Source organism: Sphingomonas sp. GW821-FHT03E12, assembly GCF_059420685.1.
In genome coordinates, this window is the sequence record NZ_JBWKUF010000001.1 from 227,951 (window position 1) to 285,621 (window position 57,671).

At 66.6% G+C, this 57,671-nt stretch carries 41 protein-coding genes (2 of these 41 running past the window's edge); 18 read left to right on the top strand and 23 right to left on the bottom strand.

The genetic code is table 11. The features are described 5' to 3' along the window. Window positions 1-484, bottom strand: partial view of a FadR/GntR family transcriptional regulator gene (locus tag AC07TU_RS01025; RefSeq protein WP_495186055.1) — the 5' portion only. The gene continues 251 nt to the left of window position 1, outside the view; 484 of the gene's 735 nt are visible here — the first part of the coding sequence; the start codon lies at window positions 482-484; its stop codon lies off the left edge, out of view. Window positions 485-688: 204 nt separating this feature from the next. On the opposite strand from AC07TU_RS01025, the gene AC07TU_RS01030 reads away from it, so the two are divergent. From AC07TU_RS01030 to AC07TU_RS01070, 9 genes are all read left to right on the top strand, one after another. Continuing rightward, window positions 689-1,840, top strand: a complete 1,152-nt coding sequence (locus AC07TU_RS01030; RefSeq protein ID WP_495186056.1) for a mandelate racemase/muconate lactonizing enzyme family protein — start codon at window positions 689-691, stop codon at window positions 1,838-1,840. Between the two features lie 33 nt (window positions 1,841-1,873). Continuing rightward, window positions 1,874-3,133 (top strand): MFS transporter, encoded by a 1,260-nt coding sequence (locus tag AC07TU_RS01035; protein ID WP_495186057.1) that lies wholly within the window; start codon window positions 1,874-1,876, stop codon window positions 3,131-3,133. Between the two features lie 91 nt (window positions 3,134-3,224). Continuing rightward, a complete protein-coding gene (locus AC07TU_RS01040) occupies window positions 3,225-5,972 on the top strand; it encodes a TonB-dependent receptor (RefSeq protein WP_495186058.1) in 2,748 nt (915 codons plus the stop codon). A gap of 211 nt (window positions 5,973-6,183) precedes the next feature. Beyond that, window positions 6,184-6,948, top strand: a complete 765-nt coding sequence (locus AC07TU_RS01045; protein ID WP_495186059.1) for a FadR/GntR family transcriptional regulator — start codon at window positions 6,184-6,186, stop codon at window positions 6,946-6,948. A gap of 140 nt (window positions 6,949-7,088) precedes the next feature. Then, a complete protein-coding gene (locus AC07TU_RS01050; protein ID WP_495186060.1) occupies window positions 7,089-8,921 on the top strand; it encodes a beta-L-arabinofuranosidase domain-containing protein in 1,833 nt (610 codons plus the stop codon). After that, the gene (locus AC07TU_RS01055; protein WP_495186061.1) at window positions 8,921-9,700 is read left to right on the top strand and encodes an SDR family NAD(P)-dependent oxidoreductase; all 780 of its coding nucleotides are present in this window, start codon (window positions 8,921-8,923) and stop codon (window positions 9,698-9,700) included. Before AC07TU_RS01050 ends, AC07TU_RS01055 begins: the two co-directional genes overlap by 1 nt. Window positions 9,701-9,709: 9 nt before the next feature. Then, window positions 9,710-10,972, top strand: a complete 1,263-nt coding sequence (locus tag AC07TU_RS01060; protein WP_495186062.1) for a ribulose-bisphosphate carboxylase large subunit family protein — start codon at window positions 9,710-9,712, stop codon at window positions 10,970-10,972. Then, on the top strand, window positions 10,969-12,243 hold the full coding sequence (locus AC07TU_RS01065; RefSeq protein ID WP_495186063.1) for a four-carbon acid sugar kinase family protein: 1,275 nt from the start codon (window positions 10,969-10,971) through the stop codon (window positions 12,241-12,243). The genes AC07TU_RS01060 and AC07TU_RS01065 overlap by 4 nt, the downstream gene beginning before the upstream one ends. A gap of 39 nt (window positions 12,244-12,282) precedes the next feature. After that, the gene (locus AC07TU_RS01070) at window positions 12,283-16,341 is read left to right on the top strand and encodes a glycosyl hydrolase (protein WP_495186064.1); all 4,059 of its coding nucleotides are present in this window, start codon (window positions 12,283-12,285) and stop codon (window positions 16,339-16,341) included. A 79-nt stretch (window positions 16,342-16,420) separates the two neighbouring features. On the opposite strand, the gene AC07TU_RS01075 is transcribed toward AC07TU_RS01070, so the two are convergent. Both AC07TU_RS01075 and AC07TU_RS01080 read right to left on the bottom strand, forming a co-directional pair. Continuing rightward, entirely contained in the window at window positions 16,421-19,042 is a 2,622-nt protein-coding gene (locus AC07TU_RS01075; RefSeq protein WP_495186065.1) for a TonB-dependent receptor, read from the bottom strand. Window positions 19,043-19,182: 140 nt separating this feature from the next. Next, on the bottom strand, window positions 19,183-20,490 hold the full coding sequence (locus tag AC07TU_RS01080; RefSeq protein WP_495186066.1) for a sugar MFS transporter: 1,308 nt from the start codon (window positions 20,488-20,490) through the stop codon (window positions 19,183-19,185). Window positions 20,491-20,556: 66 nt separating this feature from the next. Between AC07TU_RS01080 and AC07TU_RS01085 the strand changes: the two genes are divergently transcribed. The 6 genes from AC07TU_RS01085 to AC07TU_RS01110 all read left to right on the top strand — a co-directional run bounded on the left by AC07TU_RS01085 (window position 20,557) and on the right by AC07TU_RS01110 (window position 29,437). Then, complete coding sequence (locus tag AC07TU_RS01085) at window positions 20,557-21,723, top strand: aldose epimerase family protein (protein WP_495186067.1); 1,167 nt, start codon at window positions 20,557-20,559, stop codon at window positions 21,721-21,723. Window positions 21,724-21,730: 7 nt separating this feature from the next. Then, complete coding sequence (locus AC07TU_RS01090; protein ID WP_495186068.1) at window positions 21,731-23,521, top strand: IlvD/Edd family dehydratase; 1,791 nt, start codon at window positions 21,731-21,733, stop codon at window positions 23,519-23,521. A gap of 114 nt (window positions 23,522-23,635) precedes the next feature. Then, window positions 23,636-24,394, top strand: coding sequence for a FadR/GntR family transcriptional regulator (locus AC07TU_RS01095; RefSeq protein ID WP_495186069.1), 759 nt, complete (start codon window positions 23,636-23,638; stop codon window positions 24,392-24,394). A 197-nt stretch (window positions 24,395-24,591) separates the two neighbouring features. After that, complete coding sequence (locus AC07TU_RS01100; protein ID WP_495186070.1) at window positions 24,592-26,199, top strand: alpha-L-fucosidase; 1,608 nt, start codon at window positions 24,592-24,594, stop codon at window positions 26,197-26,199. Further along, the gene (locus AC07TU_RS01105) at window positions 26,196-28,403 is read left to right on the top strand and encodes a hypothetical protein (RefSeq protein ID WP_495186071.1); all 2,208 of its coding nucleotides are present in this window, start codon (window positions 26,196-26,198) and stop codon (window positions 28,401-28,403) included. The genes AC07TU_RS01100 and AC07TU_RS01105 overlap by 4 nt, the downstream gene beginning before the upstream one ends. After that, on the top strand, window positions 28,400-29,437 hold the full coding sequence (locus tag AC07TU_RS01110) for a glycoside hydrolase family protein (protein WP_495186072.1): 1,038 nt from the start codon (window positions 28,400-28,402) through the stop codon (window positions 29,435-29,437). The genes AC07TU_RS01105 and AC07TU_RS01110 overlap by 4 nt, the downstream gene beginning before the upstream one ends. A 1-nt stretch (window position 29,438) precedes the next feature. Here AC07TU_RS01110 and AC07TU_RS01115 read toward each other — a convergent pair whose 3' ends face one another. The 20 genes from AC07TU_RS01115 to AC07TU_RS01210 all read right to left on the bottom strand — a co-directional run bounded on the left by AC07TU_RS01115 (window position 29,439) and on the right by AC07TU_RS01210 (window position 55,515). Continuing rightward, window positions 29,439-30,641, bottom strand: a complete 1,203-nt coding sequence (locus tag AC07TU_RS01115; RefSeq protein ID WP_495186073.1) for an SGNH/GDSL hydrolase family protein — start codon at window positions 30,639-30,641, stop codon at window positions 29,439-29,441. Continuing rightward, the gene (locus AC07TU_RS01120) at window positions 30,638-32,701 is read right to left on the bottom strand and encodes a beta-galactosidase (RefSeq protein WP_495186074.1); all 2,064 of its coding nucleotides are present in this window, start codon (window positions 32,699-32,701) and stop codon (window positions 30,638-30,640) included. The genes AC07TU_RS01115 and AC07TU_RS01120 overlap by 4 nt, the downstream gene beginning before the upstream one ends. Then, window positions 32,701-34,767: a beta-galactosidase gene (locus tag AC07TU_RS01125; protein WP_495186075.1), complete on the bottom strand. Its 2,067-nt coding sequence runs from the start codon at window positions 34,765-34,767 to the stop codon at window positions 32,701-32,703. The genes AC07TU_RS01120 and AC07TU_RS01125 overlap by 1 nt, the downstream gene beginning before the upstream one ends. Further along, window positions 34,764-36,158, bottom strand: coding sequence for a glycoside hydrolase family 140 protein (locus tag AC07TU_RS01130; RefSeq protein WP_495186076.1), 1,395 nt, complete (start codon window positions 36,156-36,158; stop codon window positions 34,764-34,766). Before AC07TU_RS01130 ends, AC07TU_RS01125 begins: the two co-directional genes overlap by 4 nt. A gap of 47 nt (window positions 36,159-36,205) precedes the next feature. Then, a complete protein-coding gene (locus AC07TU_RS01135) occupies window positions 36,206-37,459 on the bottom strand; it encodes an MFS transporter (protein ID WP_495186077.1) in 1,254 nt (417 codons plus the stop codon). Next, the gene (locus tag AC07TU_RS01140) at window positions 37,456-38,124 is read right to left on the bottom strand and encodes an aspartate/glutamate racemase family protein (protein ID WP_495186078.1); all 669 of its coding nucleotides are present in this window, start codon (window positions 38,122-38,124) and stop codon (window positions 37,456-37,458) included. Before AC07TU_RS01140 ends, AC07TU_RS01135 begins: the two co-directional genes overlap by 4 nt. A 14-nt stretch (window positions 38,125-38,138) precedes the next feature. After that, entirely contained in the window at window positions 38,139-41,204 is a 3,066-nt protein-coding gene (locus tag AC07TU_RS01145; protein ID WP_495186079.1) for an alpha-L-rhamnosidase, read from the bottom strand. Beyond that, window positions 41,204-42,115, bottom strand: a complete 912-nt coding sequence (locus AC07TU_RS01150; protein WP_495186080.1) for an amidohydrolase family protein — start codon at window positions 42,113-42,115, stop codon at window positions 41,204-41,206. The genes AC07TU_RS01145 and AC07TU_RS01150 overlap by 1 nt, the downstream gene beginning before the upstream one ends. 1 nt (window position 42,116) lies before the next feature. After that, window positions 42,117-42,860 (bottom strand): SDR family oxidoreductase, encoded by a 744-nt coding sequence (locus AC07TU_RS01155; RefSeq protein WP_495186081.1) that lies wholly within the window; start codon window positions 42,858-42,860, stop codon window positions 42,117-42,119. Then, window positions 42,845-43,699: a fumarylacetoacetate hydrolase family protein gene (locus AC07TU_RS01160; protein WP_495186082.1), complete on the bottom strand. Its 855-nt coding sequence runs from the start codon at window positions 43,697-43,699 to the stop codon at window positions 42,845-42,847. Before AC07TU_RS01160 ends, AC07TU_RS01155 begins: the two co-directional genes overlap by 16 nt. Before the next feature lie 23 nt (window positions 43,700-43,722). Then, window positions 43,723-44,931: an L-rhamnonate dehydratase gene (rhmD, locus tag AC07TU_RS01165; protein WP_495186083.1), complete on the bottom strand. Its 1,209-nt coding sequence runs from the start codon at window positions 44,929-44,931 to the stop codon at window positions 43,723-43,725. Then, window positions 44,928-46,307, bottom strand: a complete 1,380-nt coding sequence (locus AC07TU_RS01170; protein ID WP_495186084.1) for a glycoside hydrolase family 140 protein — start codon at window positions 46,305-46,307, stop codon at window positions 44,928-44,930. Before AC07TU_RS01170 ends, rhmD begins: the two co-directional genes overlap by 4 nt. Window positions 46,308-46,406: 99 nt before the next feature. Further along, on the bottom strand, window positions 46,407-47,696 hold the full coding sequence (gene glcF / locus AC07TU_RS01175; RefSeq protein ID WP_495186085.1) for a glycolate oxidase subunit GlcF: 1,290 nt from the start codon (window positions 47,694-47,696) through the stop codon (window positions 46,407-46,409). Then, the gene (gene glcE, locus AC07TU_RS01180; RefSeq protein WP_495186086.1) at window positions 47,697-48,803 is read right to left on the bottom strand and encodes a glycolate oxidase subunit GlcE; all 1,107 of its coding nucleotides are present in this window, start codon (window positions 48,801-48,803) and stop codon (window positions 47,697-47,699) included. A gap of 148 nt (window positions 48,804-48,951) precedes the next feature. After that, window positions 48,952-50,445 carry an FAD-linked oxidase C-terminal domain-containing protein gene (locus AC07TU_RS01185; protein WP_495186087.1) on the bottom strand — a complete coding sequence of 498 codons (1,494 nt, stop codon included), beginning with the start codon at window positions 50,443-50,445 and terminating at the stop codon, window positions 48,952-48,954. 12 nt (window positions 50,446-50,457) lie between these two features. Then, window positions 50,458-51,222 (bottom strand): L-rhamnose 1-dehydrogenase Lra1, encoded by a 765-nt coding sequence (lra1, locus tag AC07TU_RS01190; RefSeq protein WP_495186088.1) that lies wholly within the window; start codon window positions 51,220-51,222, stop codon window positions 50,458-50,460. Then, window positions 51,219-52,358, bottom strand: coding sequence for an FMN-dependent L-lactate dehydrogenase LldD (gene lldD / locus AC07TU_RS01195; RefSeq protein ID WP_495186089.1), 1,140 nt, complete (start codon window positions 52,356-52,358; stop codon window positions 51,219-51,221). Before lldD ends, lra1 begins: the two co-directional genes overlap by 4 nt. Beyond that, window positions 52,355-53,701 (bottom strand): pectate lyase family protein, encoded by a 1,347-nt coding sequence (locus tag AC07TU_RS01200; protein ID WP_495186090.1) that lies wholly within the window; start codon window positions 53,699-53,701, stop codon window positions 52,355-52,357. Before AC07TU_RS01200 ends, lldD begins: the two co-directional genes overlap by 4 nt. Next, window positions 53,701-54,681, bottom strand: a complete 981-nt coding sequence (locus AC07TU_RS01205) for a sugar phosphate isomerase/epimerase family protein (RefSeq protein ID WP_495186091.1) — start codon at window positions 54,679-54,681, stop codon at window positions 53,701-53,703. Before AC07TU_RS01205 ends, AC07TU_RS01200 begins: the two co-directional genes overlap by 1 nt. Before the next feature lie 48 nt (window positions 54,682-54,729). After that, on the bottom strand, window positions 54,730-55,515 hold the full coding sequence (locus AC07TU_RS01210; RefSeq protein ID WP_495186092.1) for a DeoR/GlpR family DNA-binding transcription regulator: 786 nt from the start codon (window positions 55,513-55,515) through the stop codon (window positions 54,730-54,732). A 268-nt stretch (window positions 55,516-55,783) separates the two neighbouring features. Between AC07TU_RS01210 and AC07TU_RS01215 the strand changes: the two genes are divergently transcribed. The 3 genes in view from AC07TU_RS01215 to AC07TU_RS01225 are tightly spaced (each overlapping or abutting the next) and all read left to right on the top strand, a layout consistent with a single transcriptional unit that may run on beyond the window. After that, window positions 55,784-56,656 carry a transketolase gene (locus tag AC07TU_RS01215; protein WP_495186093.1) on the top strand — a complete coding sequence of 291 codons (873 nt, stop codon included), beginning with the start codon at window positions 55,784-55,786 and terminating at the stop codon, window positions 56,654-56,656. Continuing rightward, window positions 56,656-57,615: a transketolase family protein gene (locus AC07TU_RS01220; RefSeq protein ID WP_495186094.1), complete on the top strand. Its 960-nt coding sequence runs from the start codon at window positions 56,656-56,658 to the stop codon at window positions 57,613-57,615. The genes AC07TU_RS01215 and AC07TU_RS01220 overlap by 1 nt, the downstream gene beginning before the upstream one ends. Continuing rightward, window positions 57,615-57,671, top strand: the start of a protein-coding gene (locus AC07TU_RS01225) for an FGGY family carbohydrate kinase (protein ID WP_495186095.1). 1,434 nt of this gene lie beyond the right edge of the window; only the first 57 of its 1,491 coding nucleotides appear in the window; it begins with the start codon at window positions 57,615-57,617; its stop codon lies off the right edge, out of view. Before AC07TU_RS01220 ends, AC07TU_RS01225 begins: the two co-directional genes overlap by 1 nt.

Consider the following 57,671-nt stretch of genomic DNA (forward strand, 5'->3'; position numbering starts at 1 on the left):
AACGCAGATCCTCGACCACATAGGCCGAAGGCATCGTCACCAAAGTTTCGAGCTTGTCGATCTGGGCGGCCAGCTCGGCGACCGTTTCGGGCGTGGCATTCGCCGCCGCTTTCGCCGCCATCGCGGATTCGAGCAGGGTGCGGACCTCCGACAGATTGTCGAGATAGCGCAGCCCGTCCTCGCCCTGGAACAGCGCGGAGAGGATCATCGGATCGAGCATGTTCCACGCGCGGCTGCCGCGCACGATCGTCCCGCGGCCCTGCTGCGAGACGACCAGCCCCTTCTCGGTCAGCGCCGTCGTTGCCTCACGCACCACGGTGCGGCTGACATCGTACATCTCGCACAGCATATTCTCGGGCGGCAGCGCGGTGCCGACCGGATAGGTGCCCATGACGATTGCGTTGACTAGGTCCTCGACCACCGCGGTCGACAGACGCGGGCGCCGGCGGACCCGCTGATGCGCGGCCGTTACTTCGCTGTTCATTCGCCTGTCTCGCTCACCCGGTTCACTTCCCAATCGTTCTTGTACGCCCTCGTCCAGAAAGGGTGAAGCCGGAAAGCCCGATCCGTCAAGGGCTTGCAGTTCCGCGGGTTTACGGTTCGCGGGGGCTTGCGGATTTGGAAAGATAATACATACTATGTTTCGACAAACGGGCACGGACAGCCCGGCATAGGGGCGTCACCAAGCATGAAGATCACCGGATATCGCAGCCTGACGACGACCCATGACTGGGGACGTCCGGTGGGCGACGTCAACGGTGTCGTCCAGAGCGGCGTGACCGAGGTGCCGATCCTGCTGCTGGAAACCGATGGCGGCCTCACCGGCATCGGGCTCGGCCAGCATGTCGACATCGCCCGTGTCTTTCCCGCGGTGGAGGGACAGGATCCGCGTGCGGTGACCGCGCTCTACGATTCGATGTTGGCGCATGTGTTCAAGAGCGGCCATGCCGGCGCCACCTATGGCGCGATTGCCGCGGTCGACATGGCACTGTGGGACCTCAAGGCCAAGATGGCGGACGAGCCCCTGTGGCGCACGCTCGGCGCGCTCGACCGGTTCGTACCCGGCTATGCCTCGGGCCTGTGCTACGGCCTGTCCGACGACGCGTTCGCCGCGCACTATCGCGACTGGGCCGCGCGCGGCTTCACCTCCGCCAAGATCAAGGGCGGCCGCGACACCGCGCGCGATATCGACAGGCTGCTGACCGCGCGCGACATGCTGTCGGCCAATACCAGCCGGCCCGCGATGATGCTCGACGTCAACGAGGCGTGGAACGTCAAGCAGGCGGTGCGCCACCTCGCCGAGATCGAAGCCAGGCTCGACCTCACCTGGATCGAGGAACCGGTGCGCCGCTGGGATGCCGAAGGCCATGCCCGCATTTCGCGCGCCTGTCGCGCCGCGGTGGCGACGGGCGAGAATCTGACCGGGCTCGACCAGTTCACGCCGCTGTTCGATGCGCGAGCGGTCGACGTCGTCCAGACCGGCAGCGTCTGGGGCATCACTCATTTCCTGCGTGTCGCGACCGCGGCGCATGCCCGCAACCTTCCCGTCTCTCCGGTCGGCTATAATGCCAACCCGGTGGCGCATGCCGCGGCGGCAATGCCCAACATGATCGGGATCGAAGTGCAGGACTGGAATGCGCCCAAGGGGTTGAAGGTGGACCAGGTCATAACCGATGGCGGCATCCGCCTGGGCGATGCGCCGGGGCTGGGGATCGAGGTCGACGAGGCAGCGCTTGCCAATGGCGCCGCGCCCGGCTGGAACGGCAGCGGCGGACCGCATCGCCGCCCGCGCCATGCGGGGCTGCGGCTTGTGCCCGATGGGCCACAGGCCGCCGAATAACGACGATACAGAGAAAAGATCACCGGAGAGACCATGGCCAGCGCCGCCGACACCCACCCCGCCTACGTGCTCGGGCCGCAGCGGACCAAGCTTCAGCTGTCGCTGATGGTCAATTTCTTCCTGCTGATGGCGCTCTACAGCGGCGTGCTCGGCGTGCTGCTGCCCAACCAGATCGCCGAACTGGACGAAGGGTCGAAGGCGAACAACCTCGCGCTGATCTTCTTCATCACGTCGATCTTCTCCACCCTCACCACCCCGATCGCCGGCGCGTTGTCGGACCGCACGCGCAGCCGCTGGGGACGCCGATCGCCCTGGATCGCGATCGGCTCGCTGATCGGATCGCTCGCGCTGTTCGGTGTCTCATGGATGACCAGCTTCTGGTCGCTGATGGTGCTGTGGGTAATGGCCGCGGTCGCCTACAACTCGATGCAGCCGGCAATGACGACCCTGATCGCCGACCGCTTCGCGCCCGAGACGCGCGGGGCGGTCAGCGGTATCGTCGGCGCCGGGATGACCGCGGGGCTGACCGCGGGTACCGTCGTCGCGGGCTATCTCGCGGGCGAGCGTGCACTCGCCTATGGCCTGTTCGCAGGCGCCATCGCCGCCTCGTGCCTCGCCTTCGTCGCGATCAACCGCGAGCCACCGAGCGACCATCTGCCCCGCCGCGCGATGCGCTGGGGCGAGTTCCTCAAGGGCTTCTGGATCTCGCCGCGCGAGCATCCCGACTTCGCCTGGGCGTTCGCCAGCCGCTTCTTCATCTATATGGGGTATCAGGCGGTCGCGGCGTATCTGCTCTATATCCTTCGCGACTATATCGGCCTCGGCAACGACGCGTCGAACATAGCCATCGCCAATATGGCGATCGTCACGCTGATCTGCCTCGTCGCCTCCTCGCTCATCTCGGGCTGGCTCTCGGACAGATACCAGGCGCGCAAGCCGTTCGTGATCCTCGGCAGCCTGATCATGGGCTGCGCGATGGTCGCCCCGCTCGCAGTGCCGAGCATGCAGGGCATGTGGGCCTATGCCGCGATCATCGGGGTCGGATACGGCATGTTCATGTCGATCGACATGGCGCTGATGACCCAGGTGCTGCCCAAGAGCGCGCTCGGCGACGAGGGCAAGGATCTTGGCATCCTGACCACCGCCGTGAACATCCCCCAGATCATCAGCCCGGTGATGGCCGCGGGGCTGCTGCACCTCTTCGCCAATGATTACAGCGCAATCTTCTGGGCTGCGATCGTGTTCGTGTTCGGCTCGGCGCTCTGCGTGCTGCCGATCCGCGGCGTGCGCTGAGCGCCAACTTATAATACATATTATGATAATTTGACATACGGATTGGCTTGCGCCATTCTGACGTCAAATAAGGATCTCCAAGGAGGGGAAGATGAAGTTTCGCCGTGCCCTGTTGCTGTGTGCTGTTGCCGGAGGCGCATTGGCGCTGGCCCAGCCCGCCCTCGCGCAGGACGCGCCCGCGGCCGAGGAAGCCGCGCCCGCGGAAGAGGAAATCCTGGTCACCGGCATCCGCGCTTCGGAGCGCGCCGCGATCGACATCAAGCGCAACGCGGTCGCGGTGGTCGATTCGATCGTCGCCGAGGATCTGGGCAAGCTCCCCGACCAGAATGTCGCCGAGTCGCTGCAGCGCGTCGCCGGCGTCACGATCGAGCGTAACCGTGGCGAAGGCCGCTACGTCACCGTCCGCGGCTTCGGCCCCAAGTTCAACGCGGTCACCGTCAACGGTCGCACGCTCGCGACCGACAATAACGGCCGCGAATTCTCGTTCGACGTGATCCCCTCGGAAATCATCTCCGGCGCCGATGTGTTCAAGTCGCCCCAGGCGAACTTCAACGGATCGTCGATCGGCGCGACGGTGGATGTGAAGACGCTCCGCCCGCTCGACCAGAAGCAGGGCTTCAAGTTCGCCGCCGCCGGGACCGCGATGTGGTCCGAGATCGCGGACAGCTGGAACCCCGAATTCTCGGGCGTCGCGAGCTGGAAGAACGAATCCGGCACCTTCGGCATCGCGCTGGCCGGCGTCTATTCCGAGCAGGACAACCGGATCGACGAATTCACCATCGGCGCGGGCCATGTGAAGCGTTCGGCCGGCGACTCTTACTACAACCTCGCCGGCGTCTCGCGCGGACGCATCGGCGCGGGCGTGCAGAATTTCAGCGGCGTTTCGATGCCGTCGAACCTTTCGCCCTTCTTCTTCGAGCGCAACCTCAAGCGCTGGGCGGTCAACGGCTCGGTCCAGATGCGCCCGAGCGACACGCTCACCGTGACGGTCGATACGCTCTACTCGAGCGCGCGCTTCCGCGAGCAGCAGACCGGCCTCGCCTATGACTTTGCCGGCGGCATCCTCGCCGAGCAGGTCGTGCAGGGCGGCAGCGTCGTCAACGGCGTCCAGACCGGCGGCGAGGCGGTGTACCAGCGCTACACCGGCGGCTTCGTCGACCAGATCATCCAGTATGACGACCGCAACGTGACCACCGACCAGTTCGGCATCAATGTCGACTGGCGCCCGACCGACACGCTGCGCGTCCGCCTCGACGGCTCGCTCTCCGACGCGCGCCGCCGCGGCAAGGAGAACAACCTCTTCACGACGATCCGCCGCAAGAATGTCGACATGTGGTTCGACCGGCGCAGCGGTAACCCGATCTACGATTACGGCTTCACCAGCCCCAATTACGCCAATGCCGCGACCAACCCGCAGGGCATCACCGCGCATTACTATATCTGGGGCGGCGGATCGAACATCGATGACGAGATCGAGGAGTACAAAGCCGACATCGAGTGGAAGCCGGGCAACGGCAATCTGACGCTCTATGCCGGCGCGCTCGCGCAGAGCCGCATCAAGACGATCACCGCCGACGAGACGCCGTTCGGCGAACAGTGCACCTATTGCGACTCCAACCGCGCGCTCCCGCAGTCGCTGTTCTCGCCTACCAACCGCTATTTCTTCTCGGGCGGCGGCGGCAACATCATCCGCGACTGGCTGATCTACAGCCCGCAGGAAATGATCCGCACGATCGACCAGTTCGCGGCGCAGGACGGCAAGACGTTCAACCCCGGTGTCTTCTCGCCCTCCGCCTCGTCGGTGGTCGATGAGAAGGTCAAGGCCGCCTATGCGATGGCAGCGTGGCAGGGTCAGCTCGGCGGCATGGACCTCGCCGTCAATGTCGGCCTGCGTTACGAGGATACCGACTATACCTCGTCGGGCGCATCGCGGCAGGTGCTGAGCGCGCGGCCGACCGGCGGCGGGCAGAACACCATCGTCGTCTCGCCGGTCCAGCCGATCAGCTTCCGCGGCAAATATCACGACTGGCTGCCGTCGCTCAACGCACGCCTGAGTGTCACCGACGACTTCATCCTGCGCTTCGCCGCGTCGAAAGTGCTGACCCGCCCGACGCTGTCGGACCTGTCGCCGCGCCAGACGATCCAGACCAACCCGGGCAACGAGACGATCCGCCGCGGCAATCCCGATCTGCAGCCGTTCCGCGCCAAGCAGGTCGAGGTCGGCGCCGAATGGTATTTCGCACCCAGCTCGCTGCTCTCGGCCGCGGCGTTCTACAAGGACATCCAGTCCTTCGTGACGCTGGTCACCACGCCCCAGCTGGTCGATCAGGTGACCTTCCAGGTCACCGTGCCCGACAATGGCAAGGGCGCGACGGTCAAGGGCTTCGAGCTCGGCTACCGCCAGTCGTTCGACAATTGGCTGCCGGCGCCGTTCGACGGCTTCGGCGTCCAGGCAAGCTTCAACTATACCGACTCGAACGCGCAGTATCGCAACGCGGTGGCGAACGTGTCCTTCGGCCTCGAGGGGCTGTCCAAATATTCGTACAGCCTGGTCGGCTTCTACGAGAAATACGGGCTCCAGGCCCGCGTCGCCTACACCTATCGCGACAACTTCCTGCAGGTCGCATCGGGCCGCAATGGCGAGCCGGAATATTTCGACGCCTACGGCCAGCTCGACGTGAGCCTGTCCTACGACATCGGCAAGCACTTCACCGTGTTCGCCGACGCGATCAACCTCAACAACGCCCGCGAGTTCATCTACTCGGTGAGCGAGGATCGCACCAAGGAGTATCGCAAGACCGGCCGCCGCGTTTCGGCGGGTGTCCGCGTCCGCTTCTGATAGCCGCCTGCCACCCCTCCCCGGCACGGCTTAGGGGCGCTTCGCCAAGGTCTCGGACCAAGGCGGGGCGCCCCGTTTCATTTACTGGGACGCGTTGCCATAAAATGGTGGATGGCAATACGCCGCGCTTCGCCGCATACAGGGGAATTGACTGCGGCGCCTGAACCGGAGCGGCCGCGGCTGAAGCGGGGGCAGGAATCGGGTGCAGCGAATGAACCAGCAGGAAGCGATCGACAGGCAGGAACCCCGTTTCGGCCGGTTCGCGCGCAACATCCGCTCAAGCCACGATCAGGTGGCGCAGGTGCTGGGCAACGAGATCCTTTCCGGCGTCATCGCGCCCGGCGCGAAGCTGCCGCAGGAGGCGGAAATTCTCGCGCGCTTCGGCATCTCGCGCACGGTGCTGCGTGAGGTGTTCAAGACGCTGACCGCCAAGGGGCTGATCGTATCCAAGACGCGTGTCGGCACCACGGTGCTCGACAGTTCGCACTGGAACTATTTCGATGCCGACATCCTTGCGTGGAAGGTCAGCCAGGGCTTCGACATGGCGTTCCTGCGCGATCTGGCGGAGATCCGCGTCGCGATCGAATCCGCCGCTGCCCGCGCCGCCGCCGAACGCCGCACCGACGAAGATCTGGCCGAGATGCGCCGCCACCTCGCGGGCATGCGCGACGCGACCGACAGCGCGCGCGATTTCGCCGAGGCCGATCTGCAGTTCCATAAGTCGATTGGCCGCGCATCGGACAATGCCCTGATGCGATCGCTCTCCGCGGTGATCGAGACCGCGCTGATGGCCTCGTTCCGGATGAGCTCGCCCGTCAACGAGGCCGAAGAGCACCAGACCAGCGTCCATGGCCATGCCCAGATCGTCGATGCGATCGAGGCCGGGGACGGCGAACGCGCCGCGCGCGCCATGCGCGACATCATCGGCCATGGCGTCTCGCGGATCGAGAAAAGCACGGGCAAGCGCCGGAAATAACGTCCGCATCATTGGTTTCGCCGCGCAACCGCTGCGCCGTTGAATGATTGCGCCCAGCCCATATTAGTATTATTATATTTTCAATTCCCCGCGAATCCGAAGGAATTCGAAAGGGGGGCGAACGCCTATGGAGGGATTGGATGACCGAAGGCCAAGTGACCGGCAGCCTGTCGCGGCGACACTTCATGCATTGCGCCGCCTGCGCGACCACCGCAGCCGGGATGGGGGCACTGCCCGCGAGCGCACTCGCGGCGACCCAGGCCTCAGGCGCGCTGAAGGGCAAGGAGGCGATGCGCGAGTTCGCCTATGGCAAGGTCAAGCTCACCGGCGGCCGTATCAAGCGCCAGTTCGACCATATCCACGCGCATTTCCTGGCGCTCGACAATGACCGCATCCTCAAGGTGTTCCGCCAGAATGCGGGCCTTCCCGCCCCCGGGCCCGACATGGGCGGCTGGTACGACAAGGACGGTTTCGTCGCGGGGCTCACCATGGGCCAGTACATCTCCGGGCTCGCCCGCTATGGCGCGGCGACCGGCGATCAGGCGGCGCACGACAAGGTCAAGCTGCTGGTCAGCGAGTGGGGCAAGGCGATGGTCACCGCGACCAACCCCTATGCCGGTCCCAAGGCGCAGGCGCAGTGGGCCGCCTATGTCATGGACAAGTACGTCGTCGGCCTCGTCGACGCCTATCGCCTGAGCGGGGTCGAACAGGCCAAGACGCTGCTGCCGATCATCATCGAGAAGTGCCGCCCGTATATCTCGCCGGTCTCGCGCGACCGCATCGGCAAGACCGAGCCGCCCTATGACGAGACCTATGTCATCTCCGAAAACCTCTTCCACGTCGCCGAGATCACCGGCGACCGGAAATATCACGACATGGCCGTCCACTACCTGCTCAACAAGGAGTGGTTCGACCCGCTCGCGGCGGGCGAGGACGTGCTGCCGACCAAACATGCCTATAGCCACACGATCGGCAACGCGTCGGGCGCGCAGGCCTATCTGCATCTGGGCGACGACAAGTACCGCAAGGCGCTGATCAACGCCTGGAAGTTCATGGAGCCGCAGCGTTTCGCCTCGGGCGGCTGGGGTCCGGAGGAACAGTTCGTCGTGCTCGGCCAGGGCAACCTTGCCAAGAGCCTCAAGACCTCCAAGGCGCATTACGAAACGCCGTGCGGCGCCTTCGCGGACCTCAAGCTCGCGCGCTATCTGATCCGCTTCACCGGCGAGGCGCAATATGGCGACGGGCTCGAGCGCTCGCTCTACAACACGATGCTCGCGACCCGCCTGCCCGACAGCGACGGCGGCTATCCCTATTATTCGGATTACGGCGCGCAGGGGCAGAAGCGCTATTACCACCAGAAATGGCCGTGCTGCTCGGGCACTTTGGTTCAGGGCGTCGCCGACTATGTGCTCAACGCCTATTTCCACGACGACGACAGCCTGCTGGTCAACCTCTACACCCCGTCCGAAGTGACCTGGGACCGTCCCGGCGGCGCGGTCGAGCTGGTGCAGGAGACCGACTATCCGGTCGCGGACACGGTCAAGCTCAAGGTGCGCAAGGCCGGCAATGGCCGCTTCGCCCTCAAGCTGCGCATCCCGCACTGGACCAAGGGCGCGACGCTGCTGGTCAACGGCAAGGCGCAGGCGGTGACGCCGGGCCAGCTCGCGACGGTCAGCCGTATGTGGAAAGCGGGCGACATCGTCGAGCTCACCATCCCGCAGCCGCTGCGTACGCTGGCGATCGATCCTGAGAACCCGAACCTGCAGGCGGTGATGCGCGGTGCGGTGATGTATGTCGGCCTCAACCCGTGGGAAGGCATCGATCAGGAGACGATCGCGCTTCCGGGCGCACTCACGCCGATGCCGGGCCACGCCGAATCCTACCGGGCTAAGGTCGGCCAGCGGAACCTGGTGTTCGTGCCCTATTATGCGGTCGATACCGAGCGCACGACGACCTACTTCAAGACGGCGTAATGCGCCGCTTCGAGGGCAAGTGCGCCGTCATCTCGGGCGGCAACAAGGGGATCGGCCTCGCCATCGCCGAACGCTTCGCGTCGGAAGGCGCGAACATCGTCATCGGCGCGATCGAGGCCGACCTCTCGTCGGCGGAACAGGTGCTTGCGGGCTATGGCGTTGGCGTGGTCACGCAGCGCTGCGACGTGACCAGCGCGGCTGACGTCCGCGCGCTGTTCGAGGCCGCCGAGCAATATGGCGGCGTCGACATCGCGGTGCAGAATGCCGGGGTCATCACCATCGCGAAGGTCGAAGATCTGACCGAGCGCGAATGGGACCTCAACCTCTCGGTCAACACCAAGGGCGCGTTCCTCTGCTGTCAGGAGGCGATCCGGCGGCTGCGTGCGCGCGGCAAGCCCGGGCGGCTGATCAACACCGCATCGGGTCAGGCGCGCGACGGCTTCATCTATACGCCGCATTACGCCGCATCGAAGTTCGGCGTGATCGGCATGACCCAGAGCCTCGCCAAGGAAGTCGCCACCGAAAACATCAACGTCAACGCGATCTGCCCCGGCATCATCCACACCGACATGTGGGACTATAATGACCGCGAATGGGGCAGGCTGATGGGCGACTATGCCCCCGGCGCGCTGATGGACGAATGGGTGCAGGGCATCCCGATGAAGCGCGCCGGCACCGGCGCCGACGTCGCCGCGCTCGTCGCCTTCCTCGCCAGCGACGACGCCAGCTACATCACCGGCCAGACCATCAATGTCGATGGCGGCCTCATCATGTCCTAGGGATTTTGAATGGACCGGGTCACCGCCACCTATGAGATCGAAACCGCGTTCCCGCTGCAGCAGGCGGCGGAGACGATGGCGGGCGAGCAATCGACCGGCACCTTCGTCCGTGTGCCCGGCGAGACCGACGAACTGCGCGAAGCGCATGCCGCGCGGGTCGAGGCGCTGGTCGAGCTGGGCGAGGTCACCGAGCCTTCGTTGCCCGGATCCGGCACGCCAAAGAACTGGGACGGCAAGCGGCGACGCGCCCGCGTGCGCCTGTCCTGGCCAACCTCGAACATGGGCCTGTCGCTTCCCAATCTGCTGGCGACGATCAACGGCAACCTCTCCGAGCTCAAGGCCTTTTCCGGGCTCCGGCTGATCGACGTCAGCCTGCCACCGGAATTCCTCACCCGCTATCAAGGGCCGCAATTCGGCGTAGCGGGCACGCGCGAGCTTGCGGGGGTCCATGGCCGCCCGATCATCGGCACGATCATCAAGCCGAGCGTCGGCATGTCGCCAGAGGCCACCGCGGCGCAGGTCAAGATGCTGGTCGAAGCGGGCATCGACTTCATCAAGGACGACGAGCTTCAGGCCGACGGCCCGCACTGCCCGTTCGATGAGCGGATCAGCGCAGTGATGCGCGTGATCAACGAGCATGCCGACAAGACCGGCAAGAAGGTGATGTTCGCCGCCAACCTGACCGGCGAGATCGACGAGATGCTCGCCCGCCACGACCATGTCGTTGCGGAAGGCGGCACCTGCATCATGGCGAGCATGAACTCGATCGGCCTGCCCGCGATGAAGGTATTGCGCGCGCATGCGCAGCTGCCGATCCACGGCCACCGCAACGGCTGGGGGATGCTCGGCCGCTCGCCCGCGATCGGCATGAGTTACATCGCCTTCCAGAAGCTGTGGCGCCTCGCCGGGATCGACCACACGCATGTCAACGGCATCGACAACAAGTTCTGCGAGAGCAACGAGAGCGTGATCGCCTCGGCGCGCGAATGCCTGACGCCGATGTTCCCGGCCCCGCACAAGGGGTGCGAGATCATGCCGGTCTTCTCCTCGGGCCAGTCGGCGAAACAGGCCGCGCCGACCTATGCGGCACTTGGCAGCATCGACTGCATGTTCGCGGCGGGCGGCGGGATCATGGCGCATCCGGGCGGCCCTGCGGCGGGCGTCCGCGCGCTGCAACAGGCCTGGGAAGCTGCGGTGGCAGGGGTTCCGGTCGACCAAGCCGCGAACGGCGCACCGGAACTGAAGGCGGCGCTCGGCGCATTCGGCGGGTGAACCCGCTCTACGCCTTTGTCGGGGACGACTTCACCGGATCGACCGACGTGCTCGAGCAGCTGGCCGAGGGCGGCGTGCCGGCAGTATTGTTCCTGCGGACGCCGGACGCGGCGCTGCGCGCGCGCTTTCCGGAGGCGCGCGCGATCGGCATCGCCAGCGACGCGCGCAGCCGCCCGCCCGAGTGGATGGACGCGGAATTGCCCGCGATGTTCGCAGCGCTCGATGATGCGGGACTGATCCACTACAAGACCTGCTCGACCTTCGACAGCGCGCCCCATGTCGGTTCGATCGGACGGGCGCTCGACATCGGCGTGGCCGCGTTCGGCGGACCGGGAGCGATCGTCGTCGCCGCGCCCCATCTCGGCCGCTACGTCGTCTTCGCCAACCTCTTCGCGGCGGCGGGCGATCAGGTTCATCGCATCGATCGCCACCCGACCATGTCGCGCCATCCGGTCACGCCGATGCACGAGGCCGACTTGATCCGGCACCTCGCCGCGCAGACCAGCGCCCGGATCGGCCATGTCCCGCTCGACCGCATTCAGGCAGGCGAGACCGAGGCGGCATTCGATGCGGTACGCGGGCATGACGCTGTGCTGTTCGACGGCACCAGCTTTGCCGATCTCGCCGCGACCGGTGCAATCCTGCGCGCGCGCGGCATCCGCTTCGCCGCGGGCAGCTCGGGCGTCACGCGGGCGCTGGTGCTGGCATGGCAGGCGGAGGGCATCATCGATGGCAAGCCCGCCGTGACTCGCGCCGCCGAGACCGATCGTCTGCTGGTCGTGAGCGGAAGCTGCTCGCCCGTCACCGCACGTCAGATCGCCCGCAGCGCCGCAGACGGCTTCCTCCCCGCGCGCGCCGACGTGTCAGCGCTGCTTGAAGGATCGTCCGCCGAGGAGGCCCGCCTTGCCGATGCGGCGCTCGCCGCGCTGGCGCAAGGTAACCGCGCGCTGATCGCGTCGGCCGAAGGACCGCTCGACAGCGATGCGCCAGCCGCCGGCGAAAAGCTCGGCCAGGCGCTGGGCCGCATCACGCGCGATGTGGTGCGCCGCGCGAGCCTCAGGCGCGTGCTGTTCGCGGGCGGCGACACGTCGAGCCATGGCGTCGTGCAGCTCGGCATCGATGCCCTCAGCTGGGCCGCGCCGGTCGAACGCGGTGCGCCGCTCGTCCGCGCCCATTCGGCCGATCCCGCGATCGACGGGCTCGAGCTGGTGCTCAAGGGCGGTCAGATGGGCGGCGAGGATTTCTTCGAAACCGTTCGCAAGGGCGGCTAAGGGCAGGACGGCCGCAAAGGTCGCGTTAGGGAGATCGGAATGACACGGATCGCGCGTTGGGCGATGGGAACGGCATGGGTTGCGCTGGCAGCCACGAGCATGAACCCGAGCCTGGCACAGGACCGCGGTTCGCAATCCCCGCCCGATCCCGAAGCCTTCCGCAACCCGCCGCCCGAGGTCCGCCCGCACACCCTCTATTTCTGGATGAACGGCAACGTCACCAAGGAGGGGATCGACGCCGATCTTCAGGCGATGCGCGACATCGGCATCGGCGGCGTGCTGATGTTCGACGGCAGCAACGACGTGCCCAAGGGCCCGGTCGACTATCTGAGCCCGCAATGGCTCGACTTGATGACGCACATGATGGGCAAGGCCGACCAGCTCGGCCTCAAGGTCGGGCTGCATAATGCGCCGGGCTGGTCGTCGTCGGGCGGTCCCTGGATCAAGCCCGAACAGGCGATGCAGCAGATCGTGTGGACCGAAGCCCGTGTGACCGGCGACGGCATCGAGCCGGTCAGCATGCAGCTGCCGCAGCCTTATACCAAACATGGCTATTATCGCGACGCCGCGGTGATAGCCTTCCCCGCTTCGCCCGGAGACGAGACCGCCTATCGCGACGCGGTCGAGGCGATGGAGGCGGGCGTATCGGTCGTGCCTGCAACGCTCACCGACCGCGACCTGCACAGCGCGGTCGAGGTGTCGCCAACCGCGCCTTTGGTCGTGACGATGAAGGCGCCCTTCGCCGCGCAGGCGATCACGCTCTACGCGGTCAAGGAAGCGCCGAACTTCTCCGCGACGGTCGAAGCATCGGCGGACGGCGTCACCTGGTCGCGGATCGGCCGGGTCAATGTCGGCGCCGAGCGCGGGATCGAATCCCCCGGCACGCTCAACTTCGCGAGCGTCGAGGCGTCGATGTTCCGCATCACGCCATCGACGAAGGTACAGCTCGCCGAAGCCCTGCTCTACGCGACGCCGCGGATCGACAATTGGGACACCAAGGCCGAGCACGACTTCGTGATGGCGGCAGCGGTCGAGAAGCCGCCGCTGGATCTCAAAGCACGCTTTGCGATCGATCCGGCGCAGGTGATCGATATCAGTGCGAACGTCGATGCCGCGGGGACGCTCAACTGGACCCCGCCCGCGGGCGAGTGGACCGTGCTGCGCTTCGGCCACACACCAACGGGCAAGCTCAATGTCGCGGCGTCGGATTCGGGGCGCGGGCTCGAGGTGGACAAGCTCAGCACCGCTGCGGTCGATCATCAGTTCGACAGCACGCTGGGCAGAGTGGTGAAGGCAGCCGGTCCGCTCGCGGGCAAGGCGTTCGACATGGTCGAGATCGACAGTTTCGAAGCCGGGATGCAGAACTGGACACCCGCCCTCCCCGCCGATTTCGCCAAGCGCAACGGCTATGCGATCACGCACTATCTGCCCGCGCTGACGGGCCGGATCGTCGGTGACCTCGACGTCTCCAACCGCTTCCTGTTCGATTTCCGTCGCACGCTCGCCGATCTGATGGCCGACAATTATTATGGCCGGATGCAGCATCGCGTGAACGATGCGGGGCTGAAGTTTCATGTCGAGGGCTATGGCCCCGGCGCGTTCGACGCGCTTCAGGTATCGGGCCGCGCGCAGGTGCCGATGACCGAATTCTGGTCGCGCACGCCCTGGACCGATAACCGCACGGTCAAGATGGTCGCCTCTGCGGGCCATGTGTACGGCAAGAATGTGATCGCCGCCGAGGCCTTCACCGGCGAGGCGGAGACCAGCCGCTGGCAGGACTATCCCTATGCGATGAAGGCGCTGGGCGACCAGATGTTCGCGCAGGGGTTCAACCAGATCTTCTTCCATCGCTGGGCGCACCAGCCCAACCCCAAGGCATTGCCCGGCATGGCGATGGGGCCGTGGGGCATCAACCTCGAGGCATCGAATACCTGGGTGCCGCAGGCGAAGCCGTGGATGGAGTATCTCTCGCGCAGCCAGTACATGCTGCGTCAGGGCATCTATGTCGCCGATGTGCTCTACTTCGTCGGCGAGGACAGCCCTAACCAGGCCGAATATGTCCGCCCGCAGGTCTCGCCCGACACCCATCCGAAGATCGGCGTGCATTTCGATCCGCAGGTGCCCGGCGGCTACCAATATGATCTGGTCAATGCCGAGGTGCTGCTGACCCGCGCCAGGGTCAAGGACGGGCGGATCGTGCTGGCCAACGGCGCGACCTACCGCCTGCTCGTCATCCCGCAGGATATCGCCAGCATGACGCCGCAGCTCGCCGCCAAGGTGCGCGAGCTGGTCGAGGCGGGGATGGCGGTGCTGGGGCGCAAGCCCACGCATCCGATGACGCTGACGGGCAAGGCGGACAATGACGCCGCCTTCCGCGCTGCGGTCGATACCGTGTGGGGCGACGGCAAGGCGGCGCGCAAGGTGGGTGCAGGCCGCGTCTTCCCCGGCGGGTCGGTGGGCGACGCGCTGACCGCGCTCAAGGTCGCGCCCGATGCCGAGTGTCGCACCGCCACGCCCGACGGACAGGTCGCATGGCTGCACCGCAAGGCGGGGCCGACACACATCTATTTCGTCGCCAACCGCCAGCGCCGCGCCGAGCGCGTCACCTGCACCTTCCGCGTCGGCAGTGCCGCGCCCTCGCTATGGGATGCGGAGACCGGCAATGTCACCCGCGCGACCCTGTTCAAGACCGAGCGCGACAAGACCGAGGTCACCTTCGACCTGTCGCCGGCCGGGTCCACCTTCGTGACGCTCGACTTCGCGGCAGGCGCGCGGCGGATCGACTGGGTCGCGAAGGACGGAGTGCGCTTCGTCGATACTGCCGCAACGCCTGCCGCAACGGCTCCGGCGCCATCGAACAGCTTCACCATCTCGCTCTGGGCCAAGCCCGATATCGACCTTCGGCTGATGCCCGATGAAAGCGTCGAGGGGCGTATCAACGAAACCGGGAAGCAGTATCTGATCTCGGCCCGGTCCGGCAGCGATGTCCATGGCCCCAAGACGGCAATCGCCGGCCTCGCACTCGGCCGCAACGGCGCCTTCGTGCTCGAGCGGGCGGCGCCCGACAGCGTGCCTGCGGTGCTGGTCAGCCACACGCCCGTGGCGGGGTGGACCCATATCGCTTTGGTCTATGACAAGGGCACGCCCAGGCTCTACCTCAACGGCAAGCCCGTCCGCACGGGCAAGAAGAGCGGCCGCACCGTCTTTGCCGGCGGCGGCGATGCACCCGCGCCGGTCGGCGTCACCTATTTCTTCGAGGGTAATTTCACCCCGTCACGCACCGAAGCACGCGTGCTCACCCCGCAGGAGATCGCGGCCGAGGCTGCCGCAGGTCCGCCCGCGCCGCTGCTCGCCACCGCGCCGGCCGAGGTGTCGCGCGACCGCTATGGCGATCTGCAGGCGCTGGTGTGGGAGAGCGGCGTCTACACCACCAGCGACGGCGGCAAGTTCAAGGCCGAGCTTCCCGCGCCGCTCGCAGTCACCGAACCCTGGAACATCGCCTTCCAGCCCGGCCGCGGCGCACCCGCGCAGATCACCCTGCCCGGCCTCTATTCCTTGAGCCGCCATGCCGATGCCGGCGTGCGCCACTTCTCGGGCACCGCAACCTACACGAACAGCATCGACATCCCCGAGGATACGATCCGCAAGGGCCGCCGCATCTTCCTCGACCTTGGCCGGGTCGAGGTGCTGGCGGGGGTCAAGGTCAACGGCAAGGATCTGGGGGTGACCTGGAAGGAACCCTATCATGTCGAGATCACCGATGCCGTGAAGCCGGGGAGCAATGCGATCGAGCTTGCGGTCACCAACCTCTGGGCCAACCGGATGATCGCCGACGCCGCGCTTCCCGAGGAAGGTGATTTCGTCGAGGGCGACTGGCCGATCGGCCAGCGCATCGCCACCGACGGCAAGAAGACCGACGTGATGGCGCGCAAGATCACCGCGCTGCCCGACTGGTACAAGACGGGCAAGGCCAAGCCCGCCGGTGGCCGCGTCACCTTCACCCCCTGGGCCTTCTACCAGCCGCACGAGGCACTGCTCGACTCCGGGCTGCTCGGCCCGGTGCGCGTGGTGTTCGCGGACACGGTGAAGGTCGAGTAACGCACCACCGTCATCCCGCACAAAAAAGCCCCCGCAGCGCGGCTGCGGGGACGAGAGGGGGAACTTGCTTCGGGCCGGGTCAGAGGGTGAAGCGGACACCGGCCATCACGGTGCGTGAGTCCTGCTCATAGTTGCCGGGACGGGTCGGCACGCCGAAATAGGTGCGGGTCTTGGACCGCAGCAAATTGCCGCCTTCCACCGTCACGGTGATCTTGTCGGTGATGTCATAGCCGATCGACGCATCGAGCCAGTCGCGCGCGCGGGTGTAGACGGGCACGTTGGTGACGATGTCGTTGCTCAGCAGGCTCGAATAGAATTTGTCGCGCCAGTTGTACGCGAGCCGCGCCGAGAGGCCGCCCTTCTCGTAGATCAGGCTGGTGTTGAAGCTGTGCTTCGACAGGTTCGCGATCGGGGTCTGCAGCCCCGCGACCGAGGTATCGGTCTTGCTGTCGACGAAGGTGTAGTTCGCCTGCACGCCAAAGCCGCTGAGCACACCCGGCAGGAAATCGAAGAAGGTCTGGCCGCCGACTTCGAACCCCTTGATCTTGCCGCCCAGCTCGTTGGTCGGGCGGCTGATGCTGTAGTCGATGCCGTCGATCGACTGCGGGCTGGTGCGCGTGACCAGGAAGTCCTCGATCTCGCGATAGAAGCCCGCAATGTAGAGCGATGTGCTGCTCGACGGATAATATTCGAGGCTCGCGTCGAGCTGGTTGGCGCGCAGCGGCCGCAGATCGGGATTGCCCGCCGAGCCGGTGCGCTGTCCCGGCACCAGCGACAACGTCGGCGACAGGCTGCTGAAGCCCGGCCGCGTCAGCGTCTTCGCCGCGGCAAGCCGCAGCTGCAGATTGTCGGTGAAGCGGACGCGGACGTTCGCGCTCGGCAGCACGCTGATATATTGCGAGTCGATCTCCACCGGCGCGTAGCCGGTCTGGTCGAACACCGCGGGATTGCCTGGCCCGGTGCCGGTGCCCGGCCGCTGGGTGAACAGCGCACGTGTCCCCGTGACGTTGAGGTTGGTGCGGATGATGCGGGTGCCGACATTGCCGTCGATGCGCACCGGTCCGTCCACCTCGAACTTGCCCATCACATAGCCGGCCAGCGTGCTCTCGCCGATCTTGTACCCGAACAGCGGGTTGAACGACGCGGTTGCGGTGATGCCGAGCCGCTGGCGCACCGCGTCGAACCCGTCGCCATCGAGCAGATTGTGGTTCGCGGCGTAGAAATTCTGCTCGATCAGATTGGTGCCGCCGAACATCTGGTTGAGCGGATTGAGCACGAACAGGTCGCTATAGGCCGATGCCTGAAGCGGCACGCCGCCCGCGCTCGGCGTCTGCGAGAAGCGCAGCTGGTCCTGCGTCACATCGGCATCGGTCCAGCGGACGCCGAAGTGCATCGACTTGAGAAAATTGCTGTTGATCTCGAACCAGGCGTCGGTGCGCAGCTGCTTCGATTCGGTCTCCGACAGGTTGATGTTGCGGGCGAGCCCCGCGATCACGAAGCTGTTGAGGCTGGCGAGGTTGACCCCGCTCACCCGTGCCGTGCCGGGGAGCGTCGTCACGTCGAAATCGACGCGCGGCGCGGTCGTGTCGAGGTTGAGCTCGGTATAATAGAGCTGGCCGTTGCCGCGCGTGTACGCCGCGTCGATCGACAGATGCGCAGGGCCGGCATCGTACTTGATCCCGCCTGCGATCTGCCAGCTCTCCTCATAGGCATCGCGATCCGCGCCAAAGGTACGGACGGGGACGTTGGTGAAGGCGATCTTGCTGACGTCCTGCGTGCCGCTGAAATACTCGACCGATCCGGGCACGAAGCTGCGATTGCGCAGCGAGCGGATGTACGCGCCATATTGCTGCTGCAGCTGGTTGGCGTCCTGATAGGTGCCCTGCAGGTAGAATTCGAGTTCCGGATTGGGCTTGTACTGGATCACCGCGTCGATGCCGATACGGCGGCGGTCGGCATTGATCACCGGCTGGTACTGCTCGGAGAGCGAGGCGACGCCAGCGCCGATGCCCGGCTGCCCGACCGGCGCGCCGACATTGACGACATGGCTTTCGAACGCGCGCTGCTGAAACGATCCGGCGACGAGGATGCCGAACTCGCCATCGCCGACATCCCAGCTGTTGCTGACCAGTGCCGAGGCCATCGGATCGACCTTGTCAGGCAGGTCCGAATAGCGGCCGCGCAGCGAACCGCTGAGCGTGAAGCCCTTCTTGTCGAGCGGCTTGCGGGTGACGACGTTGATCAGGCCGCCGATGCCGCCCTCGACCAGATCGGCAGACGGCGTCTTGTAGACATCGACGCGCGCGATCAGCTCGGCCGGAATATTCTCGAGATCGACACCACGGCCATTGCCGCCCGAACGGCCGTTGAAGGTCGAGGCAACCTGCGACAGGCCGCGGATCGTGATGCCCGATCCCTCGCCGCGGTCGCGGCCGACCTGAATGCCCGACACGCGCTGAAGCGCCTCGGTCACATTCACGTCGGGCAGCTTGCCGATATCTTCGGCAACGATCGAATCGACCACCTGATCGGCATTGCGCTTCAACCCCTGCGCCGACTGGAGCGAGCCGCGGATACCGGTGACGATGACGTCGGATTCGGCAGGGTCCGCCGGTGCCGCGCCGTCCTGGGCCGCCGCCGGCATCGCCGCGATGATCGCGCAGAAGGCGCCACCGGCGAGAAGATGGGTGTGAAGACGCATGCGGTGTTTCCCTCTCCCTGACGCGCCTTTGCGACGCGATTCATATAATATGATAATTCACATATAGCCCGGGAGGGTCAAGTATTTTGTCAGACTATTAAGATGTAACGGAAGAGCGCGGCACCCGCGTCTCGGGTGGACTAGCTATCGGGCTGCACGCCCGGTTGCGTTCCGGCCGGGCGCGAACCCCAGAGCGCGTAGAACAGCACGTAAAGCTCGCACGCCGCAGTGAGCAGGAACGAGAGTTGAAGCCCCCATTGGTCCGCCAGCCAGCCCTGGACGATCACCAGCGCGCCGCCGGCGATCGCCATGATCAGCAGGCCCGACCCTTCCTCGGTGAGCGGCCCCAGCCCCCTGATCCCCAATGTGAAGATCGTCGGGAACATGATCGAGTGGAAGAAGCCGACCAGGATCAGCGCCCACATCGCCGCAGGGCCGGTCGCGAAGGTCGCGACCAGCATCACAGCAAATGCGCCGACCGAGAAAGCGGCCAGGACATGACCGGCGTCGAACCGCTGCATCAGCGCGCTCCCGGCAAAGCGCCCGGCCATCATCCCGCCCCACAGGAACGTCAGATATCTGCCCGCCTGCTCGTGCGTCAGGCCGGCGATGTCGGGTTGGCTGACAAAGTTCACGAACAGGTTCGCGACGCCGATCTCGGCGATCAAATAGATGAAGATCGCCGGCACGCCGAAGACCAGATTGCGATGCTTCCAAAGCGAGTGGTTGCGGCGTTCCTCCTTCGCGACACGGCGGGTTGCCATCCCCATCGCAGGGAGCGGGAAGCGCGCGATCACCAGCGCCAGCACGACCAGCGCGACAGCGACGAGGCCATAGGGCAGGATCACCGATTGCGCATCGGCAAGGCGCTCCGCCTGGGTCAGGACGGTGCCGGCCTCGGACGTGCCGCCTTTCGACCGCCCGAGGATCAGCCAGGCGCCGAAGGCAGGCGCGAGCATGGTCCCGGCCGAGTTCATCGCCTGCACCAGATTGAGGCGCGACGAGGCGGTCTCAGGCTTGCCGACGACCGCGACATAGGGGTTGGCCGCGACCTGAAGCAGCGTGATCCCGCTGGCGATGACGAACAGCATCACCAGCGTCACGCCATAGGAAGGGATGCTGGCGGCGAGCATCATCCCCGCCGCCCCCGCCGCCATCACCAGCAGGCCGGCGACGAGCGACCGTTGATAGCCGATCCGCTCGATCAGCCTGGCCGAGGGGATCGACGCGACGAAATAGGCGATGAACCAGACGCTCTCGATCAGCGTGGTCCGGGTATAGTCAAGGTCGAACACGCTGCGCAGGTGCGGCAGCAGCGTATTGTTGATGACGGTGATGAAGCCCCACATGAAGAACAGGCTGGCGAGCAGCGCGAGCGCAGGCCGGTAATCGAAGCCGGCCGCGCCGGCTTCTGTCGAGACTGTCGCGGCCGACGGTGAAAGCGCCATCCTGTCCTCCCTTGCGGCCGCACCGCTTCCGATCATGGATGCTTGCCCGTTTATTTCTCTGACTATATGCGTGACGACAAGACCGTCAACGGGGAGCCGGGCGTGAAGACAAGTCTATGCGTTGCGCTGCTCGCCGGCGCAGTTTGCGCCCCCGCGCTGGCCGCAGACGCGGTGCGCGAGCCGGCGGGACGCCTCGCAGACGGCAGCCCGATCGAAGCGGTGACCTTGCGCAACGGCAAGGGCGTCGCCGCGCGGATCATAACCTATGGCGCGGCGCTCCAGTCGCTTTCCGCGCCGGACCGCACCGGCAGGACCGCGGAGATCATCCTGGGTCACGACACTGCTGCGGACTATGAGGCCCGCCCGAACTATTTCGGGGTCACCGCCGGCCGCTATGCGAACCGGATCGCGGGCGGCCGTTTCACGCTCGACGGACGCACCTACCAGCTGTCGCAGAATGACGGCGCGAATTCGCTCCACGGCGGCGTCCGCGGCTTCGACAAGCGCAACTGGCGGATCGTCAGCGTTTCGAACGGCCCCGTCGCGCGGGCCGTCCTGCACCTCACCAGCCCGGACGGCGATCAGGGCTATCCGGGCAAGCTCGACGTGACCGTCACCTATGCGCTGGACGAACGAGGCGATCTCGAGATCGCATTCGATGCGCGAACCGACAGGCCCACGGTCGTCAACATGACCAACCACGCCCTCTTCAACCTGGCGGGCGACGGCGCGCCCGAGGGTACCGCGCGGCAGCGTCTGACGATCCCCGCCCGATCCTATACCCCGGTCGATGCCGGGCTGATCCCGACGGGAGAATTGAGGCCGGTCGAGGGCAGCGTCTTCGACTTCCGCGCGCCGCGCCTGATCGCCGCCGGCCTTCGCGACGGCCGCGATCCGCAGATCGTGATCGGGCGCGGCTACGACCATAATTTCGCGCTCGACAAGGGGCAGACGGCAGCGCCGGAACTGGCCGCGCGGCTGGAAGATCCGGTCTCGGGCCGCGTGCTCGAAGTGCTCTCGACGGAGCCCGGCCTGCAATTCTACAGCGGCAATTTTCTCGACGGCACGCTGACCGGCCGTTCGGGCCGCGTCTATCGCATGGGCGACGGCATCGCGCTGGAGCCACAGAAGTTTCCCGACGCGCCGAATCAGTCCAGATTCGCCTCAGCCCGTATCGACCCCGGCACGCCCTACCGGCATGTCATGATCTACCGCCTTTCGACCCTTCCCTGAGTATCCAATGACAGAAGATCGCAAACTCCGTTCCGCCGCCTGGTTCGACAATCCGGACAATATCGACATGACCGCGCTCTATCTGGAGCGCTATCTGAACTTCGGGCTCAGCCTCAAGGAGCTGCGCAGCGGCCGCCCGATCATCGGCATCGCCCAGACCGGCAGCGACCTTTCCCCGTGTAACCGCCACCATCTCGTCCTTGCCGAGCGGGTGCGCGAAGGGATTCGCGACGCGGGCGGAATCGCGATCGAGTTCCCCGTCCATCCGATCCAGGAGACCGGCAAGCGCCCGACCGCGGGGCTCGACCGCAACCTCGCCTATCTCGGGCTGGTCGAGGCCCTCTACGGCTATCCCCTCGACGGGGTGGTGCTGACGATCGGCTGCGACAAGACGACGCCCGCCTGCCTGATGGCGGCGGCGACGGTGAACATCCCCGCCATCGCACTCTCGGTCGGGCCGATGCTCAACGGCTGGCATAAGGGCGAGCGCACCGGCTCGGGCACGATCGTCTGGAAGGCGCGCCAGATGCTCGCCGCGGGCGAGATCGACGACAGCGAGTTCATCCGCCTCGTCGCGTCGTCGGCCCCCTCGACCGGCTATTGCAATACGATGGGCACCGCGACGACGATGAACTCGCTGACCGAGGCGCTGGGCATGTCGCTGCCCGGATCGGCGGCGATCCCCGCGCCGCATCGCGACCGGCAGGAAATCGCCTATGCTACAGGCCTGCGCGCGGTCGAGCTGGTGCGCGCGGACGTGAAGCCGTCCGACATCCTGACCCGCGACGCGTTCGAGAATGCGATCGTCGTCAATTCGGCGATCGGCGGATCGACCAACGCGCCGATCCACCTCGCCGCGATCGCCCGCCATATCGGCGTCGATCTGCCCATCAACGCCTGGCAGGAGAAGGGTCACGCGGTACCGCTGCTGGTCAATCTCCAGCCTGCCGGCGAGTATCTGGGCGAGGATTATTACCGCGCCGGCGGCGTGCCCGCGGTGGTCAGCCAGCTTATCGATGCCGGCCTGATCCACGAGGACGCCGCCACCGTGAACGGCCAGTCGATCGGCGCCAACTGCCGCGGCGTCGAGATCGAGGACGAGAAGGTGATCCGCCCCTTCTCCCGGCCGCTCAAGGAAGCCGCGGGCTTTATCGTGCTGCGCGGCAATCTGTTCGACAGCGCGATCATGAAGACCAGCGTGATCTCCGACGAGTTTCGCGACCGCTATTTGTCCAACCCCGACGATCCCGACGCATTCGAGGGACCGGCGGTCGTGTTCGACGGGCCGGAGGACTATCATGCGCGGATCGACGACCCGGCGCTCGGCATCACGCCCGAAACCCTGTTGTTCATGCGCGGCGCGGGACCGGTGGGCTATCCCGGCGCGGCGGAGGTCGTGAACATGCGCCCGCCCGCCTATCTCATCCGCGAGGGCGTGCACGCACTGCCGTGCATCGGCGACGGGCGGCAGTCGGGCACCAGCGGATCCCCTTCGATCCTCAATGCCAGTCCCGAAGCCGCGGCGATGGGCGGACTCGCGCTGATCCGCACCGGTGACCGGGTCCGCATCGATCTGGGCAAGGGCACCGCGGACGTGTTGATCCCCGACGCCGAGCTGGCCGGGCGCCGCCGCGCGCTGACGGAGGCAGGCGGCTATCGCTACCCCGCCTCACAGACCCCCTGGCAGGAGATCCAGCGCAAGCTGGTCGGCCAGATGGAAAGCGGCGCGATCCTCGAAGGTGCCGAGCGCTTCCAGCGCATCGCCCAGACCCAAGGCCTGCCGCGCGACAACCACTGACGGAGGCTCCGGGCCCGGCAAGGGTCGCCTGATTTAGTCAGACATTTATTCCGGACAATGCCGGCCTGATGCTTTGCGCAGGGAATATGCTATGCCCATGACGAACAAGGGCGAATGTCGCGGGAAACGGGTTCGTTGGACATCGAGGATCAGGACGGCGGCGCGCCGCAGGCAGGCCGGGGGACCGGCCGTCGGCTGCGCGGGGCGGTCGCGCATTATCTGGGCACCGCGATCGTCAGCGGGGCGATCCAGCCGGGCGAGCGGCTGACCGGCGAAGTCGACAATTCGGCCGCGCTCAACGTGTCGCGCAGCGCCTATCGCGAGGCGGTTCAGGTGCTGACCGCGAAGGGGCTGGTCGAAAGCCGGACCAAGGCGGGCACGCGCGTACTGCCGCGCAGCCGGTGGAACCTGCTCGACCCCGATGTGCTCGCCTGGGCGTTCTCGGGCGAGCCCGATATCGGCTATGTCCGCGACCTGTTCGAGCTGCGCGCAATCGTGGAACCCGCTGCGGCGCGGCTCGCGGCCGAGCGGCGCGACAAGGAGGATATCCGCGCGATGCGCGATTCGCTCAGCCGGATGCGCCGCCACACGCTCGCGACCGAACCGGGGCGCACCGCGGACCGCGATTTCCACGATGCGGTCCTGCGCGCCTCGCGCAACGCCGTGCTGATCACACTCAGCGCCAGTATCGGCGCCGCGGTCAACTGGACCACCCAGTTCAAGCAGCGCGGGCGCGCTCTGCCGCGCGACCCCGTGCCCGACCATGTGCGGGTAGGCGATGCGATCATTGCCGGCGATGCCGATGCCGCCGAAACGGCGATGCGCGCGCTGGTCGAGCTTGCCTTGCAGGACACGCGCTCCGCCATGGCCTGAACCGCGTCTGCGGCGCCAATTTTAATTCTCAGACAAAATTTGCGCGCGCCCGTTGCCCGGCACGCGTGCATCTGATAGCCAAATAATCCTATTATATGTAAAAACTGAGGGCGGACGCCGCCCCGGCAAGGGAGAGTGAAGCCGCGACGGCAGCGCCTGTCCGCGTCCCTCCCGGCATGACAAAGGGAGGGCTGTCGGTGATCTGGCGCAATCTGAAATGGCTCGGTTCGGCGACGATCGCGCTCACCGCAGCGGCTCCTGGCCTGGCCCAGCCAGCCGAGCAATGGCCGATGGAAACGCCGCGCAAGGCCGTCGCGGCGCAACTCGCCAAGGTGAAGAAGGGCACCGCCACCGGGCCGTTCAAGCCCGACTGGGATTCGCTGCGCGCCTATCGCACGCCCGAATGGTTCCGCGACGCCAAGTTCGGCATCTTCATCCATTGGGGGGTCTATTCGGTCCCGGGCTTCGCCAACGAATGGTATTCGCGGAACATGTATGTGCCGGGCAACAAGGCCTATGAGCACCACCGCAAGACCTGGGGACCGCAGGACAGGTTCGGCTACAAGGACTTCATCCCGCTGTTCAGGGCGGAGAAGTTCGATCCCACCGCATGGGTGAAGCTCTTCGCCGACGCCGGCGCGCGCTACGTCGTCCCGGTCGCCGAGCATTGCGACGGCTTTGCGATGTACGCCTCGGACTTCACCCGCTGGGATTCGTCCGAGATGGGGCCGAAGCGCGACGTCACCGGCGAGATCGCGCAGGCAGCGCGCGCGCAGGGCATGCATTTCGGCCTGTCCTCGCACCGCGCCGAACATTGGTGGTGGTATCACAAGGGGCGCAGCTTCCCCTCGGACGTCGCCGACCCGAAGAATCGCGGCCTCTACGGGCCCGCGGCGCCGACCGGGCTGCCCGCCGATAACCCCGATGCCTGGCCCGACAGCGGCCAGCTCCAGAACTGGATGCCACCCAGCCGCGAGTTCCTCGACGACTGGATGGCGCGCACGTCGGAGCTGATCGACAAATACCAGCCCGAGCTCATCTATTTCGACTGGTGGACCTCGGCCCCACTCTACGAGCCGCTGATGCGCGACACCGCGGCCTATTACTACAACCGTTCGGCCGCGTGGCGGCAGCCTGGCATCATCGCCTACAAGGGCTCGCAGTTCGCCGAAGGCTCGGCGATGTTCGACATGGAACGCGGCAAGAGCGATGCGCTCAAGCTCACCCCCTGGCAGTCGGACACGTCGATCAGCGTCCATAGCTGGGGCTATGCGCAGAACGACAGCTACCGCACGCCCAAGTCGCTGGTCGCCGACCTGATCGATATCGTCAGCAAGAACGGCAATCTGCTGCTCAATGTCGGTCCCAAAGCGGACGGAACGATCCCCGACGAGATCGCGAGCGTGCTTCAGGGCATGGGCGCATGGCTCAAGGTCAATGGCGAGGCGATCTACGGCACGCGACCCTTCCATTATTTCGGCGAGGGGCCGACCGGTTCGGGACAGGTCCGCGTCGGCGGGCAGGTCGAGGAATCGGCGAAGAAGGGGTTCACCGCCGCCGACATCCGCTTCACCACCAAGGGCGCCGCGCTTTACGTCATGGGCCTGGAACGGCCTGCCGACGGCGCCGTGCTGGTCAAGACGCTCTATGCCGGCACGCCCTATCTGAAAGCCCCGATCAAGCGCATCGAACTGCTCGACGGCGGCAGACTGGAGTGGAAGCAGACTCCCCGCGGGCTGGAGGTCAAACTGCCCGCCGACGCGAGCGGCGGCATGCCCTATGCGCTCAGGGTCCGCGTCAAGTGAAGCGCGCGCTATTGCTGGCCGCGGCGCTTGTCGCGCCGCCCGTAGCCGCCGAAGAGATCGCGCTGGCCCCCTATCCGGTGGATCACGAAGCGCGCGCCGATTCCCCCGCCGATGCCCGCTTCCTGCTCGACGGCCCCGCGGGCAAACACGGCTTCGTCACCGCGCGCGACGGCAAATTATGGCGCGGCGACGGCAAGCGCTTCCGCTGCTGGGGCATCAACATGACCGGCTGGGCCGTCGGGTCGGACGAGATCCCGGCGCATGGCGCGGCGACCGCCTACGCCAGGGCGCTGGCCCGGCTCGGCGTCAATTGCGTGCGGCTCCACTTTCTCGACATGCCCGACAGCATCGCGCCGATCCGCAACGAGGGCGCCGAGCGCGGCCCGGCGGCGGGGCCGTTCACGCACCGGCCGCGCGGGCTGATCCGCGACGATCTTCCCGACAGCCGGAGCTTCAACGCCGAGCGGCTCGACCGGCTCGATTTCTGGATTGCCGAACTCAAGAAGAACGGCATCTACGTCAACTTCAACCTCAATGTCGGCCGCCGCTTCAAGAAGGGCGACGGGGTGCCCGACGCCGATCTGATCGCTCCGTTCAAGGCCTTCACCTATTTCGGTCCCGAGCTGATCGCGCTGCAAAAGGACTATGCGCGCAAGCTGCTCGGCCACCGCAACCCCTATACGGGCCTGCGCTATGCCGATGACCCGGCGGTGATGACGGTCGAGGTGGTCAACGAGAATTCGCTGCTCGAATTCTGGATGCGCAACTGGCTGCGCGGGGAACGCGTGCCGGGCGGCGGGAACGCCCAGCTCGACATGACGCCGCATTACCAGACGCTGCTGACCGGCATGTACAATGACTGGCTGCGCAAGCACCGCACGCCAAAGGAGGTGGCCAGCCTGCGCGGCATGGCAGGCGTCGCCGAGGGGCAGCCGGTGCCGCTGATGCGCCGCGGCGATCATCCATCAGCGCCGCGCCTGCGCTTCGATGCGGAGCTCGAATTCATCACCCAGGTCGAGCTCGATTTCCACGCCGACATGCGAAACTTCCTGCGCGGCGAGCTGGGCGTGAAGGTGCCGATCGTACCGACCGCCGATCACACCTATTTCATGGCCAACCAGCCGCTGATGCGCACCGCACTCGCCGCCGACCTGCTCGACGCGCATGTCTATTGGCAGCACCCCGCGATCTATGGCCGCCGCAACGAGCCGATGGTCAATGCACCTGAGCTCTCGATCATCCAGAAGCTCGCGCGCAGCGCCGCGGCCGGCAAGCCGTTCACGGTGAGCGAGGTCAACCACCCCTTCCCGAGCGACTATGGCGCGGAGATGATCCCGGTCCTTGCTTCCTATGCGGCGCTGCAGGACTGGGACGGCATCTTCTTCTACACCTTCGAGACCAAGATCGCCGGGCAGTGGAAGCCGATGATCGGCGACCATTTCGATATCACACTCGATCCGGTGAAGATGGCGCAGATGCCCGCCGGGGCGATGATCTTCCTGCGCGGCGACGTATCGGCGGCGAAGCAGCTGCTGACCCGGTCCTATTCGGCCGGGCAGATCAGCGACGCGGCGCGGATGCCGCGCGCGGCGATGCCCTATTATTCGCCGGGGTTCGACATGACGATCCCGCTGCGCCACGGCTCCCGGATCGGCTGTATCGACTGCACGCCGTCGCTGCCCGCGCCTTTGCCCGCCGCCAACCCGATCGTCTCCGACACGGGCGAGCTGATGTGGCAAACCAACAGCGGCAAGGACGGGCTGGTACGGATCGACGCTCCGCTGAGCCAGGGGTTGGTCGGCTTCATCGCCGCCAACCGCGATGCCCAGACCCGGCATCTCGGCGCCGAGATCAGGAACAGCTTCGCCGCGATCACCCTTTCCTCGCTCGACGGCAAGCCGGTCAACGTCTCGAACCGGATGCTGCTCACCACCACCGGACGGGTCGAGAATAGCGGCGCGAAATGGGACGGGCGCCGCGCGATGCTCATCGACTGGGGAACCGCGCCGACCTTGATCGAGCCGATCACGGGCTGGATCCAGCTCAAGGATCTGGAAGGCGCGGTCGGCGTGTTCGCGCAGCCGCTCGACGGGTCGGCGCGGCCGATCGGGCCCGAGATCAAGGGCAGGATGATCGAGCCGGGCTGGGAGATCGAGGTCGGCACGCCCGCCGCCACCTCCTATTTGATCCGGGTGATCCGGTGATCGGCCGGCGCACCCTGATCGGCGGCGGGCTTGCGGGCCTTGCCGCACTCCCTGCCCGCGCCGCGCGCGATCCGCTTTCGCCCTATCGCACACCGTACAAGCACCCGAAGCGGATCCTGGGCGGATCGGGAGTGAAGGGCAGCTTCGACGAGAAGGCGGTGGACTGTCCCTTCGTCTTCTCCGCGAACGGGAAATTCTATCTCACCTATGTCGGGTTCGACGGCACCGGCTATCAGACCGGCGTCTGTGAATCGCACGATCTGCTCAACTGGACGCGGCTCGGTGTGATCATGGCTCGCGACCCCAATGATCCGGTGACGCGCCACAACATCGCCTGCGCCTCGATCCTGCGCGAGAACGCGCTGCGCTCGCCCGCACGGCTGGTGAAGGTCGACGGCCATTACGTCGCCGCCTGGCACGCCTATCCCAGCCCCGGCTACGAGGAAGGCCCCGCGGTGATCGGCCTCGCCTTCAGCAGGGATTTCATGAATTGGGAGCGCGGCCCCGTGATCCTGCGCGCCGAAGATGGCGCCGAATGGGAACGCGGCGGGCTCTACAAGCCGTACCTCGTCAAGATCGGCGACACCTTCCACCTCTACTACAACGCCAAGACCGCCGGCACGCCGTGGAAGGAACAGACCGGCCTCGCCATCTCCAAGGACCTCAGGAACTGGACGCGCCACCCGGCAAGCCCGCTGCTGGCCAACGGCCCCAAGGGCTCGCCCGACGACCGGTTCGCCAGCGATCCGGTCGTCGTTGCGCACGAGGGGAAATGGGCGATGTTCTATTTTGGCCTTTCAACCGACGGCTTCGCGCGCGAGCTGATCGCGGTGGGTGATAGTCCGGCCAGCTTCGCCAAGGCGCGCGAGGTGCTGATCGACATCGGCCCGCCCGGATCGATCGACGAGAAATACGCGCACAAGCCCGCCGTCATCTGGCACGACGGCGCGCTCTATCATTTCTACTGCGCGGTCAGCGGCAAATGGCCCAACGACGTGCGCGGGCTTGCCGTGGCACGCTCGAAGCCCTGGTGAGCTAGCGCCCACACCCCTGCCGTAGCACCACCGGCAGCGCGGCGTTCGCCATCGCCGAATAGCCCGCGTCATTGGGGTGCAGATGATCGCCGACCTGCCAGGCAAGCCGCATCACACCCGGCTTCCCGGGCTCCCGCATCGCCGTGTCAAAGTCGATCACCGCATCGTACAGCCGCGCATTGTCGCGGATCCAGCGATTGACGGTCTGCCGCTGCTGCTCGCCCGCCGCATTGGCATAGGCGGCGCCTTCATAGGGAAGCAGCGTCCCCACGATCACCTTGAGCCCCGCAGCCCTGGCCCGCGCCAGCAGCTGGCGATGCGCGCCGATGATCTGCGCGGCGGTCACCTTCTCATGCGCGAGTTCCGGATCGGAAGGCGCGCCGATATCGTTGATCCCCTCCAGGAACACGACATGCGTCGCCCCCGGCACGCTCAGCACGTCGCGCTCGAACCGCGCCAGCGCGTTGGGGCCGCGCCGCATGGAGAGCAGCCGGTTGCCGCTGATCCCGGCATTGGCAACCGCCCAGCAACGCCCCTTCGGGGATGCCGCAAGCAGCCGCTGGAGCTGGTCGGGCCAGCTCATCGCCTTGTCCGCCGTGGCGCCCGCGCCTTCGGTGATCGAGTCGCCGAACGCGACGAGCACGCGATTCTCGCGGCTGCCGCTCACCTCGACCCCCGTGACGATGCCCGATGCCCGCGCGCGCTTCGCGTCCGCCAGCGCGGCCGATCCGGTCTGGTTGCCGGGCGCGACGTCGACCATCTGCGCATGCGCTGCAGCCTCGGTCTCGCCGGCATAATGAACGGAGACGGCGAACCGCTCGCCCGCCGTCACCGGGAAATCGACCGGATCGCTGAGATAAGGCGAGCGCGCCGGAATGGTCACGTCCGCAGCGCCCGCGAAGCCGAGCGTGCGCAGGCTCCCCGGCACCGGCGCTCCGGCGGCATCGAGCCGCACGATCGACGCGCCCCCCAGCCTGAGCGGCGCATCCCCCAGTTCGTTCGACAGGCGGATACGCAGCATGCGTCCGGCGATCCCGGCGCGCACCACCTGCCGCACCGTCTCGTCACGATAGGGACGGTCCAGCCCGTCGCGGATCTTAGGCTCATAGCCGATCGGCGGTGCGGTCCATGCCGCGATCCAGCGTTCGGGCGCAGCCGCACCGGTCAGCAGCAATGCGGCGGCGGAGGCGAGCAGGACCCTCATGGGAGACGGAACAGCGCCACGCCGTGCGCCTCCATCTGGCCGTTCGTCCAATCGCCGCTGACGAAGCTGGCGCCCCTGGGCGGCGCCAGCGGTCGCGTACCGGCGCCATGGTTGATCACGATCATCACCCGTTTCCCTCCTCCTGCTCGTTCGCTGATTTCCAGATCCGGATGCGCGCCGGAGGCGATCGGCGCGATCTTCGCCTCGCCCAGCAGCCGCGCCGCCAGCGCCTTCATCGTCGCGGGATCGAGCCACGCGCCGAAATAGGTGATGCGCCCGCGCCCGACCTTGCGCGTCATCACCGCCGGCTTGCCGTCGAGCCAGCCACCCGGATCGGTGTACGTCGCAAGCACACGGACATCCGCCGCGTCAGGCCGGATCTCCTCGGCCCAGACCGCGACCTTGCCTTCGCCCAGATCGCCCTTGATCCCCACGGGTTCGTCGAGCGCATAATATTGCTCGACCGTAGCCCCAAGCAGGCCTGCGAGCGGCCCGGGCTGACGCTGCGGCCACAGCGCGTTGGCGTCGTCCTTCATCCCCGAACGCGGACCCAGCACCAGATGCCCGCCGCCGCGAACATAGACCGCGAGCCGGTCGGCCTGCGCCTGCGTCACCACGTTGAGATTGGATGCGACCACCAGCGGATAGGCCGCCAGCTCGGCATCGGGCGACACGACATGCACGCCCTGACTCGCTATCCGCAGCGGCCGGTAGGTGTCGGTGAACGCCTTGACCGGATCGAAGTCGCGATGGTGGCGCTGGAGATCGATCGCCCAGCGGCTGTCGTACGACCAGAGCATCGCGACCTTCGCCGCAGGCCCGGTGTCGGCGAGCAACGGCGCGGCGGCGGTCAGCTCCTTGGCGATCCGCACGATCTCGGCATGGATCGGGTTGGGCGTGCCGTCCTGCCCCAGCACCGCGCCGTGATAGGTCTCTTGCCCGTTCCGCGCCGGGCGCCATTGCCAGTAGAGCACGCCGTCCGCTCCGTGGCTCACCGACTGCCAGGCCAGCTCGCGCACCTGGCCGGGATCGAGCGCGCGGTTGACCGGCACCCAGTCGACCCGGCCGGGCTGAGTCTCCATCAGCCAGAAATTGCGCTGCTTGTAGCCGCGGACCAGCGCGTGGTTCGCGCCGTTCGCCACCCAGTCGGGCCGCCCGTCGGCGATGTAATTGTCCCAGCTCGCCAGATCGAGATCGCGGTGCATGACGAAATGGTCGAAGCCCGCATTCCAGAACATCGTGTTGGTCGTGATCCACGCGCGCCGGTCGATCAGCGGCCGGATCGCGCGCGCCTGATTCTGCACATAGTCGGTCCACACCGCGGTGGTGAAATGGCGGAAGTCGAGCAAGAGCCCGGGATTCTGCTGTCCGGTCTGGCGCAGCGGGACCTGATCCCAGTCATTGTAGAGTTGCGACCAATATTGCGTCGTCCAGCGCCGGTTGAGTTCGTCGATCGAGCCGTAGCGCTGCTTGAGGAACGCGTGCCATGCGGCCACGGACTCGGCGTCCCAGGACGGCGGCCCGACCTCATTGTCGATCTGCCAGCCGACTACCGACGGGTGCTTGCCGTAACGCGTCGCCATCTCGACCGCGATGCGGCGCGAAAGGTCGCGATAACGCCGGCTGGCAAAGGAGAAGTGCCGCCGCCCGCCATGGCTGGCGCGCTGACCATTCTCGTCCACCCGCAGCGTATCGGGATATTTCTGCGTCAGCCAGGCGGGCGGCGCGGCGCTGGGCGTGCCGATCACGACCATGAAGCCGCGCTTCACCGCCGCCGCGATCGCGCGATCCATCCACGCAAAGTCGAACTTCCCTTCCTCCGGCTCCATCCGCGCCCAGGCGAACTCACCGATCCGGACGGTGTTGAAGCCCGACGCCTTCATCATGTCGAGATCGACGTCCCAGCGCTCCTCGGGCCATTGCTCGGGATACCAGGCGACGCCCACGGCGATGGCGGGCTTGTCGGCAAAGGCAGTCGCGCGGTTCGGAAATGCCGTCTGTGCCGAAGCGGCAGGAACCAGCGCCAGCGCGGCAGCTGCGGCGAGCAGAAGCTTCCGCATCACTTGCCTCCCCGCCGAAGCACGGCGACGCCTTCGGCGGACAGCGTCACATTCGATGTGCTGCCGCCCTCGAGAATGTCGATCATCGGCTCGGGCAAGGTCACGGTCTGCACGGTGCGGCCATGGTTGATCAGGATGACGATGCGCCGCCCCTGCCCCTCGCGGGTCATCAGCTCGACATCCGCCGGCACCGCGAAATCGCGCGCGACCCTCGCTTCCGAAAGCGCCTCGTCGATCAGCGTCTTCATCACCGCATCATCGACCAGCGCGCCGACATAGGTGATGCGGCCCTTGCCGACCGGGCGGCTGATCGCCGCCGGCTTGCCGTCGAGCCAGCCATTGGCCTTGCCGTAGCGCATCAGCACCTGCGTATCGGGCGCGACGGTCGAGAGCTGCTCGGCCCAGATCTTGGCCTTACCGCCCCCAACTTCGATCGCTTCATCGAGCGCATAATATTGCTCGACCCGCCCACCCAGCAGTTCGGCAAGCGGCCCCGGCTGGCGCTGCGTCTCGAGCGCGTTGTACGAATCCTTCATCCCCGAGCGGGGCCCAAGGATCAGATGCCCGCCGCCACGGACATAGTCGGTCAACCGCTTCGCCGTCACCGCGCTGATGACATTCAGGCTCGGCGCAACGACGAGCTTATAGCCCGACAGCGGCGCAACCTCCGCCTCGACGATATCGACCGCACCGCGCGCATCCTTGAGCGGCTGATAATAGTCGAGCAGCACCTCGATCTGGTCATAGTCGCGATGGTGGAGCTGGAAGTCGATCGCCCAGCGGCTGGCATAATCCTGCAGGATCGCGACGTCCGACACCGGATGCGTCCCCGCGATCAGCGGCGTCGCCTTGGCCATCTCGCGCCCGATCTGCTGGACCTCGGCATAGACGGGCAGCGGCGTGCCGTCGGGGCCGATGATCGATCCGTGCATCGTCTCCTGGCCGTTGAGCGCGTTGCGCCACTGCCAGTAGAGGATGCCGTCCGATCCGTGGCCGATCGCCTGCCACGCCATGCGCCGGGTCTCGCCGGGGTAGAGCATGTTGCTCACGCCGGCCCAGTTCACGAAGCCCGGCTGGATCTCCATCACCCAGAAATTCTTGCGCTTCCACCCGCGCACGAGGTCATGGGTCGCGCCGTTGCGATAGGGTTTGAGGTGCCCCGATCCGACGTAATTGTCCCATGAGGTGAAATCGAGATCGCGATTGGCGGCATAGCGATCGAACCGGTTGGCCCAGCCAAGACCACCGAAATTGACCGTGATGAACTGTTTAGAATCGGCGTGCGCGCGGATCGCGTCGCGCTGGTTGCGGTGGAACGCCACCCATTGCGACGTGATGAAGCGCTTCACCTCCAGCATCCAGCCGGGATTGGCCTTGTCGTTGCTGAAGGGAATTTGCTCCCAGGCGGTATAGCTTTGCGACCAATATTGCGTGGTCCAGGCCGCGTTCAATTTGTCGAGCGTGCCGTAGCGCTGCTTGAGCCACGCCACCCATGCCGCCCGCGCCTCGGGGTCGTAGCTTTCGTCGGTCGGTTCGTTGCCGATCTGCCAGCCGATGACATTGGGTTCCTTGCCCAGCGCCTGCGCCATCCGCGTCACGATCTCGCGGCAGAAATCGCGATAGCGCCTCGACGAGATCGAGAATTGGCGGCGTCCGCCATGACCGACCTTCTGGCCGCTGCTCTGGATCTGCGAGACGTCCGGGTAGTTCTGCGTCATCCAGGCAGGCGGCGTGTCGCTCGGCGTGCCGATCACCACCTTGATGTCGTACTTGGCCGCCAGCCGCACCGCGCGGACCAGCCAGTCCATGTCATACTTGCCTTCCTCCGGCTCCATCCGGCTCCAGGCATATTCGCCGATCCGCACGACGTTGGCGCCATGCGTCTTCATCAGCCGCAGATCCTCGGCCCAGCGTTCCTCGGGCCATTGCTCGGGGTACCAGGCCGAACCGAGCCAGAGCTTGTCGAACTGCTGCTGGCCCGCGGGCGCATCGGTTTGCGCCAGCGCGGGCGAAGCGGCAGTTCCGGCGAGCAGGGCAGCGGCAAGGGTGGTCAGGATACGCTTCAATTCGGCCTCCCGGCGGTTTCGTCGTCGAGCACCAGGGCCCAGTCATTGCCGGGTGCAGGCTCACCAGGCGGGGTGAAGAGGCGCGTGCCGCGGTTGGCGAAGACGCCAATCGCTTGCGATTTTCCGGTGCGCGGATCGAACCAGGCTGCGCGCACGCGGCTGCCGCTGATCTTGCCCATCTGAACGGTGAAGGGCTTGCCGGTGTAGCTATAGGCGATCGCGTAGCTTCCGCCCCGCGTCGCCGCGACCCGCTCGTACCGCGCGCCGTTGCCGGCGATCAGCGACTGGTCCGGCACGCGCTCGAGGAAGGGGCGCGAAAGGATCAGGTCCTTCAGGTGGTGCATCTGCTGCCCGCCCGGCGCGTCCAGCGCTTCGTCCCATGACAGCTTGGGCCAATAGGCGTTGGCCTTCCCGCCGCGGACGAAGAATTGCATCACGCTGTTCTCGCCATAGGTGTGGCCGAACGCGCCCGCGAGCACCGACCACCAGGCATAGCGGCGTACGTCCGCCGGTCCCCAGCGTGGCTCGGGTTCACGGTCGAGGCCGTGGGGGATGTTCTCGTAGCTCGGCTCGCCGTCGATCGTCGGCTTTTGCGGCGAGCGCGACAGATCGTCGGCCGTATAGACCCAGTTATCCTCACCCCGCGCGTTGAGCTGCTGGTCCTGCGCGTAGCTCTGATGGCCCGACTGATACATGTTGAAGTCGAGCCATTCGGCCTTGTGGAACATCCATGACGAACTCGCGCGCCCGGCGGGGTGGTAGGTCATCAGATGGTTCGGATCGATCGTGCGGATCGTCTTGCCGAGCATGTCCCACGCCGCGGGCGACAGTTCGGGATAGCGGTCGCCGCCATTCATCCAGATGAGGTTGGGCTTGCGCTTGTACCGCTCGGCGACGAAGCGGCCGATCACCTGCGCGCTGTCGACATTGAGCAGGCGGAAATCGGCGAAGTCGCCCCACACCGGCACCAGCGCGATATACAGGCCATGCGCCGCGGCGCGATCGAACACCCAGTCGAGATGGTCCCAATAGTCATACTCGCCGGGCTTGGAGAGGTCGCTGCCCGGCGTGACGCGCGGCCGCTTGAGGTCGCCATCGACCAGCGCCGCGCCGCCAACCGGATTCGCCATATCCGGCCGGTGCAGCATCATCACCTGGATGACATTGTAGCCCTGCGCCGCGCGCTTCGCGAAATAGCGTTCGGTCTCCTCGCGGTTGAGCTTGCCGAGCATCAGCCAGCCGGTGTCACCCAGCCAGAAAAAGGGCTTGCCCCCCGCTTCGAGGTAACGGCCATTGGCCGAGACCTTGAGCGGCGGCGTCCAGTCCTGCGCGCCCGCGGGCGCTGCAGCAGCCAGTGCGAGCGCGGCGATGGCCGCACTTGTCCAACGCATCCTTCTCTCCCCTGTTCGACGCGGCCCGCTTTTGGCGCGGGCTCGCGTCAGGCGGCGGCGGGCGCAGCCTTCTGGTCGAATCCCTTGGAGCTATCGATGAAGGCGAACAGCAGGGCTGCGATCAGCACCATGATCGCCACCCCCTGCACCGGCACGTCGTAGCTGCCGGTCCCGGCGATGATGTAGCCGATGACGACGGTGCACACGAAGCCGCCAAGATTGCCCGCGGTGTTCATGAAGCCGGTGGCGACGCCGCCGTGACGGCCCCCGATCGACATGCACATCGCCCAGGCCGCGGGCAGCATCAGATCCATGATCGCGAACGCCGCGCCCGCGAGCACCACCACCGCAAGCTTGCTCTCCGCCATGCTCATCGCGAAGATCAGCGCCGCGGTGACCGTCAGGCAGATGCTGGTGATCAGGCGATAGGCGGTCTTGAACCCGATCCGCGCGCCCAGCCAGTCGCACAGCACCCCGCCGATCAGATTGCTGACGATGCCGAGCAGGAACGGGATCGAGCCATAAAGCCCCATCTCCGCAACGGTGAACCCGGCGCCCTTGACCATCCAGGTCGGGAACCAGCCGAAGAAGAACCAGCTGCCGAATGCGTAGAAACAATAGGCGACGCCGATCAGCCAGAGCTGCGGCAGGCTGAGCAGCTTCTTCCACGGCGTGCCCGAATGGCCGCCATGCTCGTCGCTGCCGATCTCGGCCACTTCCTCGGCCGTGATGCCCGGCTGGTCGGCGGGGCGGTCATGATACCAGCGCCACCAGGCAAAGCCCCACAGGAAGCCGATCACGCCGAGGATCACGAACACCGCCTGCCAGCCGAGATGCGCGTTCATCGGCACCAGCAGCAGCGGCGCGAGCGCACCGCCAAACCGGCTCGCCGCCCAGATCACGCCCTGCCCGCGCGCCCGCTCCCGCCTGGGCAACCAGCGATAGAGCACGCCCGACATGTTGGGGTATGCGCCCGCTGCGCCCAGGCCGAACAGGAAGCGCGCGGTGGCGAGCTGCCAGAAGTTGCGGCACAGCGCCGTGACCGCGGTGAAGAACGACCACCAGATCGTGATCCGCGTCAGTTCCTTGCGATAACCGTGCCTGTCGCCCATCGCGCCCGACGGAATCTCGAACACCGCATAGGCGATGACATAGGCGCTCAGCACCCAGCCCCATTGCTCCGGGGTGATCGCCAGATCCTTTTGGATCGTCGGCCCGGTGACCGCAATCGCCATCCGGTCGATGAAGGTGATGACCGAGAGCGTAGCGAGAAAGCCGAGAACGGCATGCCGCTTCTTCACTTCGACAGGCCCCTGAGGACTTCGGCAGCGCGCAGCATGCCGAGCTCGGGGCTCGACAGCACCGGCGCCTTGACCGCGCCCTCCGGCAGGCTCGCGACGACGCGCGCCATCGACGCCTGCGCCAGCACGATCGCATCGACATCGGCGAGGGCGGTGGTCAGCGCGTCGCCGACAATCCGGTCATGGGTCGCGCCGTCGCCCGCCATCACCGCGTCGAACGCGCCTTCGCAGAGATGCGCGACCAGCTCGATGTCCTTGCCCTGCTCGGCGGCGACGCGGCGGACGAGATCGGCGGTGGGATCGAGCGTGGTCGAAAGCGTCGCAACGACACCGATCCGCTTGGCGCTCGCCACCGCCTGCTCGGCCATCGCGCGATCGACGCGCAGCACGGGCTGGTCATAGAGTTCCGCCGCCATCTCGACCGCGCGCCCGATCGACGAGCAGGTGACCATCGCCACATCGCAGCCCGCGTCGAAGGTCGATCCGACCAGCCGGATCACCTGCCGTATCGTCGCCTTCTGGAGATGTCCCGCCGCAATCGTGTTCTTGATCGTGCTTTCATCGACGAAGTGCAGGATACGCACATCGGGCATCACCCGCGCCGCGATCTCGTTGAACACCCCCGCCAGCATCGGCGAATTATGGACGAGCCCCAGCGTCGGCATCGGCAACCCTCTCTCTATCTCGTGAATTCGTGCGTGCCCGCGCCGATCTCGAACCGGGTCAGGCCATCGTCCTCGCGTGCGTTCGGCACATTGCGCCAGCCGGTGCCGGGCAGCTCGACCTCGGCGACGGTGTTTGCGGGCACAGTGAGCATGAAGCGGTTGAGCCGATCGGCATCGCCGCCGGTCTCGGTTGCGATCAGCCCCACCGGGGAGTCGAACCGCGCAGCGACACGCCCGACCTGCGGCAGCCATACCGGCCGCACCGCGATCCGGCGGAAGCCCGGCATAGCGGGCGCGATCCCCGCCAGCCGCCGGTAGAAGAAGCCAACCACCGCGCCGAAGGCATAATGGTTGTAGCTGTTCATGCTGAGGTCGCCGGTGTCGCCGTTCCAGCGTTCCCACACCGTCGTCCCGCCCTGCTCGGGCATATAGCCCCAGCTCGGATAGCCGGTCTGGAGCAGCAGGCCCGACACCTCGTCCCACAGCCCCGCGTCTGCAAGCACGTCGAGCAGATAGGGCGTACCGAGGAAGCCGGTCGACAGCTTCATGCCGCGGCCGCGAATCTCCACCGCCAGCACCCGCGCTGCCGCCGCGCGACGATCCGGCGGCACCAGCCCGAAGGCAAGCGACAGCACCTGGCTGGTCTGGCTGCCATTGCCGCACACGCCATCCTCGGCCACGAACTCGGCAGCATAGGCATCGACGATCGCTTCGTGGAGCGCGCGGTAGCGGACCTCATCGGCGTCACGCCCGGTCGCCGCCGCCATCTCCGCCATCAGCTCGGCGCTCCACGCCCAGTAAGCGGTAGCGCACAGGATACGCGGGGTGGTCTCGTCATCCGGCTTGATCGCGTCGACCGACAGCCAGTCGCCCAGATCGAGCCCGCGATCGTTGCGCCAGACATGGTCGGGGTTGGTGCGCGCGACATAGGCCATCCAGCCCTGCATCGCGTCCCAATTCTCGTCGATCACCGCGGTGTCGCCGTAACGCTGCCACAGCTGCCAGGGCAGGATGATCCCCGCCTCGCTCCACCCGGCGGTCACCACATCGGGGAAGGACAGAGGCTGCGGCACCACGATCGGGTACGCCCCGTCGGGCCGCTGCGCCGCGCGCGCTTCGAGCAGGAAGCGGCGGATGAAGGGATCGACCTCCATATTGAACGCGGCAGCGTCGAGAAAGACCTGGATGTCCCCCATCCAGCCGAGCCGCTCGTCGCGCTGCGGACAGTCGGTCGGCACCGCGAAGAAGTTCGACCGCTGGCTCCACAGCGCGTTGTTCCAGATCTGCTGGAGCAAAGGCGCGTCGCGGAAGGTCATGTGACCCACTTCGCGGCAGGCGCTGTGGACGATCACACCCTCGATATCGTCCGCTATCGGCGTGCCCGGATAGCCCTCGACCTCGACATAGCGGAAGCCGTGATAAGTGAAGTGCGGCTCGAAGCTTTCGTGCGCGCCGGTCCCCGCGAGCACGAACGTGTCGGTCGCCTTGGCGAGGCGCAGGTTGGAGAGGTCCGCGGTGCCGTCCGGGTTGAGCAGTTCGGCGAACTTGGCGGTGATCGTGGTCCCCGCAGGACCGGTGGCGCGGATGCGCACCCAGCCCGGGAAATTCTGGCCAAAGTCGAACACGAAGCGGCCCGGCACCGGCTCGCTGACCGACACCGCACGGCACACGCCATTGCGCTCGAGCAGCGGCGAGGTCTGCGCGATCAGCTTCGTGTCGGGCGCAGCACCAATTTTCACACCCGCCCAGCCCGATGCGTCGAACCCCGGCAATGCCCAGCCCGGCACGATGCGGCGGGCATCGAAACGCTCGCCATCATAGATTTCGGACTTCAGGATCGGCGAGGTCGCGATCTTCCAGTCCGGGCCGGTCGTCACCCAATCGTGCGTGCCGTCTTCATAGTCGATCCGCAGCATCGCGCGGAACCGCCGCGGCGCGGGGCCGAAGCCGTAGCGCTCGATCCGCCAGCCGAAGGGCGAGGCGTAGAAGCCGTCACCCACGATCGCGCCCAGCGCATTCTCGCCCTGCGCGATCAGCGCGGTGACGTCGTAGCTCTGGTAAAGGATGTGGCTCTTCGCCACGGTGATCTCGGGCGCGAGGATCGCCTCGCTCGCCTTCTGCCCGTTGATCCGCGCATCATAGGCGCCTAGCGCGGTGGCGTAGAGCCGCGCGGCAACCACCGGCTTCGATATTTCGAACCCCGTGCGCAGCAGCATTGCCGGCTCGCTCGGCCGCGGATCGCCCTGCGCCCAGCTGGTGCTCGGCACCACCGGCGCCCAGTCGCGCGCGTCGTAACCGGTGTCAGTCCAGCCCTGGGGGGCGTCCGGCATCACGCGGAACGCGCTGCCGGTGATCCGCTCGACGCTGCCGTCGGCGCGATGCAGGCGGATCAGCGCCGCAAAGGCGCCGCCATCGACCGGGAAGAAGCCGACCGTGTCCGCATCGACCAGCGCGCAGACGCTGTTGCGGCCGGGCTTCACCTCGCCGTCATAGGGCGCGAGCGTGCCCCAGAAGGGCAGATAGGTGTCCCAGTCGAAATGCCAGTCGAGCGGCGACTTGGCGCCATTGACCCATACGCCGCGCAGATGATCCTTGCCCGCGATGAACACTTCTGCGCGGACCAGATCGGCGGGCGCGTCGAAGTCGATGCGGAAGGCGTGCGGGCGCGCGTCGAGCGCGGTTTCGCCCCACACCCAGCTGACCCCGGCGGCGCGATCGGCGGCGGCATTCTCGTCCTCCGCCTCGATCCAGTCACCGCGCCAGTCGCCGGGCGAGAGCAGCCCGGCTTCGAACCAGGCGGGATCGGAGGTGACGCCGTCGGCCTCGACACTCCACCACACCCGCTGCATCGCCGTCAGCGCCGGACCGCCATAGACGATGTCGAACGTCGCATCGCTTTCGACCGGGCCGCTATCCCAGAGCAGATCGCCTGCCGCGAGCGCTACCACGCTCGCCGCGGCGCGGATGCGGTAGCTGCTCTGCTTCTCGGCATCCTCGATCCGCCACGACAGGCGCGGATGCGCGACCTGCGTCCCCAGCAGATCGACGGTATATTCAGCGCGCAGATCGGTGACGCGCATCAGAGCTCCAGCCCGAGGCGATAGATGCGGTTGGCGTTGCCGCCAAACAGGGCCGCGCGCTCGTCCGCGGAAAAGTCCGCGGTGATCGCGTCATAGGCGTCGAAATGCTGGTCGAAGCTGCCGAAGAGCTTGTCGGTCGGGAAATTGCTCGCGAACATCGCGCGCGCCGTTCCGAACAGCGCGATCGTCTCGAGGACATAGGCACGCGCCTGATCGACATCCCAGGGCCGCCAGGTGAAGCCCATGCCGGAAATCTTGACCGCGACATTGGGCAGGGCCGCAAACGCCACCATGCCGCGCCGCCACGTCTCCCAGCCGTCCTCGTCCCCCGGAATGGCCATCCCCGTATGGTTCAGGATCACCTGCGTATCGGGGTGCTTGGCGATCAGTTCGGCGAGGTGCGCGAACTGGCCCGGATAGGCCTGGAGGTCGAAGCTGAGATCGAACTTCCGGAGCAGCCCGAAGCCGCGCATCCACGCGCTCGTGGTGGTGACGTCGGCAGGCGAATAGCTGCGCGCCGGATCGGGGTGCCAGTTGATGATGTGGCGGATGCCGCGAACATTGGCATGTTCGACATGCGCGGCGAGCAGCGTCTCGACCTCCGGATTGTCGAGCGCGGCGAAGGCGACGATCCCGCTCGGCATCCCCCGCGTATCCGCCATGGCCTGAAGCCATTGCGTTTCCTTGAGCGCGTCCGCCGGGTCCGCCCCCGCGTCGATATGCACGATCCCGCGCACGTCCCATTTGCCGGCATCGGCAAGATAGGCGTCGAGCGGGTAATCCACCGCGATCGGCTCGACGCTCCCATTGGGATTGTCGGTGTCGAACGGCCCTGTCAGCCAGGGATAGCGGATGTGGCCGAGATCCCAGAGATGGACGTGCGGATCGACGAGGGGTGGACGGCTGCTCATGTCAGTAGGTCGCGCGCCCGCCCGAGGTGTCGAACACCGCGCCGGTCGAGAAGCTCGCCTCTTCGCTCGCCAGGAAGCAGATCATCGCCGCATTCTCGTCGACCGTGCCGAAGCGTCCCATCGGGATCTTCGAGAGCATGAAGTCGATATGCGCCTGCGTCATCTGGTCGAAGATCGCTGTCTTGACCGCCGCCGGGGTCACCGCGTTGACGGTGATATTGTCCTTGGCCAGTTCCTTGCCGAGGCTTTTGGTCAGGCCGATCACCCCCGCCTTCGACGTCGAATAGGCGCTGGCGTTCGGATTGCCTTCCTTGCCGGCGACCGATGCGATGTTGACGATGCGGCCATAGCCGTTCGCCTTCATGTGCGGGATCACCGCCTTGTCGCAGAAGAAGGTGCCGTTGAGGTTGATCGCGATCACCTGTTGCCAGGCATCGGACGGATAGGTTTCCAGCGTGGTGTTCGGCCCGGTGATCCCCGCCGAGACGACGAGGATGTCGAGCCGGCCGAGCTTGGCGGCGACGTCCGCCGCCGCCGCGATCACCTGCGCCTCGTCCGACTGGTCGACCTTCGCGGTGTGCGCTGCGAAGTCGCAGCCCGCCAGCGCGTCGTCGGAAATGTCCCACACGCTGACCTGCGCACCCTCGGCCGCCATCCGCTCGGCGGCGGCGCGGCCGATGCCCGCGGCGCCGCCGGTGACGACCGCGACACGGCCTTCGAAGCGCCCGCTCACTTGGCTTGCCATGCGACGAAGTCCTGGCGCTGTTCGCCAAGCTTCTCGATGCCGAGTTCGACGACGTCACCGGCCTTGAGATACCAGGGCTCAGGCTTCTGGCCGAGGCCCACGCCCGGCGGGGTGCCGGTGGTGATGACGTCGCCGGGAAGCAGCGTCATGATCTGCGAGAGGTAGGAGACGATCTGGGCGACGGTGAAGATCATCGTCTTCGTGTTGCCGTCCTGCATCTTCTTGCCATTGACCGACAGCCACATCGACAGGTTCTGCGGATCGCCCACCTCGTCGGACGTCACCATCCACGGACCGATCGGGCCGAAGGTCGGGAAGCCCTTGCCCTTGTCCCAGGTCATGCCGCGCTCGGTCTGCCAGTGGCGCTCCGACACGTCGTTGACCACGCAATAGCCCGCGACATGGCTCAGCGCGTCGGCTTCGGACACGTTATGCGCGGCGGTGCCGATGACGATGCCGAGCTCGACCTCCCAGTCGGTCTTCTTGCTGTCCTTGGGGATCGTCACCGGGTCGTTCGGACCCTGGATGCAGCTCACCCATTTGTTGAACACCACCGGCTCCTCGGGGATCGGCAGGTTCGATTCGGCGGCGTGGTCGGCATAGTTGAGGCCGATCGCGACGAACTGGCGCGTGCCGGTGACGCACGGGCCATAGCGCACCTCGCCCTCGACCAGCTTGAGCGTGGCCGGATCGACCGCGGCGAGCTTCGCCAGCGTTTCCTTCGACAGCGTCTGCGCGTCGATATCGGCGACATAGTTGGACAGGTCGCGGATGCGGCCATCGGCGTCGATCAGGCCGGGCTTCTCGGCGCCGGGAGCGCCATAACGGCAGAGCTTCATGGGTCTTCCTTCAGTCTTGAATGTCAGTCGTTGGGATAGGGGCGATGCAGCGCGATGTCGCGGTTGAGCTCGACGCCGAAGCCCGGCTTGTCGAGCTCGCTGGCGCGGATCTTGCCGTTGACCGGTACCGGTTCGCCCAGCAGCTGCGGCGCGAACATCGGCACCACCTCGGTCGGCCCCGGATGCATCATCAGGAACTCGGCGAACGGCGAATTGTGGCGCGTCACCACGAAGTGATAGCTGTAGACCGACGATCCGTGCGGGACCATCAGCACGCCTTTCTTGTCGGCATCGTCGGCGATCTTGATCAGCTCGGTCACGCCGCCGCACCAGCCGACATCGGGCTGGATGATGTCGCAGCAGTCCATCTCGAGCAGCATCTTGAAGCCCCAGCGGGTCGATTCATGCTCGCCGGTGGTGACCAGAAGGCCGTCGGGTGCGTTCTTCTTGAGCTGCGCATAGCCCCAATAATCGTCGGGCGAGAGCGCTTCCTCGATCCACTTCAGCCCGCACTCGTCCCACGCCCGCTTCGCCAGCCGCGTCGCATAGTCGATGTCGAGCGCCATCCAGCAATCGTACATCAGCCAGAAGTCGTCACCGCATTTGGCGCGCATGTCAGCGAGCAGCGCGAGGTTCTTCTCCATTCCTTCCTCGCCCTCGGCCGGGCCGTGATGGAGCGGGAGCTTGCCGCCGATAAAGCCCATTTCCTTGGCGAGGTCGGGCCGCGCGCCGGTGGCGTAGAACTGCATCTCGTCGCGCACCGCACCGCCAAGCAGGTGATAGACCGGCTCCTGCCGCAGCTTCCCGATCAGATCCCAGATGGCGAGGTCGACGCCCGAGATCGCGTTCACGACCAGTCCCTTGCGCCCATAATATTGGGTCGAGAAGTACATCTGGTCCCAGATCGTCTCATAGTCCGACGGGTCGCGCCCGATCAGGAAGCGCGACAGATGCCGCTCGACGATGAAGCAGGCGGGCTCGCCGCCGGTCGTCACCGCGAAGCCGATCGTGCCGTCCTCGGCCTCCAGCTCGACCACCAAAGTGCCGAGCACGTTGATGCCGAAGCTCTGACGGCTCTGGCGGTACTCGGGATATTTCGCCATCGGCGTCGCGATATGATCGTCGATCCAGTGGCCCGCGCCCTGATCGTGATAGTCGGCGCCGCCGCCGCGCACCGTATAGGCGCGGACATGTTTGATCTTCGGAAGACCCACGAATTTCCCTTCGCTCATCGTGCGGCACCATCGAGCACCAGCACCCAGTCATTGCCCGCCGCGGTCTCGCCCGGCGGATCGAAACGCTGCACGCCGCGATTGGCGAACTCGCCTGCAGGCGTGAACTTGCCGTCGCGCGGCGAATACCATTGCGCCTTGACCCGGCTCCCCGCGATCGCGCCCAGCTTCAGCGTGAAGGGGCGGCCGGTATAGGTGTAGGCGAAGGCATAGGCCTTGCCCCGGCTCGCCAGCACGCGATCGTAGCGCACGCCATTGTCGGCGATCATCGCCTGATCAGGCACGCGCTCGAGCATCGGACGCGCTTCGATCAGCGCGCGCAGGTGGCGCATCTGGTCGGCGCCCGGCGCGCCCGGCGCCGCCAGCGACGTGTCCCAGCGCTGGTTGGGTTCGAAATTGGCGTCCTTCGAGCCGGCCACGAACATCTGCATGACGTGGTTCTCGCCATAGGTGTGGCCGAACGCGCCCGCCATCACGCCCCACCAGGCATAGCGGCGCACGTCCGCCGCCTGCCAGCGCGGCTGGCTCTGCTCGTGCAGGCCGTGCGGAATATTCTCGTAGCTCGGCTCGCCGTCGATCGTCGGCTTGGACGGCGTGCGCGCCAGGTCCTGTTCGACATAGCGCCAGCTATCCTCGCCGATCGCATTCGGCCCTTCCTGCGCGTAGCTGCGATGGCCCGACTGGAACATGTTGAAGTCCAGCCAGGGCGCCTGATGCCATTGCCACGACGAGGTCGTCCGCCCGATCGGGTGGAAGGTCATCAGCTGCTTCGGCGCGATCTTCTTGATCGTGGTGCCGAGCGCATCCCACACCGCGCTGCGCATCTCCGAGCGCGTATCGCCGCCATTGAGCCAGATCACGTTGGGCGCCTTGCCATAGCGCTCGGCCATGAAGCGGCCGTAGCTTTCGACATTCTTCTCGTTGAGCTGCCGCTCCATCGCGAGGTCGCCCCAGGCCGGCACCATCGCGACATAGATGCCGTGCGCCCCCGCACGCTCGACCACCCAGTCGAGGTGATCCCAGTAATCATATTCGCCGGCCCTGGCCGGATCCTTGCCCGGCGTGGTGCGCGGCTGCCCCGGATCGCCATCGATCAGCGCCGGTGCGTCGTAGCGGTTGGTCATCTTGTTGGTGTGGAGGACCATCACCTGGACGACGTTGAAGCCCTGACGCTGGCGGGTGGCGAGATAGTGTTCGGTCTCTTCGCGGTTCAGGCGGCTGAGCAGCAGCCAGGCGGTGTCGCCCAGCCAGAAGAAAGGCTTGCCGCCCGCCTCGAGATAGCGGTGATTGGCCGAGACGCTGAGCGGGGGCGTCTGCGCGGCAGCGGGTGCCGCCATCAGCGCCGCAATACCGGCCAGCCAAAGTCTCGAAACCATCCCCACGCTCTCCCAGGGCCCGCCGCTAAAGTGGCGAACATCGTCCACACGGGACTCACCGCCCGATCTGCACATTTTAAATATAATAGTATTATTTGGTCAAGCGTCTCGATGCGCTAAAACCGCCGGCGCAGGGCCGCCCGTCGCCCAGTCGAGCAGCTCGATCGTGTGGACGATCGGCGTACCGCCATGGCGCGCGATCTGCATCGCGCAACCGACATTGCCGGTGGCGATCACATCGGCCTGAAGCCGCGCCAGATTGGCTGCCTTTCGCGCACCAAGCTGGCCCGCAATGTCCGGCTGGAGGATGTTGTACGTCCCCGCCGATCCGCAGCAGAGATGCGCTTCGGCCGGGCTTCGCACCGTATAGCCCGCAGCCGCGAGCAGCCGCTTGGGCGCGTCGGTAACCTTCTGTCCGTGCTGGAGCGAACAGGCGGCATGATAAGCGACGGTAAGCCCGCGTCCGTCGCCCGGCGGCAGCTCCATTTCGGCGAGCAGTTCCGAGATATCCTTGGCCAGCGCCGAGACCCGCGCCGCCTTGCCGGCATACACGGGCTCATTGCGCAGCATGAAGCCATAGTCCTTGATCGTCGTGCCACATCCCGATGCAGTCACGACGATCGCGGCGAGCCCGCCGCCGTCGATCTCGCGCATCCACGCATCGACATTGCGCCGCGCGGCATCGAGTCCATCGGCCTCGCGCCCCATATGATGCACCAGCGCGCCGCAGCAGCCTTCGCCCGCCGCGAACACCACGTCATAGCCCGCGCGACCCAGCAGCCGGATCGCCGCCGCGCGATATTCGGGCTTGAGCACCGGTTCGGCGCAGCCCTGCAGCAGCGCGACGCGGCCCTTCGCGCCAGGCACGGTCGCGTTCTCGGCCGGGACCGGCGCCGGTATCCGCTTGGGCGCCATCGCCAGCATCGCCGCGAGCGGCTTCACCCCGGCGATCAGCGGCGCAAACGGTCGCCCGAACTTCGCCAGCGTCAGCGCCGCGCGGAACCGCCCCGGATAGGGCAGCACCGCCGCCAGCAGCCACCGCACCGCACGCTCGTGCCACGGGCGCTTATAGTTCTCGTGGATATAGGCCCGCGCATGATCGACCAGGTGCATATAGTTCACGCCCGAGGGACAGGTCGTCATGCACGACAGACAGGACAGGCACCGATCGATATGCTTGACCGTCTCCGGCCCCGGCTTGCGCTGGTTCTCCAGCATGTCCTTGATCAGATAGATGCGCCCGCGCGGGCTATCGAGCTCGTCGCCGAGCAGCGCATAGGTCGGGCAGGTCGCGGTGCAGAAGCCGCAATGCACGCATTTGCGGATCACGCCTTCGGACGATGCCATCGCCGGATCGGCGAGCTGATCGGGGGTGAAGCGGGTCTGCATCTAGAAGCGCCCAATCTCGAACACGCCATCGGGATCGAAGGCGCGGCGCACCCGCTCCTCGATCGCGGCTAGCGCGGCGGGCTGCGGGTGCAGTGCGGGAACCACGCGGGGCATCGTCTCGGTCGCGCGCACCAGCGTGGCATGCCCGCCCGCCGCCTCGGCGGCGGTACGGATCGCGACGGGATCGGCATCGCTCGCCAGCCAGACCAGCCCGCCCGCCCAGTCGAACACCCATTCGGCATCGGGCAACGCAGCGACCACAACGGGCGCCTTGCCCGGCGCGACGATCAGCCGCCACAATGGTAACGCGCCCGGCAAAGGTGATGCATCGCGCACCGCGAGCCACAGCGCGTCACCATCCTCGATCACTTCGAATTCGGGCAGCATCGCCGCGCGTGCCGCGACCGATTCCGCAAATCCGTCGAAGCGTAGCGCGGTCACCGCTTCGCCACGCCAGTCAGGCAAATGCGCCGCCGCCGTCACCTCCGCCGCCGATCCCAGCGCGCGCGCCATCGCGGCGACCGAGCCCGCCGCATCCAGCCCGCGCATGACCAGCGTCAGCCGGGTGCGCGGCGCAGGCAGCACCTTCAAGGTCACCTCCGTCAGTGCCGCAAGCCGCCCCCAGCTTCCGGCCATCAGCTTGGGCAGATCATAGCCGGTGACGTTCTTCACCACCTTGGCCCCCCCGACGAATTTCTCGCCGCGCCCCGACACCGCCGTGAACCCCAGCAGATGATCACGCGCGCCGCCGCGCGACAGCCGCGCGGGACCGGCCACGCCCGCCGCGATCACCCCGCCGATCGTCGCGCCGCCGTCATTGCCAAGCATCACGCCGTGATCGAACGGATCGAAGGCGAGCATCTGGCTCTCGCTCGCGACCAGCGTCTCGATCTCGGCCAGCGGTGTACCGGCGCCGACGGTCAGCACCAGCTCGGGCGGGTCATAGTCGACCACGCCCGCAAAGCTGCGCATATCGACGACCTGCGCGTCGCACGGCGCCCCGATCGCATCCTTGGTGCCAGCGCCGCGAAGGCGGAGTTTGGTGCCGGTGGCCTGGGCATCGGCGATGAGTGCGCAGAGGTCGTCGGTGGTGGCGGGGCGAGTCATCGCCCCACACCTTCGTCACCCCGGCCTTGTGCCGGGGTCCACCGCGAGGCGATGATTGGGGTTCGAAACGACGCGCAATGCGTGCGGTGAAGTGGACCCCGGCACAAGGCCGGGGTGACGGTTGGGGTTGGGTTAAGGGCGCCGGCCATCAAAACCGCGGCAGATCGGGGAACGGCACTTGGCCGCGATGGACGTGCATGCGGCCAAGCTCGGCGCAGCGGTGCAGTTCGGGGAACATCTTGCCGGGGTTGAGCAGCAACTCGGGGTCGAAGGCGCATTTGACGCGCTGTTGCTGGGCGAGATCGGCCTTGCTGAACATCGCCGGCATCAGGTCGCGCTTCTCGACCCCGACGCCATGCTCGCCGGTCAGCACGCCGCCGACCTCGACGCAGAGCCTCAGGATATCCGCCCCGAACGCCTCGGCGCGTTCGAGCTGGCCGGGCTGGTTGGCGTCATACATGATGAGGGGATGGAGATTGCCGTCACCGGCGTGAAAGACGTTGATGACGCCAAGGCCATATTGCTCGGACAACGCCTTCATCCGCGTCAGCACCTCGGGAAGCCGCCGCCGCGGGATCGTCCCGTCCATGCAATAATAATCGGGCGAGAGCCGCCCCGCCGCTGGGAACGCCGCCTTGCGCCCGGCCCAGAAGGCGATGCGCTCGGCTTCGTCGGCCGAGGCGCGGACCGACACCGCGCCATTGGCACGGGCGATGCGCTCGACCTCGCCGGTCAGATGGCCGCATTCCGCCGAAGGGCCGTCCAGCTCGACGATCAGCAGCGCCTCGACGTCGAGCGGATAGCCGACCTGGACAAAGGCTTCGGCCGCATGGACGGCGGCACGGTCCATCATCTCCATGCCCGCCGGGATGATCCCGGCCGCGATCACCTCCGCGACACACTGGCCCGCGCTTTCGACGCTGGGAAACCCGATCAGCAACGCCTTCGCCGTCTGTGGCCGCGGCAGGATGCGCACGGTGACTTCGGTGACCACGCCCAGCAGCCCTTCCGAGCCGACGATCACCCCGAGCAAGTCGAGCCCGGCCGGCTCCAGCCCGCGCCCGCCGAGGCGGACTACGTCACCCTCGATCGTCACCAGCTCGACGCCGAGGACATTGTTGGTGGTGAGGCCGTATTTGAGGCAATGCACCCCGCCCGAATTCTCGGCGACATTGCCACCGATCGTGCACGCGATCTGGCTGGAGGGGTCGGGGGCGTAGTAGAAGCCCGCATCCTCGACCGCCCGGGTGATGGCGAGGTTGGTGACGCCCGGCTGCACCACCGCGACGCGGTCGGCATAGTCGATGTCGAGCACGCGGTTGAACTTCGCCATGCCGAGCAGAATGCCGTCGGCCAGCGGCAGCGCACCGCCCGACAGCGAAGTGCCCGCGCCGCGCGGCACCACCTTCACCCGGTTCGCGTGGCACCAGCGCAGCACCGCCGCGACCTGTTCCACCGTCTCGGGCAGCACCACCAGCAGCGGGATCTGGGCGTAGGCGGTGAGCGCGTCGGACTCATAGGGGCGCAGTGCCTCGAGCTCGTCGATCACCCCTTCGCCGGGAACGATCTTCCGCATCGCCGCCACGATCTCCGCCCGCCGCGCCAGCGTCGCGGCATCGGGGGGAGGCATGACGAGCGACACCGCGGCTTCTCCTTACTGGAGGTTCACGAACGCGCCGCCGTCGACCAGCAGCGCCGCGCCGGTGACATAGGCCGCCATGTCGGAGGCGAGGAAGACGATCGGCCCGGCCAGATCCTCGGACTCGCCGAGGCGGCCGAGCGGAATGCGTGCGGTCATGCGATCGCGCTTGTCCTGATCGGCGAGATCGTCCTTGTTGATCTCAGTCAGGATCGTGCCGGGCAGCACCGAGTTGCAGCGGATGCCGTGACGCCCAAGCGCGATCGCCGCCGACTGCATCAGCGAATGCACACCGGCCTTGGTCGGGGTGTAGTGGGTCTGGAACTCGCCGCCGACCAAAGCCGAGATCGAGGAGACCGCAACGATCGCGCCGCCTTCACCCTGCTTCACCATCTGGTTCGCCGCCGCCTGCACCATGTAATAGGCGCCGTGGAGGTTGACGCGGAAGGTGCGGTCGACCGTCTCGACCGGCATGTCGAGGAACGCGTGGAACGGGCAGATGCCGGCGTTGGAGACCATCACGTCGACGCGGCCGAAGGCCTCAACGGCCTTGTTCACGAAATCACTCGCGGTCTCGGGCAGGGCGACATCGCCCTTCACCGCCAGGCCGCGACGCCCGAGCGCTTCGATCTCGGCGACGCATGATGCGGCCTTGTCGTCGCTCGACGCATAGTTGATCGCGACGTTCGCGCCGTGCTGCGCGGCGCCGATCGCCGCGGCGCGGCCGATACCCGTGGAGCCGCCGGTGACCAGCACGGTCTTGCCTTCGAGAAGCTTCATTTCACATCCTCAGCAAGGATCGAGCGATCGATCGCTTCGATCCGGTTGACCCCGGTCAGCGTCATCGCGACCTTCATTTCCCTGGCGATCAGGGCGAGCAGCTTGCTCACCCCTGCCTCACCCTGCGCCGCCAGCGCATAGACCCAGGCGCGCCCAAGCAGCACCCCGTCCGCCCCCAGCGCCAGCATCCGCACGACATCGAGCCCGGTGCGGACGCCGCCATCGGCCAGCACGGTAAGCTTGCCACCCACCGCATCGGCGATCGGCGGAAGTGCACGCGCACTCGACAACACCCCGTCGAGCTGGCGCCCGCCATGGTTGGAGACGACGATGCCGTTCGCCCCGATCGCCGCCGCTTCGCGCGCATCCTCGGGATCGAGAATGCCCTTGATGATCAGCGGCTGATCCCATTCGGCGCGGATCCAGTCGAGATCCTTCCACTGGATCGACGGATCGAAATTCTTGCCCAGCCAGCCCATGTAATCGGAGAGGCCGCTGTCCTTGCCGAGCACCGGCGCAAGGTTGCCGAGCGTGTGCGGGCGGCCCATCAGCCCGACGTCCCACGCCCAGCGCGGCTTGCCGATGGCCTGCAGGATCTGGCGCAGCCGCGCGTTCGGCCCGGCCATGCCCGAATGCTCGGAGCGATAGCGCGCGCCGGGGATCGGCATGTCGACGGTGAACACCATCGCCTCCGCCCCCGCCTCCTTCGCGCGCGCGATCAGGTCGCGCATGAAGCCGCGGTCGCGGATCACATAGAGCTGGAACCAGAAGGGATCGGCGGCCTTCGCCACATCCTCGAGCGCGCAGATCGACACGGTGGACAGGCAGGTGGGGATGCCCGCCGCCTTTGCCGCGCGCGCCGCCTGCACCTCGCCGCGGCGCGCGTACATGCCGCTGATCCCGACCGGGCCGAGCGCGACGGGCAGCGCCATCTTTCGCCCGAACAGGGTCGTGCTCAGGTCGACGTTGGCGACATCCTTGAGCACGCGCTGGCGCAGCGCCACCGAAGCGAGATCGCTGACGTTCCGCCCCAGCGTCACCTCGTCATAGGCGCCGCCCTCGGCATAATCGAACAGGAAGCGCGGCACCCGCCGCCGCGCCGCCCTTTCGAAATCATGGGAGGAGGCGATGATCATGCGGCACCCTTTCCGGCGGCGAGTTCGTTCAGATATTCTTCGAGATTGCTGTAGCCGTCACGGTCGCGATCCGCAGCCCCGTCGGCGCGCGCGGGATCGAGGCCGCGGGCGCGCTCCCACGTATCGGGCATGCCGTCATTGTCGCTGTCCAGCGGCGCGCTGCCCGAGCGCAAGGCCGGCCAGCCGCCATCCTGCGCCTCATTGTCGATGATCCGCCCGGTCTTCGCACGCACGCCTGCGACGACCTTGAGATCGACCCCATCGCGCACCCGCGACGCCCCTGCCTCCGCCAGCACCCGCGCATAGGCCCGCGGTGCCGGATCGGCCGCTACCGCCCCCACGTCGAGCGGCGCGTCGAGCCAGTATCCGACCGGGATATTGCCCTTCACCAGCGTCTTCTGATCCGCCGGAATCGCGCCGTTCATGCTGTTGCCCGACCAGAAAGCGCGCGCGAGCTGGTTCTGCTCCTCGAACGCGATGCTGCCCTTGCTGTCCGGCCCGGCAACGTAACTGTTGTCGATGAAGTTATACCGGGCGTGGGTCGAGACGTCGTAATTATAGCCCGCGCGGTCCTTGCCCCAATTGTAGAAGACGTTGGACCGGAACTCGAAGACCGCGCCCTCGCCGTCCTCGCTCGGCAGCGAGTAGTTGCCCGGGCGCGGCATACGGTCGAGGTGGTTGGCCCAGAGATTGTGGTGCCAACTGATCTTCGCTCCGCGCGCGGCGCGGATCAGGCTGCCAAAGCCATGCTCGCCCTTGTCGTGGTTCGACTTGCGCAGCGAATTGGCGATGATCGACCATTGCACGGTCAGATCCCACACCCCGTCGCCCGGCTTGTCATAGTGAGTCGAGGCCGACAGCGTCTCGTCGATCGACCAGCTGGCCGAGACGTGATCGAGGATGATCCGCCGCCCCTTGGTGACGGTGATCGCATCCTGCTGCGTGCCCGAAGCGGCGCCGAGACGCGCGCGAATGTAGCGCACCACCACATCGTTCGCCGCGATGTTGAGCGAGCGGTCGCGGATCGTGATGCCGTCCCCGGGCGCGGTCTGCCCGGCGATGGTCAGCCGTCCGTTGGTCACGGCGATATCGGACTTGAGCGCGATCGTGCCCGAGACGTGGAACACCACGGTCCGCGGCCGATCCGCCTCCAGCGCCGCGCGCAGGCTGCCCGGCCCGGAATCGTCGAGGTTGGTGACCGCGATCACCCGCCCGCCACGCCCGCCCTCGGAAAAACGCCCCGCCCCCTCGGCACCCGGAAAGGCGGGCAGTTTGGGGATCTCGCTCTGCGCCAGGGCGGGGCCGGCGCAGGCGAGCGACAGCAGGGCGAACGCCGGCCGCATCAGAAGGAGGTGAACAGGGCTTCGCGCGCCAGCCGCAGCGCGGTCACCGCGTCGTGGCGGTCCTGCGCGTCCTGCATCGCCTCGAAGTCGAGCTTGTCGAGCGCGCGCTCGATGCCCTTCAGGAAGCTGATCGCGCCATTGGCGACCGCGACCGAATCCTCGCGGAACGGGAACTGGTCGAGCTGCCACACCCCTTCCCACTTGTTCTTGCGCAGCGTGTAGAAGAATTCGAACAGCTCGATCGGGTGGACCGATCCGGCCATCAGGTCATCGTCCCAGCCGCGGAAATTGTCGTTCACGTCCATGCCGAACAGGCGGCCGTGATCGATCGCGAGCTGCGCCGAATCCGCCGGGCTCTCACCGCCGTACAGCGCGTGACCGAAGTCGAGCAGGATGCCGACATTGGGCAGCCCCATCCGCTCGATCCCGAGCAAAGTGCGCGACACGCTGTCATAGCTCATGTGGCAGCGCGGTTCGCGCGGCTTGTACTCGATCACGAATTTGAGGTCGGGATTCTGGCTGGCGAGCTCGCCGATCCCCTCGACGCTCTGCTGCCACAATTTGCGGTGATCGACCTGGAAGGGATAGTCCCAGCCGTCCTGCCCGGGCCAGAGCTTCACATAGTCCGCGCCGAACCGCCGCACGACATTCGCGGCGTCATTGCACATCTCGTTCGCCAAACGGCGAATGCCCGGATCGGGGTTGGTGAAGGCGCCCTTGGCGAACTGGCGCGTATAGATTTCGGGCGTGATGCCGATGACCGAGAGGTTGTTGCGCTTGAGCGCTTCCTCGACCGTGTCGAGCGACAGGCTCGGGTCGACAAAGGGATAGTTGATATCGACCACCGACAGGTCGTCGACCTGCCCTGCGATGTCGATCATCTCGATCAGCGACCGCGCCGGGCCATAGCCGTCGGTCGCATAGCGATCGACGAAGGTCGCAAAATGCCAGATGCCGGCGCCGTACTTCTGATTGCTCACGTGCTTGATCCTTGTTGCAAGGGGGGCGGCGCAAGGCGCCGGAAAGATTCAGGCGACCATCACCTCGACCCCGGCCGCCTCGATCGCGGCACGGTCCTCGTCGCGGATGCCCGCGTCGGTCACCAGCAGATGCACCAGTTCGATCCCGCCCAGCGCACTGAACGAACGCTGCCCGATCTTGGTCGAATCGGCGACGAGGATGACCTTCTCCGCCGCCTCGATCATCGCGCGCTTGACCGGGATGTCGGACAGCGCTGGATAGGTGAGGCCCGCCTCCAGATCGATCGCCGCGGTCGCGAGGAACAGTTTCTGGACGAACAGCCCGCGAAAATAGTCGGCGGAACGGTCGCCCGACAGCGACAGCGTCGGCGCCTTGAAATGGCCGCCGGTCATATGGATGTCGAAACCCGGCTCAGCGCCCAGCATCAGCGCGATGTTGAGCGCGTTGGTGATGACGGTCATGTCGCGCCGCCCGGAAAGCTGCGCGGCGACCTCGGTCGTGGTCGATCCCGAATCGAGGATGATCGTCTCGCCATCGCCGACCAGCGCCGCCGCCGCGCGGCCGATGCGCTGCTTGGCGTCCATATTCTCGTGATGCTGCAGCGCCATTGCACGCACCTGCTGAGTCACCGACTTCAGGAACGCGCCGCCATGCTCGCGGACGATATGCCCATCCGACTCGAGCTTCTCGAGATCCTGGCGCACGGTCACTTCGGACACCCCGAACGCCTCGGCCAGGCTGCGCACGCGCGCGCTGCCTTCTTCCTGAAGCCATTCGAGGATCTTGCTCCGGCGCGCCTCGCCGAGCATCCGCGCCCGCCGCTCGCCGCTCATGCGGCGCCCGCGGAGTGAAATGCGCCGCGGAAGGGCGCGCGCCAGCTGGTCGATTCCGACATCCCCGCTCCTGCCTATCTGCCTGATTTGGCACCCGTTCGGGACCATGCGGCCCTCTCCCTTTCCTACCGCCGCCTTTCGGCTCTTGTCAATTTTTGCCCATATCGATAGAAAACGAAAATATTCGAAACTTCGTTCGATATCGCATATAATATGACTATTATTGCGCTCAGTTTCAACATCCGCTATCCGGCGGGCAGGAGAGGTCATGAACAGAGTTGGGCTGGAGAGCCGGGATAACGCCGCATACACGCTGGAAACGCGTGCTGCGTACGTCCGTGCGCGCGCCAATTGGATGCGCCGCCGCCTGCTCCGCATGATCGTCGATGCCGGTCAGGGCCACCCCGGCGGCGACCTTTCGTCCGCAGACATCCTTGCCGCCCTTTATTTCGACATTCTTCGGATCGAAGCATCCTCCCCTGCCGCTCCGGATCGCGACCGGTTCGTGATGAGCAAGGGGCATTGCACCGGCGCCCTGTACACGGCGCTGGCCGGGGCGGGTTTCTTCGAAGAGGAAGAACTCGAAACCTATTTGAAGCCCGAGTCGCGGCTCAACGGCCATCCCAACCGCACCTATCTGCCGGGGGTCGAGACCAATACCGGACCGCTCGGCCACGGGCTCCCGGTCGCGGTCGGCATTGCCGTCGCGGGACAGATCGACAAGGCCGGCTATCGCGTCTTCGCGCTCACCGGGGACGGCGAGCTGCAGGAAGGCAGCATGTGGGAAGCGGCGATGTTCGCCGGCCATCGCGGCCTCGGCAATCTGACGGTGATCGTCGATCGCAACCGGCTCCAGCAGGGCGCGAAGACCGAGGACACCAACGGCCTCGAACCGCTCGCCGACAAGTGGCGCGCCTTTGGCTGGGAGGTCGTCGGGGTCGACGGCCATGACCATGCCGCACTGCTCGAAACCTTCGACCGCGCCGCGCAGCCGCGCAGCAAGCCGCTCGTCATCATCGCCGACACGCACAAGGGCCAGGGGGTCAGCTTCATGCGCGACCAGGCCGGCTGGCACCACGGCGTGCCCAATGCAGAGCAATATGCCCAGGCGATTGCCGAACTCGAAGCGGAGATGAACTGATGGCCGCCGCAGCACCCGCCGCCGGTCTGTTCGACTGCCGCGACGCCTATGTCCGCACGGTCGAGGAGCTCGCCGCCAATGACAGCCGCATCGTCGCGGTGGTCAATGACTCGGTCGGCTCGTCCAAGCTCGGCAAGTTCCGCGAGCGTTTCCCGGATCGCCTGATCAATGTCGGCATCGCCGAGCAGAATATGGTCGGCGTCGGCGCTGGCCTCGCCAATGGCGGCAAGATCCCGTTCGTCAGCGGCGCGGGCTGCTTCCTGACGGCGCGCGCGATGGAGCAGATCAAGGCCGACTGCGCCTACAGCCAGCAGAATGTGAAATTGTGCGGCATCTCCTCAGGTGTCGCCTATGGCGAGCTTGGCGCGACCCACCACAGCATCGAGGACGTCGCCTGGCTTCGCGCCATCGACAAGCTCACCGTGATCGTCCCCGCCGACCCATGGGAGACGGCCGAGGCGATCAAGGCCGCCGCCGCCCATGACGGCCCGGTCTATATCAAGATCAGCCGCATGCCGGTGCCCGCGCTGGAGCGCCCCGAGGGCGCGACCTTCGCGATCGGCAAGGGCGAGGTGCTGCGCGAAGGCGGCGACATCGCCATCATCGTCAACGGTACGCTGGTTCACCACGCGCTGGCCGCAGCCGAAGCCCTCGCTGCCGAGGGTGTCGCGGCGCGCGTCATCAACATGGCGAGCGTTTCGCCCCTCGACACCGATCTGATCGCCGCCGCGGCGCAGACCGGGGCGATCGTCACTGCCGAGGAAGGACTTGCGCAAGGCGGCCTTGGTGGCGCGATCGCCGAATATTGCGCGCAGCACGATCCGGTGCGGATGCGGATGCTGGGCTTCCCCGGCTTCCTGCCGACCGGTTCGGCGTCATGGCTGATGGAGCGCTACGGCCTGTCCGCCACCGGCATCGCCGCCGCCGTGCGCGAGCTGCTGGGAACGAAAGCCGCCTGATGTCCGGTCCGGTCATCCTTGCCATCGATCAGGGCACCACCAACACCAAGGCGCTG

What these genes read in the sequence shown, in the direction of transcription:
- AC07TU_RS01030 (WP_495186056.1), top strand. Translation starts at nt 689, where the DNA reads ATGAAGATCACCGGATATCGCAGCCTGACGACGACCCATGACTGGGGA.
- AC07TU_RS01035 (WP_495186057.1), top strand. Translation starts at nt 1,874, where the DNA reads ATGGCCAGCGCCGCCGACACCCACCCCGCCTACGTGCTCGGGCCGCAG.
- AC07TU_RS01040 (WP_495186058.1), top strand. Translation starts at nt 3,225, where the DNA reads ATGAAGTTTCGCCGTGCCCTGTTGCTGTGTGCTGTTGCCGGAGGCGCA.
- AC07TU_RS01045 (WP_495186059.1), top strand. Translation starts at nt 6,184, where the DNA reads ATGAACCAGCAGGAAGCGATCGACAGGCAGGAACCCCGTTTCGGCCGG.
- AC07TU_RS01050 (WP_495186060.1), top strand. Translation starts at nt 7,089, where the DNA reads ATGACCGAAGGCCAAGTGACCGGCAGCCTGTCGCGGCGACACTTCATG.
- AC07TU_RS01055 (WP_495186061.1), top strand. Translation starts at nt 8,921, where the DNA reads ATGCGCCGCTTCGAGGGCAAGTGCGCCGTCATCTCGGGCGGCAACAAG.
- AC07TU_RS01060 (WP_495186062.1), top strand. Translation starts at nt 9,710, where the DNA reads ATGGACCGGGTCACCGCCACCTATGAGATCGAAACCGCGTTCCCGCTG.
- AC07TU_RS01070 (WP_495186064.1), top strand. Translation starts at nt 12,283, where the DNA reads ATGACACGGATCGCGCGTTGGGCGATGGGAACGGCATGGGTTGCGCTG.
- AC07TU_RS01075 (WP_495186065.1), bottom strand. Translation starts at nt 19,042, where the DNA reads ATGCGTCTTCACACCCATCTTCTCGCCGGTGGCGCCTTCTGCGCGATC.
- AC07TU_RS01080 (WP_495186066.1), bottom strand. Translation starts at nt 20,490, where the DNA reads ATGGCGCTTTCACCGTCGGCCGCGACAGTCTCGACAGAAGCCGGCGCG.
- AC07TU_RS01085 (WP_495186067.1), top strand. Translation starts at nt 20,557, where the DNA reads ATGCGTGACGACAAGACCGTCAACGGGGAGCCGGGCGTGAAGACAAGT.
- AC07TU_RS01090 (WP_495186068.1), top strand. Translation starts at nt 21,731, where the DNA reads ATGACAGAAGATCGCAAACTCCGTTCCGCCGCCTGGTTCGACAATCCG.
- AC07TU_RS01095 (WP_495186069.1), top strand. Translation starts at nt 23,636, where the DNA reads ATGTCGCGGGAAACGGGTTCGTTGGACATCGAGGATCAGGACGGCGGC.
- AC07TU_RS01115 (WP_495186073.1), bottom strand. Translation starts at nt 30,641, where the DNA reads ATGAGGGTCCTGCTCGCCTCCGCCGCCGCATTGCTGCTGACCGGTGCG.
- AC07TU_RS01120 (WP_495186074.1), bottom strand. Translation starts at nt 32,701, where the DNA reads ATGCGGAAGCTTCTGCTCGCCGCAGCTGCCGCGCTGGCGCTGGTTCCT.
- AC07TU_RS01130 (WP_495186076.1), bottom strand. Translation starts at nt 36,158, where the DNA reads ATGCGTTGGACAAGTGCGGCCATCGCCGCGCTCGCACTGGCTGCTGCA.
- AC07TU_RS01140 (WP_495186078.1), bottom strand. Translation starts at nt 38,124, where the DNA reads ATGCCGACGCTGGGGCTCGTCCATAATTCGCCGATGCTGGCGGGGGTG.
- AC07TU_RS01145 (WP_495186079.1), bottom strand. Translation starts at nt 41,204, where the DNA reads ATGCGCGTCACCGATCTGCGCGCTGAATATACCGTCGATCTGCTGGGG.
- AC07TU_RS01150 (WP_495186080.1), bottom strand. Translation starts at nt 42,115, where the DNA reads ATGAGCAGCCGTCCACCCCTCGTCGATCCGCACGTCCATCTCTGGGAT.
- AC07TU_RS01155 (WP_495186081.1), bottom strand. Translation starts at nt 42,860, where the DNA reads ATGGCAAGCCAAGTGAGCGGGCGCTTCGAAGGCCGTGTCGCGGTCGTC.
- AC07TU_RS01160 (WP_495186082.1), bottom strand. Translation starts at nt 43,699, where the DNA reads ATGAAGCTCTGCCGTTATGGCGCTCCCGGCGCCGAGAAGCCCGGCCTG.
- rhmD (WP_495186083.1), bottom strand. Translation starts at nt 44,931, where the DNA reads ATGAGCGAAGGGAAATTCGTGGGTCTTCCGAAGATCAAACATGTCCGC.
- AC07TU_RS01170 (WP_495186084.1), bottom strand. Translation starts at nt 46,307, where the DNA reads ATGGTTTCGAGACTTTGGCTGGCCGGTATTGCGGCGCTGATGGCGGCA.
- glcF (WP_495186085.1), bottom strand. Translation starts at nt 47,696, where the DNA reads ATGCAGACCCGCTTCACCCCCGATCAGCTCGCCGATCCGGCGATGGCA.
- glcE (WP_495186086.1), bottom strand. Translation starts at nt 48,803, where the DNA reads ATGACTCGCCCCGCCACCACCGACGACCTCTGCGCACTCATCGCCGAT.
- lra1 (WP_495186088.1), bottom strand. Translation starts at nt 51,222, where the DNA reads ATGAAGCTTCTCGAAGGCAAGACCGTGCTGGTCACCGGCGGCTCCACG.
- lldD (WP_495186089.1), bottom strand. Translation starts at nt 52,358, where the DNA reads ATGATCATCGCCTCCTCCCATGATTTCGAAAGGGCGGCGCGGCGGCGG.
- AC07TU_RS01200 (WP_495186090.1), bottom strand. Translation starts at nt 53,701, where the DNA reads ATGCGGCCGGCGTTCGCCCTGCTGTCGCTCGCCTGCGCCGGCCCCGCC.
- AC07TU_RS01210 (WP_495186092.1), bottom strand. Translation starts at nt 55,515, where the DNA reads ATGAGCGGCGAGCGGCGGGCGCGGATGCTCGGCGAGGCGCGCCGGAGC.
- AC07TU_RS01215 (WP_495186093.1), top strand. Translation starts at nt 55,784, where the DNA reads ATGAACAGAGTTGGGCTGGAGAGCCGGGATAACGCCGCATACACGCTG.
- AC07TU_RS01220 (WP_495186094.1), top strand. Translation starts at nt 56,656, where the DNA reads ATGGCCGCCGCAGCACCCGCCGCCGGTCTGTTCGACTGCCGCGACGCC.